The sequence below is a fragment of the Chitinivorax tropicus genome, from assembly GCF_014202905.1.
Taxonomy (GTDB): Bacteria; Pseudomonadota; Gammaproteobacteria; order Burkholderiales; family SCOH01; genus Chitinivorax; species Chitinivorax tropicus.
Window position 1 is genome coordinate 1 of record NZ_JACHHY010000016.1, and the last position, 57,671, is coordinate 57,671.

Here is a 57,671-nt window from a genome sequence, read left to right on the forward strand (position 1 = left end):
CCGAGATCAAGACCGACAGCCGCCGTGTCATCGACTACCTGCTGTCCCCGATCAAGGAGGTCTTCAGTGAGGCTATTCGCGAGCGATGAGGGGTAACAACAGGGCGCCGACGCACCACGTGCAGCACTTCGTAGAGTGCTCCGGTGCAGGTCAGCTGGATTCGCAATGAATATGGAGGACTCATCAATTGGAGGTAACCACCACAATTTGAGCAGCAAATCATGACAGGACGCTATGAATGCCATAGCGTGATTTTGAGAAATAGCCAAGTAGGGAATTTATATGCCAAGCACACCCAGTAAAACAGAAGTCAATGTCAATCGAAATGGATTTGATTTTTCCTGGACATTCGATCCATCAACCGGCCTATCGGAAGGCTTTGATTTTGCAAGAGCAGAAGCAGCCCTGAAAGAAAAGGGTTACGTCTTTGTCGGATACCATGGCACAAACATAGCAGCGGCCAAATCCATTGCCGAAGATGGCGTCAGAGACCCCGGAACCCGAAGCGAGACTGATCCGAATAATGTTTTCTATACCTCGCCCTCTGCAGAAGTGGCACATGGTTATAGTTTGCCGAGCGTGGACGATCCCGCAAGAGGGGGCGATCCCGCAGAGAGGGCAAGGGCACTCGGAGACTCACGTGGCGTTCTGTTGAGAGTCTATCTACCTGCTGATGTAGTTCAGAAATACGGGTATCAGTTTGATGCATCAACAGATGCTCACACATCGCTCGGTGACACCGATGTTCAAGCTCTGCTCAGTCATATGCAGTCAAAAGGCGAACCATTCCTGTTATCCGGGCCGCAAGGCTCTGCTGCAGACGACCTGAGCCATCGACTACCCGCGACCTTGATCAATTACCGGATGGCGGAACGGGCGATTGCCATCCCGTCGACAGTTGTCGGAACGAATGTACATTTAGCGCCATATACATCATCCAGCGCGGAGCCAACTGATCTTGCACATGTCAAGACCTTAAGCGTTTCGAAGAATGCGGCAGGCAAGCTGGTGTTCACACCACAGGAGTCACGGGCTCAATTGATTTCCGACACCTACAAGCCTGAGCTCGCCATGAAAGATGTTCAACCCGTCCCAAGTGTTGATGTGGACCCAGCCGCTTTCTTTACGCCCTCCGCCGAGCTAGCCAGGCCGGAGCCATTTCGCCCCAGACCGACCCCATTTTCTGACTTAAATTCGATCAAATCACACTTCCGCAACATTATCCTGGACCCATCCCCCATCGGCACAAGCGCTAATTTGATTGAGGCAATGAATGGTCGCTTGCCTAAAAAAGACTTCGTAGTCGCTGGACTAGTATTGAAGCAACACAGTATTGCCTATAAGCAAGCAATTGAGGCACTGGATCGCTATTCGGAGTTGAATCGAAAAATTGGCCTTGGTGATCATGCCCCTGATCGTCTGGCAGTAGTTGCTGAGCTGGATACGGCGGTGAAGGCGATTGTAGCTGCTGCCAATAGCTATATCGACCAGCATGCGGCTGATCCGGAAAAAAAATCTGCTGTGGCAGTCATGAGGCGTTTGGGAAATGATGCCACCAGGGAATCCAATGTAATAACCAATCTAAGCAATGATTTACGTAGTTCGGGTGATATTGCCACTTATGGTGCCAGCTTGCCTTTGGCAGACGCGCTAACGGTCAAGCGCAATAAGCTCAATCTCGAAACAATAGCAACTCGTGCTGCCTGGCGCGAATACTTCTTTTCCTCTGCGGAGTTGGAGCTGGGTGCCGATCTGGCAAGGTCGATGGCATACAAGTACTTTTCCATGGAGAGTACTCATGCGTCGGAAAGCACCCTTACGCCCGAGGCAGCTCAGACGGCTGCCATTGCCGAGGGGCGGCAATTACAGAGACTGCGCAGTAGTGCTATTGATACTGTGATCATTAATGGCAAGTCTGTAACACTTGCGAGAGAACTAGGCAACCGTAAGGCGTTCGCAGAACAATTCAAAGAGGTATCTGACTACAAGACTAAAGAGCAGATCTGGAAGGATCAGGCAGCGTTTAATAATGCTCGTCTTGAGGTGCTGGTGACCGATGGTAAAGCATTGATTGAATCCACACCGGCGGAGCAAATCTCATCGGTTCGACAGTATACCAAAGGGTTTAGCAATTACCTCAGCCCATATCTCCGGACCGGTGGAATCAGAGCAACTAAAACCAAAGAAGAATTGGATACTGGGCTCGCCTTGTATGAGGGTTCGCTAAAGAAGATGCCGGCGTACCGTGGGCCCCTCTTCCGCGCTATACGCGATGAAGGGATTCGAGAGGCATTGGCAAGTGGAAGAATCGGGGTGGGAGATGTAATCGGTGACGCCGCATTCATGTCCACCTCATTCCGCATGAACACCTTGAAAACGCTACAGTTTTTTGAAACACCACCAAGCCTTGTGGTGTTTGACATCGACTCTGATCAGGGCAGGCGGCTGCCAAAACTCGTCGCCGAGGTCACTAATCCACAGGATGAGGTTATCCTACCACGGGATGGTCGGTATCAGATTGTCGGCTATTCACTCTATCACGAACCTGGTAAAAAACCTGGGGAGCTAGGTCGCCCAGTGACCTATATCAAAGTCAAGCACATGGTCGGCCTGAACGCACACGATGTATATCAAATGAACAATGGCGCCATGGGTAGACCTCCAGTTTTACATACCATTTCTGATTTTGGGCCGGATGGTCGTACCGTGCGTGATCTACTACTATGGAATGACTTCCAAAATACCCATGCCAAAACATTTTCGGCATTGGCCAATAGTGAATCCGTCGTTTCCAAATTCGTGCCACAGTCATTGTTCCTGAAGCAAGCCGAGGGCGATGCGCGTCTCGGGCTATGCAAAGGACTGAGTCAAATATGGGCTCAGGTCATGATGAAGGGTGGCGATACTGCGGTAAAAGGCTTATTTGACAATCTGTTCATTTTGTCAGCAATGGAAGACCCCGCACGAACCTCCGTTGATGACTTGGCCTTTTCCAATATCTTCCGCAGTAATGTGGAGGATATCCACAATCAAATCAGTAACACGGATCTTTCCGCCAAAGGCTCACTCAGTTTGGCCGAGGTGATGTCTGGTCTGGCTGCAGCCAATCAAAGCAAGACATGGATGCTCAATACCGCAAACCACGCCATGGCGCTTTCTGTTACGGTAGAAGGCGATCAACGTCGCTATTCGTTTTATGATCCCAATCTGGGGCAATTGACCTTCAATACGCCAGACGTGGATGTGGTGCGTAATACCATCCAAACACATCTGAACAATCTGCGGGATCTCTATCAGGTTAGTGACCGTTTTGCTGCAGTCTATGAGGTCAATCCTCCACAGTCCAGCCTAGCAATCGATGTGATGACCAAGCCATATCAGACCACGCTCGAAAAGCTGGTGGCAATGGACAACACGCAAGGTAAGATTTTTGGGGCAGGGCAGACAATTGGTCGCGCAGACTTGTTCAAAGCCGGCGCAACGATCAACGGTAACAGAGTCAACGAACGGACTGATTTCGACGCAGTCAACACGATGTCAGATCTGAAATTTGACAGTGAGCTGTTGTTGAAACATGTACTTACCCTGCAGAACAATGGCGGGGCAGATGACGCCTCACTGTACCTCAGCTTGTTTGGCGACAAGGCCAACACCCCGCTGAATGATGCCCAGCTGCTCAATCTGCTGACCAACAATCCCGAGCCTGCATCACTGGCCACCATCGCTTCCTACCTAAATGGCCAGCGCACCACTGGTTCAGACGTGACAAGCGGTCGCGGAACGCTGGTCGAGCGCTTTACCAGCTACGCCAATACCCTGATCACAGATAAGGCCAACCCGCCCGCAAGCCTGGGTGCGGACATGAGGCTTTGGTTGAAGGTGCAGACCTTTGCCAGCGAAACCAAGCGTGATGGCGCATGGCTCAACGATCCAGAAGCAGTGCGCGATGTCGGCAACCTGCTGAAATTCGAGCAAGGCAAAGTCTCTTTGAAGGCACGCTTTGAAAACAGTTTGAGTGATCGAAAGAAAGCTTCGCTTCAGGCGATCGTCGACACTGCCAATATCCGACAGCTGCGGGCATTGGATGAGGCGAATCCGCTTGAATCTGGCATTAGCCGCGAGCAACTGTACAAATTGGGTGCAAATATAGATGGCCAACCTGTCGATGCCCTGAGTAATTTCAAATCCGACAAATTGCGCTTTGATGCTACACGCTTTGCCAATACTTTCACCACCGCGTCAGATTACGAGCAAGCTCAATATCTGGGCAAGCTGAAAGAGTTGGCCAAGCCCGGCACCACCCCCGAAGATCTGGTCACCGGTCAGGGAGAGGCCGTCGATGTAATGAAACAAGCCATTACCCAATTGGCGCAAATCGACACACCAAAGACTGCTTCTGACAGAATCAAAACCATCTCACAAAACATTCAGACAGCAGGTCGTGGTGCCCTCGCTGCTGGTGTAACACTCAAAGTGGTGGATAAGTATGGCAAGGTCAATGGCATCTGGTCAGCGCTGAAGGCTCTGAGCAAAGGCGATTCGGCGGGCTTCAAAGTCAGCACTGGTGGTGTAGCCAACATCTTTGGCGGCGAGCTGGCTGAAGCCATTGCGCGCAAAGGTGGTGCGGCATTGCTGAAAACCGCCGTAGCATCCCTCAAAACCGTTCCTGGCTCAGTCGTGCGTGGTTTAGGGAAAGTACTTGGCAGAGGAGCTGGTGTCATCGGTGCATTGGCGAGTGCACCATTCGATATCTATTACGGTATTGTCGAGCCACTCAAGGGTCTTGATAAGAAGACAGGGCTGGAGAGACAAGATGCCATCTACTCCATCACCAGTTCATCGATTTCACTGGGGGTTGGGGTCATCGTTGCGGCGTTAGCCATGGTAGCCAGCGGGCCGGCTGCCATTATCGGTGCAGTGTTCGCCGTGGGAATGATTCTGACTGATCGCATCTACAGCGCAGTACGCGCGGTACAAGCTATTGAAGAAAAAGTCCCATTGACCGGCATGCAAAAGCTGGAACAAGGTTGGCGTGCGTTTACTGGTCAAGGAATCAGCCATGAATTGGTTGACCAGATGAATGAGAAGACTGAGAGCGATAAACTCCAGGAGCAGTTGACCAAGTCTGCCAAAGACTATCTGAATGGCAACTCTGTATACTCCACCTTCGTCTACAGCATGCCCACTGTCAACGCAGAGAAATTTGCTACATTCAAGCGGGGTGAGAATGTATGGCAGCTCGAAAGTGAAAAAGATAAAACTGATCATGATCATGCTCACCTTCGTACTGGAACATATGAGCCGACTGGATTCATTGCAACCAAAAAAGAATTCTGGGAAGCCTATTACCAAGCCAGCAACGAAAATTTTGACTTCTCTGATACTGGCAACCAAAGCTCACGCAGCGAAGGGCTGCAGGTAGTTGAACAAACCAGCGGTTCTGATGTGGCCGCAAAAGGTGCCACCTTCCAGTTGGAGAATGGCGATGACAAAGGCAAAGGGTTCAGCAAACGCACCAACCTTTTCCTGATGGAAGCCGGCAACAAAGAGCTCACCGGCGGTGAGCTGGACGATACCTTCGTCCTAGATGCCAACTCCAGAATCGTTGGCGATGTCGACCGGCATGGCAATCCTGATCCCTATTTTGCCCAGGCACGGGCGGCCCGTGCAGCCAAGGTTGGTACGTATCGCTACAATCTAGACGCAGGTGCAGGTGACTCGGATACCCTACAACTCAACACCGATCTCAAAGATACCGGCTATGTTGGCTATCACATTGATATGTCAGCACAGACTATTGGTATCAAGAAAGAGGATGGTAGTCTGGTCAACCAGGGACGCTTTGCCAATTTCGAGCATATATTGCAAAGCAGAGATGCTGCAACGTATACCTCGCAGCACCATCTGATTGGCAACGAGGGCAGAAACATATTGATCGGCAAAGGTCGCGATACTTTAGAAGGCAAGGGAGGTAATGATCTCTATCAGATCGGTACCTTGCGTGCTGGCGACCAAGTCACCATCATTGAAACACCAGCCAAGACCAACGCTGATGCCAATGAAGTTATTCTGGGCACTCAGCTGACCAGCATTGATGATTGGCAGATCGCTCAGAATGACTTGGTCATCCATCTGAATTCGGGCAGTAGCGTCTTGATCAAGGACATGTATGTTCGCGATGAATCTGGTACCCGCGTTCGTCAAACCAAACCATTCAATTTCTACACCTCGGATGGTTTCATCTTGACACCGGTTCTGCCCAACACGATCGCCAGCACTGAGGCAGAGACTTTCTCGACATTCTCAATCAATACCATGCATATGCCCACAGAGGCCAACGCATGGTTTAGAGGGGGTAAGGCAGGCGTGGCCGTCGACTTGGCTAGTCGCACAATCACACCTACCCGCAGAACGGATATCACCTTGCTCCAGAACCAGGAGAGCATTTCCTATCAAGCTAATCAGGCACAACCGCAGACAAAATTCTGGTTGGATCATGCCGCATCTAGCCTAGCTTTGTCCGTCAGTATGGACTTGAACCCCTTGGTTACCGGATTCTCTTCATTCGATAAGGAATCAACAGTTCAATTCGAGCGACTCGTCTTGACTTTAACTGCCAACCAAGGCACCGCTCAGGAAAAGCATTACCAGATCGATGTTGGCTCATTCCTGGGTAATACTGCTCAAACCTGGTACTCTAAAAAGGAAAACAAGCTTATTTTCAAACCAATGGATGGTGCAAAGGCAATATTTGATGACCTGCGCATCTACACCACGGATGGTTATGAACTTGCCTTGAGTAAGGAATTGGGTGCATTGCTTCAAAACTTCAGATATCAAGATCGATTGTTTGGCCCAAGCATCCAAAGCGATCCGCAAACCATCGCGCTCAGCAGCAATCTGGCCATCGATCCGAGTGATATGCTAACCAGCAAGAAGAGCGATACTGTCCTGCCGAAAGCAATAACACTCAGCGAGCGTTATCAACTAATCAGCACAATGGGTACGACTTCTGAGGATATCCTTTCGGGAGATCAAACTGACAACGTGTTTGTCCTTGAAACCCCGCTTCAAAGCAATACTGAATCGTTGTTGGAAGCGTTTGACGAAGTTGCGGGTAAGGCAGGTAGTGATACTTATGTCTACAAGCAAGGTTGGGCCAACATTAACAATGCAGACGACTCAGCAGATCCAACTGATATCGCCGTTGACAATCTGATCATCAATCATGACCTGACAGCGGCGAGTATCATGAAATTTAGTGATGCTTTGTATGTTGATGTGCTTAACAGCGGGACCGTATACCTCAATAACTATTTTGTCAAAGATAGTCAAGGCATATATCGCAATGCTCATATTGACATGACGTTCAAAGGTGGCGATCAAGTACGAATCACTCCCACTGAGGATGGCCCGCATTTTGCAAGCACCATCACGCTGTCGGATGAAAAGCGTGATCGTATCATCGATCTCTCCAAATACAATGCCGTAGCGGTATTCGGAAATATTGGCAATGAGCAATTCACGGCGACCCGTCAGCTGAATGATCAGGTCTACTTGAGTGGGGGCAATGGCGCAGACGTGTATGACTTACAGAAAATCAGCAATGTTGTCATTGACAATCGCGCACAAGACAAACAGAGCGATACACTGAAGATTTACATGTCAACCCAGCCTTCAGCATCTGAGGAGCAAGACCTGAAGTTCAGCCGGTTTGACCATAATCTGGTACTACAGTGGGATGCCGGGAATACTTCCAGTGGCCATGTCGGTCAAGCCATCATTGAGGACTATTTCCTGGATGCAACGTATCAGCATCTGGACATTGAGCTCTATGACAGCACCGGTGCGCAGAGGAGCCGCATCCTCAGCGATCAGGTCAAGGCAAAGGCTGATCTCGCTGTTATATCAACAGATCTGACCTCTCGCTCGGCAGATCTGCTGATTGAAGCATTGGCTGGTTTCAATACCCAGGTGGATGTCAGTGCCACATTGGCGAAGCGTTTTGGTATACACCAGCAGAACACGCCGCAGTTGGCGGGTAGCTTGGTGTAATCCGTCTGGGTTGGTTTGCCTGGAACGGTAAGGCTTGTCCCCTGAGGTGGTCTATACCGCTGCAGGGGGTGGGCAGCCCACTGTACCGCCTCGGCGGGTCGAGTGGGGCTTTCAGGTAACAAGCCGCCCCGGTTGCATTCACCAATAGTAGGCCATGTCGGATGCACAGGCAGTTGCTGTGCATCCTGCCAGTGAGGGCATCTCGAAAAGTCCGTATTTCTTCTGCCATCTGCCGCAAGTGTATGCGGCACACGGCAAGTGAGATCAGGTTTTTCGAGGTGCCCTTTTTCCTACCGTTTCGACGGGCACTCTATCACCAGCCTGAGTGGCAATTCGGGCCCAATCAGTTTGGTCGCACGGGAATGCATAGGTCGCATTCGAATTCACCGGTCGCCTCGTCACGCTCCACCCGTCGGTCATAGCGCTCGAAGCAAGGGCCCAGGTCACATTGGACCTGCATGCCGCTTGAGGGTAGCCATTCGCTGAACAGCGCCCGCCATGCATCGGCTATATCTCGCCCTGTGCCTTTGAATCGCATCACGGCATAGCGCCCCGCCGGTAGTATCATGATGCTGGCTTGTCCATTCGCCACAAAGTCATCTGGCACTTCGACACATGCATCGTAACGACACTTCTCCGGTGGCGTGATGCTCGGGTCGTCATGGCCTAATCCATAACATGTCTGGGTGGTCAGCCCATTCAGCTGTAACCAGGGCTCAAAGGTGTTGCGCCAGAGTGCGCCGATGGCCGGGCCATAAGGGCCGATTTGGCGGATGTAGGCTACTCGGCGCTGAGGAATATGCTCGATGGTGACATGCATAGTGGTCTTTCTGGGTTGTGAATTGGAGCTCACATCTTCGCCAATGCCCTGCAACTTGGTCTGATCCAGATTGCGAATGACCTGATCGAAATTGCGTTGCCACCATGCACGTTGCCGAATCGCTACCACTTCCTCCGCCCAATGCTGATCAGCTCCTTGTCGCCATGCGGTCGGGGTGTGCCCAAACAGGCTCTTGAATGCCCTGGCCAATGCCTCTCCCGAACCAAACCCCACCATCAGTGCGATTTCCAGAATGGAGCGTTGTGGATGATGGGATAGCAGAAATGCCGCGACTGCCAACCGGCGGCGGCGGATATAGTCCCCGGGTGTCTCGCCCATGCAGGACGCAAACATCCGATGGAAGTGATAGGGTGAAAAGTAGGCAATGGCAGCCAACTGGCTCAGGTCCAGCGACTGATCCAGATGTTGATCGATGTGATCCAATACACGATTGAAGCGTTGGCTGTATCCCTGATGATATTGTTTTATCGGTGTATTCTGTGTTGCCATGATGTTTCTGCCATGATCAGGCTGTAAGTTGCCAGCAGGGCGGGGCTCATCCCTTCCAGGTAAATGGGAACTTGAGCTGTTTCCAGAAGCCATCGGGCACATAGTCGCCCAACACGCCATATTCGGTGGGCCACTCCCGATCTGATTTCACCGCCGTGCCAAACAGGTAGTCCAGAAAGGCAAAATGCGCTGCATAGTTGCGATCCAGTGCTTCCTGATCTTGTGAATGATGCCAATGGTGGAAATTGGGCGTCACGATCACATACCGTAGCGGACCGAGCCGCACACTGACGTTGGCATGGTTGAATACAGCCTGGAAACCAACGATGACAATGTAGGCATCGATCACTTCCTTGGAAAAGCCCAGTACAAATATTGGCGCCAGCACCAGCGTGCGGGTCAACAACAGCTCCAGAATATGCTGGCGGGAGCCGGCCAACCAGTCCATGCTCTTTACACTATGGTGTACCGCATGCAACCGCCACAACAATGGCACCTCATGGTAGGCACGGTGTGTCCAGTACTGGACAAGATCCGCCACCAGAATGATCAGGAACAGCTCGACGACGAAGGGCAAATCCTTCACCCAATCCTGCACCCCGTCTTTGACCGCCCAACCCAAGCCTTTGTGCACGACCAGATTGGTCGCCAGTAAAATGAACCCGACCACCATGTGGTTGACAAGGAAATGTTGAAAATCCGTCTGCCATTCCGCTCGAAATACAGGCTGGTCTTTGCGCAAGGCGAACAATTTCTCGATGAAAATGAAAATCAGGCTGGAGCCCAACAGATCAAGAATGAACCAATCGAGCCCGATGTAGGGCGTGTGGTCGGGAAAGTCATTCACAGGCACCTTATGCCCGCCAAGCAACGCTGTCAGGGCGATCAATGCAAAGGCCCAGGCAGATAGCCACCTGACCCGCCCCAATACGATATTGGTCAGCGAAATACCACCTGCCACCACCATGGCGACAAACATGATCTGGCGGATGGTGGCAACATCATAAGACTTGCGTAGCGCTGGTGTAGTGAGATAGGCCGGGAAGTGGAAGGCCAAGACGCCAAGAAGACATAGCACGCCCAGTATCAGCGCAATGACCCCAGATACCACGCCCTTACCACGCGGCATGTGTCCATGCGACTCCGACAGCTTCTTCATGTTATCCAACACGATCCATCCTCCGTATTTTCTGATGTCGACACTATGCCAAATGCGCATTCAATTGAACATCTAGATGCATGGCTGGCTAACAGGTTTTGCTGGCAAGCCACGCCGAGCCAGGGCAGAACCGCCGGCTTCCCCTTCGCTTCCATGTAACAGATTTTACGATGGCGCCTAAAGAAACCGTATTTCCAGCCGATATACAGATCAACCGAAGCCTCCGATCACCAATATAGTCAGACACTGCGATGCAGATTCAGACCAACCTCGGCTCCTTGTTTTCACAACGGGTGCTCACACAAACCACAAATGGCACAGGCACTGTGTTACAGCGCCTATCCAGTGGCTTGCGCATCAACACCGCCAAGGATGATGCCGCTGGCTTGCAGATTTCTGAGCGGATGACCGCGCAGGTTCGAGGCAATGTGCAAGCCATACGCAATGTGAATGATGGCGTGGGCATCCTGCAGGTGGCGGAAGGCGCCATGACCAGCACCATCGACATGTTGCAACGCATTCGTGAGCTGGCGGTTGAGGCCAATAATGCTTCGTTGTCCACCAGTGATCGTTATGCCTTGCAGCAGGAGTCGATACAGCTACTGAATGGCATCACCAAGATCGGTGTGCAGACTGAATTCAATGGCGATCAGGTCTTTTCTCAGAGCACCGACAGCATCGGTGGCAACGCCACCCGTCGTGCCGTCTCGGATGGGCTGAAGCTGGGATGGATCGAAGAATCAGAAGCATTAATCAAGAAGTATTTCGGTATCGTTGCCGATGGCGCGACCTTGACCATCAATTTTGACACCAGCGATGGTGCCGGTAATACCTTGGCCTCGGTGTCTGGCTCAGTCGGGGCAGGCGGTAAAGTATTCAATCAATCGCTGAATGTGGACATGGCGGACTTTGTGCCGCCCAATCTGCCAGATGGCGGCACAGCCCCTTTCTATAACGACCGCGTCATCGCCCACGAAATGGTGCATGCCGTGATGGGCCGGGCCGTCAATATGGCCGCCATGCCTACCTGGTTTCTGGAAGGTGCCGCCGAGCTGATTCACGGTGCAGATGAACGGCTGGCTGGCGATATCCAGGCCGCAGGCGGATCGGTTTCGACCATCGTCACCAACATCTCCAACGCCTGGACTGGCACCAGCCGTGACTACTCATCGGCTTATGCCGCTACGCGTTACCTGCATGACAAACTGAAGGGGCTGGGTGTCGAAGGCGGGATTAAAGGCCTCATGCAAAAATTGGCCAGCACTGGCTCCAATCTCGATACCGCGCTCAATGCCGTCACCGGTGGCACCTATGCGAGCACGGCAGCATTCCTCACTGACTTCGGGGCCAATGGTGTCAACTACATCAATACCCGGATGAATCTCACCAATACGGATACAGGTGGTATTGGCGGTTTCGATGCTGACAGCGGCGCTGTCCGTAGCGCCAAGGACGTGTTGTCCGATCAAGGTTCAACCTATGCAGACAAGATGACCGATGGTTTTCGTCTGGTGTATCCGACAGTGGCAGGTGGAACAGGTGCCAAGTACTATCAATTACAGCTTGGCTCCAATCCACAACAAACACTGACCGCATCATTCACGGCAGTAAATGCCCAAGCATTGGGCGTAGATGACATTGACCTGGTCAAGCTCCCCACACATGCACTTGCTCATATTGATGAAGCATTGGACTACCTGAACAAGCAACGTGCCCAGATCGGTGCTCAATTATCCAGGCTGGCTTTTTCATCGCAGAATCTGTCCTTCAACGTCGAAAACACCTCATCCTCTCGCTCCCGAATCCGCGATGCTGACTATGCATCCGAAACTGCAGCCCTGGCACGGCAACAGATTCTGCAACAATCGGGCACGGCCATGGTGACACAAGCCAATCAGCTACCCAAGCTCGCCCTGCAGTTATTGCGCTGAGGCAAACCAGCCTTCATCTCTTGCTTGATCCAGTCGATGTTTCAGGTAATGCCACAATGCGGGACAACCCGTCTCGATCTGCTCGGCCAAGCGACTAACCACCCGCTCATAGCTGATACCATTCTCACGCCAACTCTGGCCTTGATTGTTCAAGTTCAATAGCGCGGGCATGGCCCGATCGATTGCACCGGCAAAACGAGCCTCTGCTGTAGCACCCGCCTCGAATTCTTGCCAAAGTGACAGAAAATATGCGCCAGTCGGCGCCGGCAGTAGACCGAAAATACGCTTGACCGCCACCAGCTCGGCGGCCTTGCGCACATCCCAGCCCCCCTCAGCATAGACAATGGTATCGCCCGTATCGATCTCACCAATATCGTGTACCAGCAGCATGGCCACCACATGATCGATCTTCACGGGTACTGGCGCATATGCCTGCAACGCCATTGCCAGCATGGCTATCTGCCAGCTGTGTTCCGCTGAATTCTCATAGCGCGTCAGGCCAAGTGGCTTGTTCTTTCGGGTCACCCCTTTGAGCTGGTCCAGCTCCAGGATGAAATCAACGATTTCCTGCATTTTCTCTTTCAGACATCCAGGCAATGGTTTGACAGACCTCCCAGAGCCTACTGGATTCCAACATCTGGATCAAAGCAGCATTAGCCGGTGGAGCGGTATTTTTGACCGTTCAGCGAAAATTGCTTGTTCAAAAATTCTGATATAAAAAAAAGTTCTCCAGAAAAATCAATCATTATTCTTGAATTCGAATTTATCTTCACAGAGCCCTGAAAAACATCGCCAATTGACAAGAAAACCACCTTCTGGAACCATTCTTACTTGATTTAGTACATAGTCATTAATAATTTCATTTAAATTAATGTACTTAATCGAATACACAAAAATGTGTGCGCAGACATAAAATCGTGCTGATCATCGACCAGCAATCTAGTCAGAGCCAGTATTGGCGTGCCATGGAAACAACCATGCCGCTTCAAAAAATTAGATCAAATTTGAATATCCATTCAATTAACTTGAATGAAAGTGATGCAGAAAGAGATATATCGCATTGAATTGGCCTGGTGTTGCCGACCCGGTTTCCTCGCCCGAGCCGAAACCTCGTCAACAGCAACTGGGCCGCTGGTTATGGAAAACGCCATGGATATTCGAGATGGAATGACCACATGGCGTTACTTGATTGCAGATCAGCAACACCTAGCAGGATGTCGAAAAATGGATGGAAAACTGAATACCACCACGTTGAGTCTCGCGCACGATCAAACCCTACCTGATCTGCTCCGCGCACAAGCACTGGCTTACCCAGAGCGGGTAGCCGTCGTGCATGATGATCAGGAAATAGGTTATCGGGAGCTGGTCGAAACCAGTGAGCAGGTCTCATCCTATTTACGGCATCTGGGCATCAAGGCTGACGGGTGTGTCGGCATCTTTGTGGACCCATCGGTCGATTTGCTGGTAAGTATCTGGGGCGTGCTGTTTGCAGGGGGGGCCTATCTGCCCTTGTCGCCGGAGTACCCCGAAGAGCGGCTGCGATACATGATCGATGATGCCAAGATCCAGGTCATCTTCACCCAGCAACACCTGAAAGCAAAGCTGGCCGAGCTGGCGCCATCCCATATCCAGATTGCCACCATGGCCGATGTGCAGGCATTCACCAGCCATCGTCAGCAGCAAAGCCAGCCCCATCTGGCGGGCAAACATGATCTGGCCTATGTCATTTACACCTCAGGCAGCACAGGCAAACCTAAGGGCGTGATGATCGAGCACCATAGCATCGCCAGCCAGATGCGATGGCTGCAGGCGACGTACCAATTGGGGGGTAATCGTGCGGTGCTTCAAAAGACGCCGATGAGTTTCGATGCCGCACAATGGGAGATCCTGGCCCCTGCCGTAGGCTGCCGAGTGGTCATGGGCAACCCAGGTATCTACCGTGACCCGGAAGCCCTGGTCAGAACGATCCTGCGCCATCAGGTCACCACATTGCAGTGCGTGCCGACACTCTTGCAAGCCTTGCTGGAGACAGACGGCATCCACGATTGCACATCGCTGACCCAGATCTTCAGCGGGGGGGAGATCTTGTCCAGGCAATTGGCCAGACAGTGTCTGGACACCCTGCCCAATTGCGCTTTGGTCAACTTGTATGGCCCGACCGAGTGCACAATCAATGCCTCAGCATTCACAGTGCGGCGTGAGCAACTTGCCGATGGCCCGCATGCCATTTCAATCGGCACTCCCGTCAAGGACACTCAATATTACATCTTGGACGAAGCACAACAACCCGTCGCAGAGGGTGAGCCGGGAGAGCTGTACATTGGTGGCATCCAATTGGCGCGGGGCTATCTGCATCGCCCCGAGCTGACCACAGAGCGATTCGTGGACAACCCGTTCGACACCAAGACTGGCGCCAAGCTGTATCGCACCGGCGATCTGGTCACCAGAAACGAGGACGGGACGGTTCACTTTTTGGGCCGAGTGGATCGGCAAGTCAAATTACGTGGTTTCCGTGTCGAGCTGGACGAAATCCGCCTGGCCATCGAGGCCCATGACTGGGTGAAGAATGCAGCCGTGCTGATCAAGCAAGACCCACGCACCAGCTTTCAACATTTGATTGCCTGCATTGAATTGAATGCAAGGGAAGCCGCGTTGATGGATCAGGGCAACCATGGCGCCCATCATCAATCCAAAGAAAGCCGGCTGCAGGTACGGGCCCAATTGGCAAACCTGGGCTGCCGTGACGAGGCCGAGCTGGCTGGCAGACCAGTGGTCAGCCTGGCGGGCTATGAGCCCACCGAGACCCAGCGGCGGCGCGTCTTCGCGCGGAAGACGTATCGATTTTACGAGGGTGGGCCAGTGCAACGTGCTGATGTCCTACGGCTACTGGATACGCCGATGCCAAGCACGCAACCACGTAGCCTGGATACGCTCAGCTGGGCGGCATTTGGTGAGATCCTGCGGTATTTCGGCCAATATCTCAGCACCGAACGCCTGCTGCCAAAGTATGGTTATGCCTCACCTGGCGCACTCTACGCTACACAGATGTATCTGGAGTTGAGCCATATCGGAGGTCTGCAGTCCGGCTATTACTACTATCACCCGATCCATCACCAGCTGGTGCTGATCCAAGCATTGCCCGACGCCCCGGCTGCGACAGCCCGTGTTCATTTCATCGGCAAAAAGAGGGCGATCGAGCCGGTCTACAAGAACAACATCCAAGAGGTGCTGGAATTCGAAACCGGCCACATGCTGGGCTTGTTTGATCTGGTGTTGCCTGCTTACGGGTTAGCAATCGACAACGGCGTCTTCCAGCCCGAGATCAAAGCCTCACTGGCTTGCGCCGAAGAGGACTATTACCTGGGTTCATTCGCCATCCGGCCCGATTCAGCGCCAGTGGCCGATGAGTCGCTGGGGATCTATGTGCAGGTGCATCCCGGCAAGATCGCAGATCTGGCGGGGGGGATGTATCGCTATCAATCCGGGCAGCTGACGCGAATATCTGATGAGTTGATCCAGAAAAAGCATGTCATCGCGATCAACCAACAGGTGTACGAGAACGCCAGCTTCGGCATTGCCATGACCAGCCATGATCAACAGACATGGCGTCAGTACATTGCGCTGGGCCGCAAGCTGCAACATCTGCAAATGAACGACCAACAGCTTGGCTTCATGTCCTCCGGCTATAGCTCGAAAACTGGCAATGATCTGCCTGCTGCCAAACGGCTGGCGGCCATCCTGACCAATAGTGGCGAACCATATGGCTCATGCTACTTCTGCCTGGGCGGACGTGTCAGCGATGAGCAGATCGCCAGCGAGGGCATGAAGGAAGACACTATTCACATGAAAGGCCCTGCCGAGCTGATTCGGGAGGATCTATTGAATCTGTTGCCTGACTACATGATGCCCAATCGCATCGTGGTCATGGATCAATTACCACAGACCGCCAACGGTAAAATCGACCAGAAGGCACTGGAATCCGCCAGCCAGACACAACTTGATCTGACCGAGCGCCCCATGGTCGCGCCGCGCACAGGCACCGAGATCAAAATCGCGGACATCTGGAAACAGGCGATGAAATGGGACGCCGTGTCTGTTCAGGATGACTTTTTCGAGTCCGGTGGCAATTCGCTGATTGCGGTATCACTGATCAACAAGATCAATAAAACATTCCAGGCCACCCTACCACTGCAGATCCTGTTTGAAGCCTCCACCATTGAAAAGCTGGCGGAAAGGATCGACCGATTGGACAGCCAGCCTGTGTCACGCATGGTTCCCCTGGCCACAGCTGGTAACAAACCCGCCATCTTCTGCTGGCCGGGTCTGGGCGGCTATCCGATGAATCTGCGAACCCTGGCCAATCGCACTGCGGTGGATCGACCGTTCTATGGGGTTCAGGCACACGGTATCAACGCTGGTGAAACGCCCTATGCCACCATCCGCGAGATGGCGTTACAGGACATCAAAGCCATCAAACAGATCCAGCCAACTGGCCCATATACCTTGTGGGGCTATTCATTTGGTGCACGGGTTGCGTTTGAGGTGGCGTATCAGCTGGAGCAGGCTGGTGAGCGTGTCGAGCACTTGTTCCTGCTGGCGCCCGGCTCACCGGAATTGCGTGCGCAAGATGCCGCACAACACGGTCAGGAGCCAAGTTACACCAACAAGGCGTTCGTCACCATTCTGTTCTCCGTGTTTGCCCACAGCATCACCAGCCCCGCACTGGATGAATGCCTGCGGGTCACCCAGGACGAAGCCAGCTTCACATCCTTCATCTGCGCCCGCTATCGGCATTTGGAGCCCGACTTGGTGCAACGGATCAGTCAGATCGTGCGACAGACATTTGAATTCAAATACAGCTTCAACGAGCTGTTGGCGCGTCAGTTGAACACGCCCATCACGCTGTTCAAGGCGCAAGGCGACGACTATTCATTCATTGAAAACAACGGTGGCTATTCAACCCAAGCACCCACCGTCATCGAGCTGGAAGCAGATCATTACAGCATGCTCAAGACCCCGGATCTCGATGAGCTGGTCGATGCCATCCATCGCCGCCTGAACCCAACACCCCATAACACTGCCATTCAAATTGGCAACCAAGCAGGAGACCGTATCATGCCGCATATCAATATCAAGCATTTCCCTGTCGAGCTGGGCAACAGCCAACGCGCACAGCTGGTCGATGCCCTGACCAAAGCCGTGCAGACGGCGTTTGGCTGCGAAGCGGGCGTCATTTCCATCGCATTGGAACCGGTCACACCAGAAAACTGGAGTGAACAGGTGTATGACCCCGAAATCAAAGGCCGCCAGAGCCTGCTGTGCAAACACCCATCCTATTGATCAAGTAACAACAGGCCCAGCACTAGACAGGGCTCCGTTCTCCCTTGGACAAAAAGGGACATTTGGCCACCGGTAGCACTCACCGCGCCGGTGGTTATATCTCAGCAGCTTGGCACCAACATGGTGCAGCACGCTTCCACCAGCGTATCGAGCTGCAAATGCTTCCATTTCGACCGACCATACCGATCATTTCCTACCTCTGCTGGCATCGATTTCTATCAAGCCGTTGACATCTTTAGGAAATTTTTTCTTAACATTCCTTTTATGCCACATAGACTGATAAATACCGGGCTACAGCACCCCTGCCCCACCGACAACATCCCGTTGATCGCGGCAATGGACAAGTTTGGCGTGCTGGTGGGCGTAGCACAATCCACACAGGCCGGTGATTGTCTGATAGACCCTCGAAAGGAAGTTCCGATGAAGCAAGCAGCTTATGATCTCGATTTTGATAAGCACATGAACGCCACGCTGGTCGTGGCCTGCGGCGAATGCGGGCACGAGACGCGCAAAAGGCTGAAAGGGTTAGCGCCCGATCACCATTTCCGCTGCAGTGAATGCGGCCACCACATCGTGATACCGCATCAGCATCTGGAATGGGCCCAGCAAAGGACGGAGGCAATCAAAGCGGCTTATCACGTAGCTGCCAGCGCTTGATCGGCCCTCAGCGGCCATCCAATGAAAAGGGCTGCATCATGCAGCCCTTTTCCATATGTCAATTCAGGTCACTTTTTCGATTTGGCAGCAATCTCCACCACCGCCTTGCGGATCTCGTCCGCGTCCAGCCGCGTCAATTGCTGCACCGTCTGCCTGACATCGTGCGGCAGCACCAGATGTGCTTCATTGGCCGACGCCTGCAGTTGCCGGTCAAACACCAGTTGCCGCTGTTCGTTTTCACCCAGCACTCCGATGCGTTTCAAGGTCTGGATGAAGCTACGGAATACACCTTTGTCGAAGAACTCAGGTGCCGGATGCTCATGCAGAATCGCCAGCCGCTGCGCGAACATCGAGCATAGCTCCTCCAGATGCGCCGCCGTGATCTTGCCAGAGCCCTGGCGGGTAAGCAGCGCCACAGCGATATAGTAGCGCTCCATGGCTTGTCGGACGGATCGAGCCAGGATCTCCAGTTGCATGTACTCCGCACTGTTACGATTCGGCGCCTTGATCGTTGTCTGGTCGCTACGCATGGCCAGCAGGCCGCTCCCGATCATGGCATCGATCTGACGATTCACTACCTCGTCCAGCGCCTCGATCGACCAATGCAGGAACAACTCGGCCTGCAAGAAGGGGTAGAGATTCCGGATCAACTCAACAATGCGGCCCCGCTCCAAGGCGTTCTCATTGGTCAGGAAGCATGCGATCATGCCTTGCAAGGTGAACAAGTGTTGCACATTGTTGCGGAAATACGTCATCTGCAAAGCCTGCGCACCCTCTAGCTGAATCAGATTGCCCAATGGATGCGACAAGCGCTCCAGCACCTTCATCTTCATGCCATATTCAATCAGGGCTCGACCATCCAGCGCAGTCAGCTCGATCCGATCACTGTAGGGCGCATCCGCCAGCATCTTGCGCAGGGTGTCCAGATAGGCCACCAGCAGATCCTCATCTGCCACTTGTTTAGGCGTGGACAACAACGCAAAAGCCAGCAGGTTGATCGGGTTGACCACCGCTGCGCTGTTGATCTGGGTCACAATCCGGTTGGCCAACACATCCACTGACTTGCTGACCCAAGGTACCTTGGTATCCTCGATGGCCGGCTCATCGCGCCAGCCAGGGTGCTGCTCATCCAATAGATCAGCCAAGGGAATGGGCTGACCGAAGTTGACGTGCACCTCACCGAACACTTTTTCGATATCGCGAATGGTCTTGATCAACCCCCAAATCGATTCTTTCTCTTTGGGTTTGCCTGACAACTCGGCAACATACGTGCCACCCTCCATCACTTTTTCGTAACCGAAATAGATGGGCACGAACACGATCGGGCGGCTATGGTCTCGTAGGAAGCTCGCCAGCGTCATGGCCAGCATCCCCCCTTTCGGACTCAGCAAGCGCCCGGTACGGCTGCGCCCCCCTTCGATGAAATACTCGATCGGGTAGCCTTTCTGAATCATCATGTGCAGGTATTCGTTGAACACCGCCGCATAGAGATGATTGCCCTTGAAGGTGCGACGCAGGAAGAACGCCCCCCCCCGCCGCAAAATCCCCCCCACCACGGGTAGATTCAAGTTGGCACCCGCCGCAATGTGCGGCACCATCATTCCTTGTTTGAAGATGACATAAGACATCAACAAATAGTCGATATGGCTTCGGTGCGTGGGCACATAGATGATTTCCGGGCCTTCGGCAGCCAAGTCCACCAGCTCATTCATGCGGTAGACCTTGACCCCATCGTACAGGCGAGTCCACAACCAGGTCAGGAATTTCTCATACGCCCGCACTGTGGGGTAGGAATAGTCGGCTGCAATTTCCATTGCGTAGCGACGGGCGGTGTCCTCCAGCTTGTGTGGCAGGACATTCTTCTCTCGTGCTTCCAGTTCAATTGCCCGCTGGACTGCGTCCGTTTCCAACAATGCATTCACCTGGGTGCGGCGGTGCGACAGATCGGGGCCGATTGCCATCTCGCGCTGGCGGCGGAAATGCACCCGCAAAATGCGCGCGATCTTGCGCAGCGTCAGCTCTTCGTTCTGCCCTTCATCCACCACCTCCCGCAGGCTCATCGGCTCTTCGAACCGAACCAAGGTGCCCCGCCCATGGATCAGCACACGGAATAGTTGTTTGATGGCGCTCGGTGTCGCCCAGCTGTCGGTGAACAGGATCTTCAGCAGGGAATCTTCTTTCTGCGGCTGGCGGCCCCATAGAATCGTCACCGGCACCAGCTGTACATCAAATTTCGGGTCGGCCATCACCGCTTGTACCAACCGCTTCAGGCGCGGTGAGTAGGCAAAACGGTTTTGGCGGCGCAGGCCAGGCGTTTCACCTCGCGTCAAGAAGAAAAACGAGCGATCTTCACGGACATCCAGGCTCTGAAAGCGCCCCATGGCCCGAGGCAAGCCTGTCCGGATGGTTTCTGTTTCCAGCACCATCAGGTTGGACAATTGCCTGGTCTGCAGCACATAGCAGACCGGTTTGTTCGGATCGAGCTTGAGCGATGTCAAATCCTGTGGCAATACCTGTGTACGCACCCACAGGTACAGCAATTTACGTGATAACAGGCTGAACGCCGCCTCTAGGCCTAGAAATTTGAGCATCAGACTACCAAATACCTAATTGTCGTCAACAGGGCGCGCATTGTAGCGCGAAAACGTCTTGAATCCATGCTTTGGTATTGATTTATAAACTGAAGTCTGCTTCATGATGCGACCCGGTGTATGTTCGTTCTGGCAACATCCTGTATCGGCGCGGTTTTCGATCGGGCAGATCTGCCCGGCCCCACTCTAAACCATAATACCCCCGCACCTACCCATCCGCCCCTACCTTGTACATTGCCAGTACAACTGCCCACCCAAAAGCTCGATTCGTCGGTATGCTGCTTGCCAGGTTTTGACAATACGGTTTCATCACCCGTGCGAATCCACATTTGACCAAGGAGTATCCCGTGAGCACTACCACACTGTCGTTTGACGCAGTCACCCCTGCTGATTTCCATATCATCGCTGAATTGGGCCATCAGATCTGGCACGCGCATTACAGCAAGATCATCAGCCAGCAGCAGATCGACTACATGCTCACCGGTCGTTACACACCAGAAAATCTGCAAGCCTATGTGGATGCGCCAGATCGCTGGCTTAAGTTGCTGCGCGTGGGCGACAAAGCTGTTGGTTACTTCAGCTATGCGCTGACCCGCACACCAGCGGAAATGAAGCTGGAACAACTCTACCTGCTCCCGGCCCTGCATGGACAGGGCCTGGGCGGCCAGATGTTGGCAGAAGTCGAGCGCGCAGCGAGAACTCAGGGGTGCCGTGTTCTGATGCTGACCGTCAACAAATCCAATCACAGCTCGATTGCTGTCTATCGCCACCGAGGCTTTTCCGTTCGCGAGGAGGCGGTCTTCGACATCGGCAACGGCTTCGTGATGGATGACTATGTCATGGTCAAATCATTGGGTTGATGGTCAACTCATGCAATGCCACATCAACCGGCTGCTTGTGCCAATTTGCGTAGCACATAACTGGCTGCCGCCAGACCAAAGGCTCCCGTCACACAGGCTGACGAGCCGAAGCCCGCACAATTGAGCCCAGCCGGGCCGGGCAGCGGGTCATCGATATCGCAGCTTGCAGCTGTGGGGTATTGCAGCGGTTCGGTTGAAAACACCGCAGGCACGTCGAATTTTTTCTTCACGTCCTTGCTGAAGCCGTATTCACGCCGCAGCAGTGAACGTGTCTTTGCCAACAATGGATCTTGGGTGGTCTTGGCAAGATCGACGATGCCGATCTGCGTCGGGTCCAATTGCCCCCCTGCACCACCACAAGTGATCATTTTGATCTTGTGACGACGGCAATGGGCGATCATGGCCGCTTTGACTTTGACATTATCGATGGCATCGACCACAAAATCGAATCGTGATGTGAACAGCTGAGCCACGTTGTCCAACTCGACGAATTCGTCAATCTCATGCACCACTGCTGATGGATTGAAAGACTGGATACGTTCAGCCATGGCCGTCACCTTGGCTTGGCCCAAAGTGGCATCCAGCGCATGCAGCTGCCGGTTGATGTTGGATTCCGCCACGTGATCCAGGTCGATCAAGGTCAGCGTCCCAATGGCTGACCGCGCCAACGCCTCAGCCACCCAGGAACCGACCCCGCCAATCCCCACCACTGCAACATGCGCACCGAGAAAGCGCGTCAGCGCAGCTTCGCCATACAATCTTGCAATACCACCAAAGCGGCGTGATACATCCATGTCCGTCATATTGCTTCCACCAGATAAACCTTATGCCGCGCGGTGCTGCCTACCAAGCAAACACGACACGGATACCTTGCCACACAGTCTGGCCCATCCCTAGAGCTGGCAACCGTGATGCACCAGACGACAAAAACCGAGAGACCTGTCTTGAGCCACCGGGCCGATCACGCCATTATACGGGGCAAACCATCGTGCTGCGCGGCCCGCCACCCTGATCACGGGCTATGCCAGGTCGGGTTTGTCTTCCTTCGTCTTGATCACCGTTAGGAGCGTTTCAACATGCGTCACCCCTTGTCCATCGCTGTTCGCTTCACCGCTGCCACCACCCTGCTTGGCCTCAGCCTGCATACCCTTGCAGCGCCGACTATCGAGGAACAGCGCCTGCCCAAAGCGCGGGCTGCCATACCTGAGAGCGTCTCTCGGCACGACGGGTTGGTCAAACAATTCACCCAAGCCTTTAGCCAGGCCGCGTCACAAGCCGATGCGGAAACCGTCGCCACCGACTATGCCTTCGGGTTATGGCAGGCGGCACGCGACGACATCCGACTGCTCAACAAGCTGGATGATCGTCCACTCTATTGGGCCCGGCTGGGCATGACACAAGCTGCTCGCAGCACCACGCCCAGATACGCCATCACCCCGGCAGGCCGTCAGAAGATCCTTGAAATTGTCGAACGCACCAGTCGCGGCATCGAGGACATCTGGTTCTTTGATGAGGACATGAAGCACATCCTGATCACAGGTTTCGATCCGTTCCTGCTCGATCGCAACATCGATCAGAGCAATCCTTCCGGCGTGGCCGCATTGCGGCTGGATGGCAAAATCATCCGCGTTGGCAACAAGGTTGCCCGTATCGAAGCGGTGCTTGCGCCAGTGCGCTTTGCGGATTTCGATGCCGGATTCGTCGAAAACCTGCTACGTGATTACTATCGGCGCAAAGAAGTCGATATGGTGGTCACCATCAGCATGGGCCGTGCCCAGTTCGATCTAGAGCGCTTCCCTGGCCTGCGCCGCAGTGCAGACGTGCCAGACAACATGAATGTCAAGGCCGGCGGCACCACCACCAACCCGACCCCCCCGATGCTGGATGGTGGCACCCTGAGCGGTAAGGAATTTGTCGAATTCAGCCTGCCTGTTGCCGCCATGCAGAAGGTAAATCAACCTTTTGCCGTGAATGACAACCGCCAAGTCACCACATTGAAACAGACCTTTGCGCCACAACGGCTGGCGGAACTGAAAGGCGAGGTATCGGTTGAAGGCTCGGGAGGCGGCTATCTATCCAACGAAATCTCCTACCGAAGTGTCCGCCTGCGCGACGATGTTGGTGTACGCATCCCGGTTGGGCACATCCACACCCCTGCCATTCAACGCCATGATCCAGAAACAGAGGGCAAAATTGCCGACCAGATCGAGCGCATGCTGAAAGCCGCGCTTGAAACACTATGACATCCCTTTGAATGGCACCCGCCGAGCCAGCACTTCGCTCGGCGGTCTGGTTGCGCTCACGCCATCCACCCTGCCGCCATGCAGCGTCATTAGTCACGCCCGCAAAGTCAGCTATAATCTGCCGATTTGATTCAGACAGTTGGGCGCGATGAACGTATTTTACGAAGAAGATGGTAGCTTCAAGGTTGGTAATGTCATGCAGGCAGCCGAGGCGTCGTTTCAAGTAGAAGCCATCAGCGGCAAGCGCTCAAAAATCAAAGCTGCCAATGTCCTGCTGAAATTCAACGAGCCCAGCCTGGCTGAATTCATGCCGCGCGCCGAAGCGTCAGCCGAAGAAATCGACATCCCTTTCTTATGGGAATGCTGCGGCGAAGACGAATTTGGCTTCGAGCAACTGGCAGAAGACTATTTCGGCCACAAACCGAGTGCCGTCGAAGCCGCTGCCGTGGCCATCCGCCTGCACGCTGCGCCGATGTACTTCTACCGCAAGGGAAAAGGCCGCTACAAAGCCGCCCCGGCAGACACGCTCAAAGCCGCACTGGCAGGCCTTGAAAAGAAACGCCTGCAAGCCGAGCAGGCTGCCAAATACGTCGAACAGCTCGCTCAATTCGAATTGCCAGACGCATTCAAGCCGCTGGTCATGCCCTTGCTGTTCAAACCAGACAAAAATACTTTGGAATTCAAAGCACTGGATCAAGCCTGCAAAGACTTGCAGATTTCTCCATTGCGCCTGTTTGAGCGTTGCGGCGCACTGCCCGATGCCCACGACTACCATTTGCAGATGTTTCTGCTGGAATATTTCCCAAAGGGCACCGGCTTTCCACCCGCGCCGCCAACACCCATCGACATCGAACTGCCAATTGCCGAAGCCCCTGCATTCAGCCTGGATGACTCCAGCACCACCGAGATCGATGACGCGTTTACCGTTCAGCCACAGGCGGGTGGCGGGTGGCGGGTAGGCGTGCATATCGCCGCACCGACACTGGGCATCCTGCCCGACAGCCCGCTGGACCAGATCGTCATGCAGCGACTATCCACGGTCTATTTCCCCGGCAACAAATACACCATGCTGCCTGACGAAGTCGTGCAGCGCTTCACTCTGCAGGAGGGTCAAATCTGCCCGACCGTGTCGATGTACATCGACATCACTGCCGATTTCGATGTAATCGGGACAGAAAGCCGTGTCGAGCAGGTCAGGGTTGCAGCCAACTTGCGCAACGATGTGCTGGAGGCCCAATTCAACGACGAAACCCTCGCCAACGATACTGATGGTGAGTACCCCTTCAAGACCGAGCTTCGTCTGCTGTGGCAATTTGCCTGCGCCTTGGAAAAACGGCGCGGCAAGTACGACCCGAATCGCCCGCCTCAGGTGGATTACAACTTCCATGTGGAAAATGATCAGATCCGCATCACCACCCGCAAACGGGGGTCGCCAATCGACAAACTGGTGTCGGAGCTGATGATTTTCGTAAACTGCGAATGGGGTGGCTTGCTGGGCAAGAAAAATGTCCCTGGCATCTACCGTGCTCAGGCAAATGGCAAAGTCCGCATGACCACCAACCCAGCCCCACACCAGGGGCTGGGCGTACCACAATACGCTTGGTCAAGCTCCCCGCTACGGCGAGCAGTCGATTTGATCAACCAACGTCAGCTGCTCGCCGTGTTGCGCGATGAGCCCGCCCCCTACCCCAAGGGCAGCAGTGTGCTGTTTGAGGCCATGCGTGACTTTGATGCCACCTACAACGCCTATCTCGACTTCCAGGACGGTATGGAGCGCTACTGGTGCTTACGTTGGCTCAAACAGGAAAACATCACCGATGTGGGTGGTGTTGTACTGCGTGACGGCCAATCCGTCCGTCTGACGGGCATCCCACTGGTCACCAAAGTGGCAGCCATGCCAGAGCTGTCCCCAGGGACGCGTGTCGAACTGTCGGTTGGCGATGTGGATTATCTGAGCCGAGAGGTGGATTGCAAATTCAAAGGACTGGCCAGCGCCCCAGCAGAAATGCTGGCCGACGATGGTGATGATGAGCATACCCGTATTGACGCAGATGACTTGACCGAGCAAGCGGAAACCACGCCGACTGAGCAAGCAGAAACGACCGTTGAGTCGGGTTCCGATAATCCTGTGTGACAAGGGCGCCAAATTTGCCTAGAATCCACCGATTAGGACAATGTCGTTAGGCTTTAACCTGTGGCTACTCTCAGTCTGCCGGCCGGGCCCGATCGCTCGGACTTCTACTTCAAAATTGCGCTGGGCATCTCCATTGCTGCCCACGCCGTGCTGCTATCGGTCAAATTCGTCTACCCTGAGCTGAAAAAGCTCAGCAGCACGACGCCGCTGGATGTCATTCTGGTCAACAGCAAGACCCAATCCAGCCCATTGAATCCACAAGCCTTGGCGCAGGCCAATCTGGACGGAGGGGGGAATACCGACCAGAATCGCCGCATCAAGACACCGCTACCCCTACAAAAGGACGCCGACACCGCACAGGAACAGCAGGTCGAGCAGGCCATGCAGCGCCAACAGCAACTGGAAAGCGAAGCCCAGAAGCTGATGACCATGATCAACACCAAGCGCAGTGTCAGCGAGCCTGACAAGCGCACCCGTGCTGAGCAGCAGCAAGCCAGCGGCAAAGACGCCAAGGATGAAGAAGCCCGCAACTTGGCCATGGCGCGTCTGGAAGGCCAGATCAGCAAGGATTGGGACGCCTACCAGAATCGTCCACGCAAGAAATTCATCGGCGCCCGCACCACAGAATTCCGCTTTGCCCGCTATGTGGAAGATTGGCGACAGAAGGTAGAGCGCATCGGCACCAACCTCTACCCGGTCGAGGCCAAGCAAAAAGGCATTCATGGTCGTTTGCAGATGACGGTGGAAATCAAGGCTGACGGCACCGTCGCCTCAGTCGAGGTCAATCGCAGCTCAGGCCATAAGATTCTGGATGAAGCAGCCAAACGCATTGTGTTTCAATCCGCGCCTTTTGCCCCCTTCCCGCCAGATGTCCGCAAGGACTCCGACATCATCAGCATCACCCGTACCTGGACGTTCACCACCGCCAATAAGCTGGAAAGTGGTGACTGAACGATATAGCCCCGCATACCAAGCGGGGCTGTTTCTTTACGCCACGTGCTTCTTCACCTATCAGTGGTATCAGCGCTGATACAGCGCCTTATTCTTTACTGAACAATTGCAAGGCAAATACCCTCGCCTTGGCATGGTCAACAATCGGCTCAGGGTAGTCGCGCCCCAACATCAGGCCAATACGTTGGCTGACGTCCTTGGTCATGGTCCAGGGTGCATGAATGAATCGGTCAGGGCAACTCGCCAATTCAGGCACATAACGGCGGATGAACACGCCTTTGGGGTCGAATTTCTCAGACTGGGTTACCGGGTTGAAAATACGGAAGTAAGGCTGTGCATCGCAGCCCGTGGAGGCAGCCCACTGCCATCCTCCGTTATTGGCCGCCAAGTCGAAGTCGATCAGCTTTTCTGCGAAATAGCGCTCACCCCAACGCCAGTCAATATGCAAATCCTTCACCAGAAACGACGCCGTGATCATCCGCAGCCGGTTGTGCATATAGCCGGAATGATTCAATTGGCGCATCGCGGCATCCACGATCGGGTATCCTGTCTGGCCGTCACACCATGCCTTGAACAACCCAGCATCATTGGGAAACGGCAACCGGTCATATGCCGCCTTGAAAGCGTGGTTGACGACCTGGGGATGATGCCAAAGAATCTGCTGGTAGAAATCCCGCCAGATCAGTTCATTCAACCAAGCCACATGCCCAGGGCCAGCCACAGGCTGGGTGACATCCCAGGCCGCACGTGCCAGTTGCCGAATTGAGATGGTGCCAAATCGTAGGTGGACTGATAGATAGGACACCCCCTTTACGCCGGGAAAATCTCTTGCCACATGGTAGTGCTCAATCCGTGTCAGGAAATCAGCAAACAAGGCACTAGCCCCCTCGCTTCCCGCTTGAATTTGCAACGCATCGAGATCCGTCACCATAAACCCCAATTCCGCCATGGTGGGCATGGCAGATTGTCCCGTTGCCAACGCGCCTAAATAGGACTGAACCGGGTAGGGTTTCACGTGAAACGTTGTCAACTTTTTCAACCATGCATTTTTATAAGGCGTGAATACAGTGAAGGGCTGACCCGCTTGAGTCAGCACCTCATCTCGCTCAAAAATCACCTGATCTTTACATGACTGAAAGCGGCACCCCATTTTGGTGAGGGCCGCAGCCACCAATTGGTCACGTTGTGTCGCAGCTGGCTCATAGTCCCGATTGCAATAGACAGCCTGCGCACCACAGCGCTCGGCCAGCGTGGGGATCAACGTTGTCGGATCACCGTGTAATACCATCAGATCGCCGCCCGCGCACTGGAGTGCATACTGCAGTGCGCGGACACTACGCCAGATGAAATCCACCCGCCGATCCTGCTTCGGCAACGATGACAAAAGGGTGGTATCGAATACAAAAACACAATGGACGCGACCACCCGATTTCAGCGCATGGTATAGCGCCGCATGATCGTCCATTCGCAAGTCGCGGCGAAACCAGCAAAGTACTTGCAGATCAGTCTTGTCAGCCATGTTTCAACATGCAAAATTGGGGTTGGATCAGGTATTGTGCAATAATTCAGGTATGCAAAGCGTAAATCTGACCAACCATTTCCTGATCGCCATGCCCAACATGGCAGACCCCTATTTTCAGCGTACGCTGACCTATGTTTGCGAGCACAACGAAAATGGGGCGCTTGGTATTGTCGTCAACCGCCCAATCGATCTCACCTTGGAAAGCCTGTTCGATCAGATCGGCCTGTCGCTGAATCGCGAAGACCTGGCGGACGTGCCGGTCTATTTTGGCGGCCCTGTGCAGATGGATCGTGGCTTTGTGCTGCACAATCCGCTTGGCAACTGGCAATCCACCTTGGCCATGAACGACAGCTTCGGTCTGACCACCTCGAAGGACATCTTGCAAGCGGTGGGTGAAGGCCGTGGCCCAAATCGCCTGATGATCACACTTGGCTACGCAGGATGGGATGCCGGGCAGTTGGAGCAGGAGCTTGCACAGAATGCCTGGCTGACAGTCGAAGCATCGCAAGACATCATCTTCGAGATGGCCCCTGAAGACCGCTATGAAGCGGCCATCAGTCGGCTAGGTATCGCTTTCGGCAATCTGTCTGATCAGGCCGGGCACGCCTGATGAGTGGTGTGGTAACAGCACTACCCAACGCAGGCGGTGTATTGGCATTTGATTTTGGCGAAAAGCGGATCGGCGTGGCCACTGGAGATCTGGCGGTAAAGCTGGCGACCCCGCTGACCACCATCCAGGCTGAAAGCAATGACGACCGGTTTCAACAAATTGGTCGCCTGATCGACGAATGGCAGCCCATATTGCTGATCGTCGGGCTGCCATCGTATATGGATGGTACCGAACATGATATGACACGGTTGTGTCGCAAATTCTCAAACCGGCTGCATGGCCGGTTTGCTTTGCCGGTTCGCCTGGTTGACGAACGGCTCAGCTCGGCTGTTGCCGATACGATGTTGGCCGAGCTGGGGCTATCCAGCCGTAAGCGCAAGCCAGCGCTCGATCAGGTCGCAGCACTTCAGATTCTGCAAGCGTTTTTCGATCACCCAGAGGCAAGTATCGCACATGATGCGGTGCAAGCCTTGCCCAAGCAGACGGGATGACTCATGGCACTATACCACCCTCAACTCAACAGTCACGGCGAGCTCAAACATCTGCTCACCATAGAAGGCTTGCCCGCCGCCATCTTGACCCAGATCCTCGACAAAGCGGAAGACTATGTGTCGGTGTCGGATCAAGAGATAAAAAAATTACCCGTGTTGACAGGTAAATCCGTCTTCAACCTGTTCTTCGAAAACTCCACGCGGACCCGTACCACATTCGAGATCGCCGCCAAGCGCCTATCTGCCGATGTGATCAATTTGAATATCGGCGCCTCCAGCACCAGTAAAGGCGAAACCTTGCTGGATACCATCCACAATCTGGAGGCCATGCATGCCGATATGTTTGTGGTGCGCCACGCCGAGAGCGGCGCTCCGTTTTTGATAGCCAAGCACTGTAAACCCAGTGTCAGTGTGGTCAATGCCGGGGATGGTCGTCATGCCCACCCCACCCAGGCATTGCTGGATATGTATACGATCCGGCACTATAAAAAGGAATTCCAGAATCTGCGTGTCGCCGTCGTTGGCGATATCCTGCACAGCCGTGTCGCACGGTCGCAGATTCACGCCCTGACCACGCTGGGTGTGCCAGAGGTTCGCGTGATCGGCCCCAAGACCTTGCTGCCGAAGGACATCGAGAAGATGGGTGTGCAGGTCTATCACGATATGCGTGCTGGTTTGAAAGATGTCGATGTTGTCATCATGTTGCGTCTGCAGAATGAGCGCATGAATGGCGCCCTGCTGCCATCGGCCCAGGAATATTTCAAATACTATGGTCTGACATTGGACAAACTGGCGCGAGCCAAACCTGATGCCATCGTGATGCATCCAGGCCCGATGAACCGTGGTGTCGAGATTGATTCCGCTGTTGCGGATGGTGCGCAATCGGTGATCCTGCCACAGGTGACTTTCGGTATCGCCGTCCGTATGGCGGTAATGAGCATTCTTGCAGGCAACAAATAAGGGGGCCACATGAATATTGAAATCAAAAATGGCCGCCTGATTGACCCAGCCAGCGGTCTCGATGCAGTAACCCACCTCTATATAAGCCAAGGGCGTATTGCCGCCATTGGCAATGCACCTGGCGGTTTCACCGCCGATCGTAGCATCGATGCGCAGGGTTTGATCGTTGCCCCAGGTTTGGTTGACTTGGCAGCACGGTTGCGCGAGCCTGGCTTCGAATACAAAGCAACCCTGGTCTCGGAAATGAATGCCGCCGTTGCCGGCGGCATCACCAGCTTGGCTTGCCCGCCCGACACTGACCCACCGCTGGATGAGCCTGGGTTGGTCGAAATGCTGAAACATCGCGCCCGCCAGCTCAATCTGGCCAATGTCTACCCTGTCGGCGCACTGACCCAGCAGTTGAAAGGCCAGCGCCTGACTGAAATGGCTGAATTGACCGACGCGGGTTGTGTTGCCTTTTCACAGGTGGATCAGCCTTTTGAAAACAACCTGTCATTGATGCGTGCACTGCAGTACGCCAGCACGTTTGGCTTCAGTGTCTGGCTACGCCCACAGGATCACGGCCTGGCTGCCAAAGGGGTGGCACATGATGGTGAGGTGGCATCTCGTCTCGGTTTGCCACCCATCCCTATCGCAGCCGAAACCGTCGCTATTTCAACCGTCTTGTTATTGGTGAAAGAAACCGGTGCCCGGGTTCACTTCTGTCGGGTCTCTTCCGCCAGCGGCTTGCAGATGATCCGGGATGCCAAACAGCAAGGTCTGCCGGTTACCTGCGATGTTGGCATCCACCATGTACACCTGTCTGACAATGACATCGGCTATTTTGACCCGCACTACCACTTGGCGCCGCCACTACGCTCAACCTATGATCGTGATGCCATCCGTGCAGCATTGCTGGACGGCACCATCGATGCCATCTGCTCAGACCACACTCCGGTTGACGAAGACGCCAAATTGCTGCCCTTTGCCGAGAGCGAGCCAGGTGCAACCGGCTTGGAGGTGCTGCTGCCGTTGACATTGAAATGGGCCGAAGAGCAGTGCCTACCGATTGATCAAGCCCTGGCCAAGATCACTATCCGTTCAGCACAGATTCTGGGCATCAATGCCGGGCTGTTGGTAGAAAACGTCCCGGCGGACATCTGCATTTTCGACCCAGAGGCAGAATGGAAAGTCGATACAAAAAATCTGGTCAGCCAAGGTAAGAATTCGCCGTTTGCGGGGTATCCAATGCGTGGTAAAGTGCGCTTCACCTTGGTAAACGGCCAAATCGTCTACCAAGCCGAATAATCACAATATCCATATCCACGCTGCTGATTGCACGGGCAGCCTACCTCGGTGATCAACCCGGCAATCAGCTTACGCAAAAGGGAAACGTCATGTCCGACCTGAAAGCTCAATTCGAACAAGCCCAGAAAGATATCCTGACTTTGTCCGAAGCCCCAAGCAATGATGTCAAATTACAGCTCTATGCGCTGTTCAAACAAGCCACACAAGGCGATGTGACCGGCGAGCGCCCCGGCATGATGGATTTCATCAATCGCGCCAAATTTGACGCCTGGGCCAACCAGAAAGGTCAGACTGTTGAGCAAGCCATGCAAAGCTATATTGCATTGGTCAATAAGCAGCTGGGTCGTTAAGCAGGTTGTGCCGAGTTGATTGCAAAAATGGCAACCCAAGGGTTGCCATTTTTATTGGGCACCACCAACAGTGCCGATAGGGTTCATATCTCACGCCCCTCGTGACCCTTGTTGTGGAATGTCGAACTGTTTCATGCGCCACGACCTACATGGCCATCTCATGCGTGGATAGCCACACCCGGCAGCAGGAGTAATACACATACGGCACCAACTGCCCTGCTACTGGCCGGTCTGCCAAGCGGAGTCCACTTTGGATTGCGCCTCGTCGAGCTTGGCCTGTGCCGCAGCCAACGCCTGTTTGGCCGTATCTAGCTGTTGTGTGGTCATCTCGGCACGACGCTGGGCTTCCTGAAGCCTGCTTTGTGCCTGTTTATCAGCCTCAGCAGCTTCTTCAAGCTTGCGCTTGGCATTGGTCCACTCCATCCTGGCTTGTTCATAGGCCAGTTGATTACGCATCAGGCTCTCATTTGCCACCGCCGCTGTGCTTGTCAATACTGCCACTACTGCGACGAATAATGTGTGCTTCATTTTTACAGACATTCCATTTGTGAGCGATCAGATTCCGCTGGCACGATTCAAACAACCTGGGGCATTGGTCTGCCAAGCGACACCGACCAACCAATCACCTACCCCTCATGTCCTCTCAACAGGCTGGTCAAATCGACCAACAGAATCAAGTCATTTGGGTAGGCGTTTCAATACATCGAACACGATATCCTGCACTCGCCGCTCATCCAATTTGACACCATCCCAGATGGTATTCTTGTAAATGCCACGCCAAACCAGCTTATCACCGTCACGTTGCCGGAAATCGATGATCAGACTACCCTCACGGTAATCATAGGTACGTGTGGTTTCATAGGGGGGGCCCCAAATGCCCCAATCGTAGGCGCTCCAGCAGGTGCGCGAGCCACAACGAAGCATCATGCCACCAAAGCGTGGCTCGCTGACAACACGCTGCTTGGTTGCCACACCAATATGGTAGCTGACAAGATAGCGGGCATCTGCAGCAGTCCCCTTCTGAAAACCTTGGCGCTCCAGCTCAATGTCGATGGCACGTTGCAACCGATCACGAATGATATCGTTGTCGATATCGGCATTATCGGGCGTGATCGTTGGCTTGGGTGGCGGCGAACCCCATGCATACTTGCTCCCCGGCACCAAAGATTGTTCATTGTCAGTGACAACGTCAACAGTACCGGCGCAGCCGGTAACCGTGGCCAGTAGGCTGGCAATTGCAAGCATCTTTTTCATGATGGTCTTCCAATGTCATACGGGGCAAGGAACCTAAGTTGGACTTTTTATAGAGCACTTGGTTGCATCCAGTTTAACGCTTCCTGCAGACAGTCAGCCCATCGCCGATCGGTAAAAGGCTGTAGTCGATCCGCTCATCTTGCTGCAAAAAGGCATTGAGCCGACGAATGGCATCGATCCCCGGAGTTTCATCCAAAGCAGGGGCTTGCGCAACACGCCCATTCAAGAACATATTGTCGAGCAAAATCAGCCCTCCTTGGCGAATCAATTGCAGGCAACTTTCGTAATAAGCAGCATAGCCCGGTTTGTCCGCATCAATGAATGCCATATCGAACCGACCATGCTCACCAGCCGCCAGCAAGGCATCCAGCGTGATTTGTGCCGGTTGCAGATGTAGCCGGATTCGGCTGGCCACACCTGCCTCAGTCCAGTAACGATGAGCAATGTCGGTAAAGGTATCACTGACATCACATGCGACAATCTCGCCGTCTTCTGGCAGGGCTTGCGCCATCACCAGCGCGCTATAACCCGTGAACACGCCAATCTCGATAGTACGTTTCGCTCCAATCAGCTTCGCCAGCAATGACATGATTTGCCCTTGTTCTGGGGCAATCTGCATTTTGGCCAGTCGATGCTGCGCTGTTTCTTCACGCAGGCGACGTGCAATATCGCTTTCACGGACACCAACCTGCATCAGGTAGGCATGCAAGGTCTCTGTCATGGCAAGAGTTCGGTTCATACGCTTTCAGACTTCCTGTTTCAACCCCGCGACTTTAACCGAAAATGACCACCGGTTTCACGTGAAACAACGCATCAACAGTTGCCGAATTTTATGAAAAGGGTATAAACACATTTTTGCCTTTAAGCGGACAGAGGCTGGAAGCCAAGCCCAACGTGGCTTTGCGACATGCCAAAGTAATTTCTGTCATCCGTGCAAACTCATGCTTAAATGTAAATAAGGCTTGGTTCGTGCCTCAGGATTCCATTGGCAGGATTCCATAGTCAGCCCGTTGGGATGATCTTGTACCTGGTGCATGAAACAAATTGCACCTTGCCACGATCCATATCAACAGATTTACGACAAAGGTTCGGACACACCATCTCAGCAACTCGCTGATTGCAATCGTGTCAACCAAACGGATTTGTCCTGATAGATAACTTCAACTTACTGAAACGACCATGTTGACCCGCGCCCTATTACCCGCCGTATTTCTTGCCTGGTCTGCGTTGAGCTGGGCAGAGTGCCCACCCCTGCTCAATCACCAGTTTCGCACATTGCAAAAGAAGCCGATCGACCTATGCCAGTGGCAGGGCAAGCCGATTCTGGTGGTGAACACTGCCAGCAAGTGTGGCTTTACCCCGCAGTTCGAAAAGCTGGAATCTCTATATAAGCAATATCGGGACAAGGGTCTGCTGGTCATCGGCTTCCCTTCCAATGATTTCTGGCAAGAGCCCAAAGACAACGAAGAAATTGCAGACTTCTGCAAGCTGACCTATTTTGTGGAATTCCCCATGGTGGAAAAAAGCGCCGTGACGGGTGACGATGCCAACCCATTCTACAAACAGCTCAAAGCGATTTCCGGCAACAGCCCGCGTTGGAATTTCCACAAATACCTGATCGCACCTGATGGTAAAACCGTCTACAGCTGGGGCAGCTCCACCAAACCTGATGATCAGAAGGTAATGGAGAAGCTGTTACCAATGCTGGGGAGCTGAAATGACGGTAGTTCAATGCGATGTCGCGGTGATCGGTGCTGGTATGGCCGGTTTGACCTGCGCATCACTTCTTGCCGAAGGCGGCATGCATGTTGAAATTTTTGAAAAAAGCCGTGGAACGGGCGGTCGGATGGCGACCAAGCGTAGCGAAGATGCCAGCTTTGATTATGGTGCCCAGTATTTCACCGTGAGAAATCCGGTCTTTGCCAAACAAGTCGCCCAGTGGGAGCTTGGCGGGCATTGTGCCGCATGGGGTGGCAATGTCGTCGACCTGACACATGGCCGTCGCCAAGCCGCCAGCAGACAGTTGCGATTCGTAGGGCAACCCAGTATGAATACCATGTGCCGCCACATGACTGAGGGGTTGTCCGTCAATTTCAAAGCGCGTCTTCTGCAATTGTCCAGAGCAGATGAGCGCTGGTGGCTGACTTTCGAAGACCATACACAGCTGATGGCCAATATGGTGATCCTGGCGATACCCGCCCCCCAGGCGCTCAACCTGGTCGCGAAGTTCCCGTCGGTAGCGGCGCCGATATCGTCGGTCAGGATGACGCCTTGCTGGGCGGTATTATTGGCACCAGGTAAATCGCTCAATCTCGATTTTGACGGCGCACACGTCCACAATCTGCCTCTACAATGGATTGGCCGCAACAACAGCAAACCAGGCCGGCTCGCTGCCGAAACCTGGACACTGCATGCCACACCAGATTGGTCTCAACGGCATGTTCACGACTCAGAGGAGGACATCATCAATCAGATGGTGGTTGCCTTTGAGGAGGCGATTGGCCGCAGCCTACCCCATATGCCGGGGAAGGCCCACTACTGGCGTTACGCGGAGACTGCGCACCCATTGGAGCAGGATTTCGTCTACGATCCCGCACTCAGACTCGGTATCTGTGGTGACTGGTGTCGTGGCAAACGGGTAGAGGATGCCTTTCTGAGTGGAAAAGCACTGGCCCGCGCGATTCTGGAAAGGTAAGCTGCCAGCCCCGGATCAAACCACCGTCATCATGCATTTCACCCTGAAACAACTTCAGTCATTTGTGGCGATAGCCCGCGATAACAATGTGTCGCGGGCGGCAGAGACGTTGTCCTTGTCGCAGTCCGCTGTCTCCTCCAGCCTGAATGAGCTTGAAAGCCAGCTTGGTAGCCTATTGTTCGACCGCATCGGTAAACGCTTGCAGCTCAATGAAGTCGGGCAACGGATTCTGCCCCATGCTGTTGAGCTGCTGGCCAGAGCTGATGAATTGGAGCGCTTGGTCAGAAGCGGCGAAGCACTTGGCAACTTCAAAGTAGGCGCCACGCTGACCATTGGCAACTACTTGGCGACACTGCTCATCAGCGATTTCATGCGCACCTTTCCCGGCACCCGGGTTGGCCTGAAGGTCGCCAACACCTCTCAAATTGTCGAAGGCATGCGCCAGTTTGATCTGGACATCGGCTTGATTGAAGGTGATTGCTTTGACCCGGATCTGGATGTCATTCCATGGCGGGAAGATGAGCTGGTCGTTTTCTGCGCACCAGACCACCGCCTGGCGAAGAAAACCACGATTTCACTGGATGACCTGTCTGAAGAGAACTGGATTGTACGCGAGCCTGGCTCTGGCACCCGGGCAGTATTTGATCGAGCGGTGGCAGGCAAATTGCAACAGCTGGATATCCTGTTGGAATTGGAGCACACGGAGGCCATCATCCGTGCGGTGGAAAGTCAGCTGGGTATAGGCTGCGTTTCTCGACTGGCATTGGAAGACGCGCTGGGTCGAGGCAGTCTGATTGCCCTGCCCACACCATGGTTTGATCTACGCAGACATTTCTATTTCGTGTTGCATAAGCAACGCTATTTGACTGCAGGCGTGAAACAATTCCTGGCACTCTGTCAACAAAGCCGCCAACCCGGCGCAGCTATCTGATCAACACGGCGGATCGGGTTGCTGACGGCCCCATGTGCTACGCCCACCCACCGGTAAATGGGTCGTCATCAACACAGGGGGCCCACGATGACCCAATGGCTGCCACGCGGTGCCACTGGGCCAACAGCCTCCGTTCAGCCCTGGCGCCTACGCAAACTGTTGGCAACACCTAGGTGGGCGGGCTTATTTAAGCAAAGCCGGAACAGGCCGCCGTGCAGAATGGGGGGCAGCAGGTCGGGCCACATTGGGTTGCGTAGCCGCCTTCTGCTTGGGTGGTTTACCCGCCGCCTGAGGCTGTGATGGCTTGGTCTTCTTCGCGGCCACAGCAGTTGTCTTGGTTGTTGTCTTAGCAGTTGCCTTGGGGGCGGGTGATGCGGGGCTTGGTTTGGCTCTGCCCTGTTTGGGCATTTGGCGCCCCATGACGATCGGCTCAGGTTTCACCGTCAAATCAGCTTCAAAACCGGGTACGGTGAATTGGCGAATCGGCTGTTTGATCAGCTTTTCAATGTCCTTCAACAGCTTGAATTCATCCACGCACACCAGTGACACAGCCTCACCCTGGCACCCAGCCCGACCGGTTCGTCCAATACGATGCACATAATCCTCAGGCACATTGGGCAGCTCGAAATTCACCACATGGGGCAGCTGATCGATGTCCAGCCCTCGCGCAGCAATATCGGTCGCCACCAGAACCGCCACCGAGCCATCCTTGAAACCGGCCAATGCTTTGGTGCGCGCGCCCTGGCTTTTATTGCCATGAATGGCTGCGGCTTCGATACCATCTTGTGTCAGCTTTTCCGCCAGCCTGTTTGCACCATGTTTGGTGCGGGTGAATACCAACACCTGCTGCCACTGCCCTTCACGAATCAAGTGCGTCAGCAGCTCACGTTTTTTATCCCGGTCTACCAAATGAACGGCTTGTGAAACCAACTCATTGGTTGTATTGCGCCGAGCGACTTCAACCAGAACAGGATTGTTCAACAGGCTATCAGCCAGCGCTTTGATGTCATCGGAGAACGTAGCTGAAAACAGCAGATTCTGACGTTTGACTGGCAACAATGCCAAAATCTTACGGATATCACGGATGAAGCCCATATCCAGCATGCGATCCGCTTCATCGAGCACCAGAATATCGATCTCATCGAGTTTGACAGCCTGCATGCCGATCAGATCCAGCAAGCGCCCTGGTGTAGCAACCAGAATGTCCACCGAGCCACGCAGCGCTTTGACTTGTGGATTCACACCCACACCACCAAATACGGTCATGGACCGAAGCTTGACGAATTTGCCATAGGTGCGGACTGATTCTTCCACCTGCGCAGCCAATTCACGGGTCGGAGTCAACACCAAAGCACGCGGATGCTGTGGGCGGGCGGGCTTGCCCATTGACAGCAGGCGATGCAACATCGGCAGCGTGAAACCTGCTGTCTTGCCCGTGCCAGTCTGCGCTGCGGCCAACAAATCACCACCCTGCAATACCTGCGGAATGGCCTTGGCCTGAATCGGCGTCGGCACGGTATAGCCCGTCTCAGCGACTGCACGTAATAGGGGTTCCGCCAGCCCCAGGCTGGCAAAAGTCAGTTCAGATGTCATACACAACTCCATGCGACGGCCTATCGCAGGGTGTGCGACTCCAATCCAGGCTGGCGATTCAATTAGGGAAATTCAGTCGATAGCACCCGCGACAGGATTGGTACGATGCGGGCAACGCGTAGTATAACGTGTAAACCACATCAGGATAGTCTGCGTTTGCTTGTTTTCCGGCTGGTTGGTGCGGTCAATGCAATATAGCGGATGTTTTTACCTTGCCTGCTTGCCGCCAGCACATTCAATTCGACCAGTTTTTCCAGGTCTGTCCGCGCGGTGCCTTCCGATACACCAAATATGTTCTTGACCTCTTTTGCATGGAATACCCGACCCGGGTGCCGCAATACCTTACTCAGCAGCTGTCCTTGCCGAAAATTCAACTTATCGATCAGCCCCTGCTCATGCAACCAAGCCATGGTGTCATAGTACTCCCGCTCTTTCCGATCGCGATACTCCAGAAAGCCATCAACTGCCCGGCGAATGATCTTGAGCTGATAATCAATAAAATAAGTCAGGTCAAATTCATCGGTTTCGCAGTACAAATAGGCCTTGCCATAAGCAACTGGAGCCTCTTTGAGCAAGGCACTGATGGAGATGAACTCAAACGGCCAGTACCCAACTTTCAGGAGATACCAATAGAACAGTGCGCGAGCTGTTCGGCCATTGCCATCCACAAATGGATGCTCATAGCCGATCATAAAATGCAGAATGATGGCCTTGATGATGGGGTGGATGAATGGCCGCCCGTCACGTCCATCATGATCATGATTGGCGAATTCACATAGTTTCTGCAATCGTTCAATCAACGATGCCGCCACCGGGGGCTGATGCGCAACACCGCCTGCGCCATCACCTACATACACCTGATCGGTCTGGCGGATTTCACCCGGCACCACATCAGCATCCAAGGTATCCATTACAGTGACACGGTGGAACTCCCGTATCAGCTCAATGGACAACGGCTCCTCTCTATTTGCCTTGGCAGCTTTCATGAGCAGGAAGTTATTCACGATCATCTGCTCACTTTCATCCCGAGGGGCGCGGTCCTCTGCCAACATGGCCTTGGCTACCAGCCGGGTGGTAGATGCCCCTTCCAATTGCGCGCTGGCAATGGCCTCCTCCATCATCAAGGATTGCAGCAGAAATTGACTATTCTGCGCACGCGTGCCCCCCATCCCTTCTCCAGCCTGCAAAATGGGGCTCCGCAGACTATCCAGAAAATGCAAGGTCGGTTGCATTGCGTCAATGATCAGGTATGTGAAAGGCTGCCCATTGTCGGCAACCAGCGGCAACTTCTTCTGCTGTGCACTGCGGTGTAACTTGACCACAGTCCAGGCATCTTCAGGGATTACACCTTTCGGAACACGATAACGGAAGTCATGCCAATGAAAATAGCGCCCGCTCTCATCCACCGCGCTGAATTGGTCAAAGAGATCCCAAATGTGATCCTGTGTAATCCGTTCTCTCCAACTAGGTGGTTTTTGGATGCCAGACATGCTTCAACTCAATTTTCAAAATTTAGAGTTGATGCTAACTTAGTTAGTCGAGTTTATCAAATAATCTACATGTTAAAAACGTTTCATAAACGTTCATTTACAAAAGCTTATATCTTAAAAAGCCAAGCATTAAACAAATCTTGAAAAATCGTGTTTGTGCTCAGATGACACCTTTGGTTTTCAGCGCTTCAATCAACTCAGGGGCAATATCAAGGCTTGTCAGGATGCTCTCCGTATGCGCCCCCAACTCTGGCCCCAGCCATTCCGTGCTTCCTGGGGTATCTGATAGCTTGGGCACAATGCCGGGCATTTTGAACGATTTGCCATCTGGCAACGTGGCGTGTTGGATCATTTCCCGAGCCAGGTATTGTGGGTCGTGGAACATATCTTCCACCGAGTAGACGCGGCTGGCCGGGACCTCTGCACGATTGAGCAGTGCCATGGCCTGTGCTTCATTTTGGCCCGCGACCCAGCTGTCGATGACCTGATACAGCTCGTCACGGCGTTGATCGCGACCCGCGTTATCTGTCAGGGCTGGGTCATCTGCCAGATCGTGCCGTCCGATTGCTTGCATGAAGCGCTTGAAGATTGCATCGCCATTGGCGCCGATCTGTATATGCTTACCATCTTGCGTGGTGTGGATGGACGAGGGTGTGATGCCGGGCATGATGTTGCCGGTGCGCTCACGAATGAAGCCCATCATGTCGAATTCGGGAATCAGGCTTTCCATCATTGCGAACACCGCTTCGTACAGGGCGACATCCACCACCTGCCCTTTACCGCCATTCACTTCGCGATGACGCAGTGCCATCAGCGCACCGATGACTGCCCACAGCGCTGCGATGGAGTCCCCGATGGAGATGCCTGTCCGGACCGGAGGCCGATCAGGGAATCCGGTGACATAGCGCAATCCACCCATGGATTCGCCTACTGCACCGAACCCGGGCTGGTCTTTGTAGGGGCCGGTCTGGCCAAAACCCGACAGCCGTACCATGACCAAGCCTGGGTTGATTGCTGACAACACATCCCAACTCAGACCCAGTTTTTCCAGTACGCCTGGGCGGAAGTTTTCGATGACGATATCAGTCTGGGCCACCAGCTTTTTGACGATCTCAATAGCTTCAGGTTTTTTGAGATTCAACGTCAGTGATTGCTTGTTCCGCGCCTGCACAAACCACCAAAGCGAAGTGCCTTCATACAATTTTCGCCATTTACGTAGCGGGTCGCCACCGTCCGGGGATTCGACCTTGATGACATCGGCCCCGAATTCTGCGCAGATACGAGCGGCAAAAGGCCCAGCAATCAAGGTGCCCAGCTCAAGGACTTTTACACCGGCTAGCGGTTTGGTGGGTAGTGTCATGGAGGTGTCCATTGGATTGGTCAGGTATCGGTGCCCCCCAGCAGTGACGCAAGCTCGACGGCGGTTTTCACGCCCATTTTCTCTAAAATGCGGGCGCGGTGCACCTCCACAGTTTTCATACTGATGTCCAGCTCGTCGGCAATCACCTTGTTGAGTTTGCCTGCAATGATCAGTTTCATCACTTCTCGCTCGCGTGGGGTCAAGTATCCCAGGCGGGTATCGATACTCTGCTTTGCGGCCCAGCGGGTTCTTGCCTGCTCGTCCCCGCTCAGGCAACGCTCGATCATGTCCACCAGCTGATTGTCATTGAATGGTTTTTGAATGAAATCCGCCGCCCCCCCTTTGAGTGCCCCCACCGCCATTGGGACGTCGCCATGGCCAGTTAGGAAGATCACTGGTGGTTGGTATGAATGCTCTTTCAGCTGTTCGAACACCTCCAGCCCCGAAAGGCCGGGCATGCGGACATCCAGCACGATGCAGCCGAATCTGTCTGGATGGTAATCCGCAAGGAATGCTTCACCGGACTCAAAGGCAACCGCTTCAAGCTCACGGGTGGAAAACAGCCAGACCAGCGCATCACGGGTGGCTTCGTCGTCATCAACGACACAAATGGGACGATTATTCGGCATGGGTCAACTCCTTTTCCCTGATGACCGGTAATGTGAAACAAAAGCAGGCTCCCGTTGTGCAGGGTTCCGCCCAAAGGTGACCGCGATGGCTTTCGATGATGGAGCGGCAGATGTTGAGCCCCATTCCCATGCCCTCGGCCTTGGTGGTGTAGAAGGGCATGAACAATCTGGCCAGCTCAGTCTCTGGAATTCCACTGCCCGAGTCCTGAATCCTGACCGTCAATTTATCTTCGGACAGGCTGCACTCGATCGCAATGCGTCGCGCACGGGCTGGCGTATCCGCCATCGCCTCGATGGCATTTTTGACCAGATTGAACAGCACCTGTTCAATCATCACGCGATCTGCCAGTACGGTAATGGGTGCGGCAGGTTGCTCCAAGGTCAATTTGACCGATGCCTTGCGCAGCTCGGCGGACAGCAGATTCAGCACGGTTTCCAGCATCTCGCCAAAATCACACTGGCCACGGTGTGGCTCTCGACGCTGCACGAACTCACGGATACCACGGATGATCTGCCCCGCTCGTCGTGCCTGCTCACTGATTTTGGTCAATGCCTGGCGCAGCATGGGTAATGAAGGCTGTTCGTGGTCCAGAACATTCAAGCCGCCTGTGCCATAGCTGGCGATGGCTGACAGGGGTTGGTTCAATTCGTGTGCCAGACTTGAGGCGATTTCGCCCATGCTGATCAGGCGGGCAGTCTGCTGCAGTTTTTCGGCGTGCTGCCGTTCCAGGTCTGCCGCCGAGCGCGCTTCTGTGATGTCAGAGGCGATATCCATCCAGACATCGCTACCATCGACCCACACGCTACGGCGCCGATGGACATGGTACCAACGCTGATTACGCGTATCGAATACCTCTGTATCGGTGGTATCGCCAATGCCATATGGCGTGATCGGCACTACGCACAAAGGCGCGTCATCTTCATAGACATTGAAAATCGCGCGGAAATGGTGATTGCACATCAGCAGTTGCCTGCCATTGATCTGCGTGACCGATACCGCTGCATCCAGGCCATTCAACACAGCCACAAACCGCTGCTGAGAGGCTTGTAGCGCTTCCCGCTCGCGTTTCAGCTCAGTGATATCATAAAGTGAGCCAACCCAGCCAACATGCCGGCCATCCGTATCAATCAAGGGCGAGGCATACACCCGCACATCAAAGCGCCGACCATCACGATGACGCAGGCGAGTGGAATAGCCTTTGCCTGATGCGCCGCCCTCCAACACCCGGCGAAACGCTTCTTCATTGTCCTCCACGGACTCGTCTGGCCAATAGTGGCCCTGCGCTTCCGTGCCCAGCAGCTCACCCTCGCTGTAGCCAACCATTTCGCAGAAGGCACGATTGGCATAAGTGATGCGCCCACTACGATCAATCGCGATCATGCCAGATCGGAGGGAATCCTCCATCGAACGTCGCCATGCCATGGCCCGCTTCAGTCGGACTTCAGTTTCCAACCGTTCACGCATGTGGCGACGCAAGCTCCACAATGACCACACCATCAACACAGACAACCCGACCAGCGCCGCTGGCAAGCCCTCAGTCAAAATGCTGCTGCCACGTTTATAGCTTTCCGCTCGCAGCTCCAGCGGGTACCCGAATGCATCAAAAATCACGCTGTGGGTATAGGGTGTTTTATCCAGCCCCAAATCCACCTTAGTTGCCAACAGACGCCCACCCGGCTCGTGGATACTGATCTGATAACGTTTGGCAATCCACCAAGGCACCAGGTTCTGCAGTAAGTTTTTCAGTGAATATTTGACAGCCAGGAGCCCAACTACTCTGCCGGAATCCATGATCGGCACAAACCCGATCAAGTATGGCACCTCTCGGCTGGAAGCATTGGGGATCTGCACCGGGCTGAAATCAGGCAAGGCAAGGCGTAAGGTTCGTTGCCTGTTTTCAATCACACCTTCACTGCCCAAGACGGCAGCGTCGATGCTTTCCAAGGGTGATTGCCGCTCGATACGCCCTTGCACATCCAGCTGCGCCACGCCGGTTATTTCAGCGTTGACCGTCATGGTAAAACGCACCTGGGCTCGATACTTGGCGTCATCGATCTCATCGGCGGCGATTTGTCTGGCAAAGGTTTCCATGGTGTGCTGATTGGTCTGCAACTGCAGACGAATCGCCTGCTCAAGCCACAGCACATCTTCAATCAGAGAGTCCTGTCGCTCCTGCTGTTCATTGGCATGCAGAATCCATAAGAAACACAGCAAAGCCGCAATGAACAACAGCAGCATCAGATTGGGCATGGCCCACAGCCAACGCGCTTGCGAGGGTAGCGAAATCAGACGCCACTTCATATTTGACTCAGCCTGCCAGGCGGCGTGAGTACGCCATGTTGCCAACGTTCATTCAATGGAATTACCTGCCATGTCATTTGAATTGAAAATAGAGCTCTGCATTGCATATGGATTTCCAGGTTGGCGCCAGCGCGACTTTCCCTAGTTTTGCTGACATGACTCACCCACTTGGCCATGGTCATGGGCCAGGGCCAAGCACTAGGGTGCATGCCATGTAAACCATTTGGAACATCAGGACAGACCCGGCGGTCGACCAAAAAGCAAACGGGGCAGCCTGCCCCGTTTACCAACAATCAACTTGTGTATTGTTTCACGTGAAACCCAAGCCATGTTGAGCTGCATTCAGCTGTACCTGTTTGGCACCTCTTATGCCTGGGTAGTTCTCACAGATATCTATCCCAGCAAGCGTGATTTCAGCAGATCCAACCCCATGTCCAACAGGCCACCAGACTCTTCAATTTGACCATTGGGCGTCAGCTTATCGATGACCTGAGGCAACAATCCAGCCAATTGACCTGTCAGCTGCTCAGGCGCAACACCCAGCTGGGAAGCCATTTGCCCGATCTGTGAATTGCCCAACACCTGTTGCAATTGATCTGCGGAAACAGGCAGATTGTCACCCGTGCCGATCCAGGACTGGATCAGATTTCCCAGCCCTTGTTGCTCGAACAAACCAACCAGGTTCTGCAAGCCGCCCTGCCCCAATAGATTGCTCACCAACCCTGACAGACCCGATCCGTCGGGCTGTCCCGCAACCGCTCCCGCCAATTCATCGAACAAACCCATTTTCGTTCCTCTTCACCACAATTGAAGTCAGATACGCACGGCCCGACTGCCCGAGTTGACCCAGGCAAGTAGCTGCCCCGCGACTTGCTTGAGCGGCAACACCAGTTCGGTTGCGCCTATCAACGCAGCCTCTCTTGGCATGCCATAGACGACGCAGCTTGCCTCGTCCTGACCGATAGTATGCGCGCCCGCTTGACGCAATGCCAACAATCCTTGTGCACCGTCTTTGCCCATTCCCGTCAGTAAGGCGGCCACGGCATTCGCCCCAGCCACAAGTGCAATCGACTGGAACAAGACATCCACTGATGGTCGATGATGGTTGACGCGGTCACTGCCGTCCAGCTCACACACGTAGTTGGCACCGCTGCGTTTCAGCTTCAAGTGGGAATGGCCAGGGGCGATGTAGGCATGCCCAGGCAAGACGCGCTCGCCATGCTCTGCTTCTTTCACCACAATCCGGCACACATCGTTCAAACGGCGGGCAAAGCCGCTGGTGAACTGTTCTGGCATATGCTGCGCAATCATGATCCCCGGCGAATCCGGCGGCATGCTGGCCAACACCTCGCGAATCGCCTCAGTGCCCCCTGTCGATGCACCAATGGCAATCAATTTCTCAGTGGACATGAATTTGGGCGGAGATTTGACGATGGGCGTCGGGTCACTGGTCGATGGTGGTGATTCCAGCCGTCTGACGCGGGCCTTGGATGCCGAGCGGATCTTTTCGATCAACACCTCTGCGTAGTCTTGCATGCTGCGCTCGATGTCGACTTTAGGCTTGGCGACAAAATCAACCGCACCCAATTCCAACGCTCGTAAGGTGATGTCAGAGCCAGCCTCTGTCAGACTCGATACCATGACGACCGGTGTGGGTTTCAAACGCATCAATTTTTCGAGGAAATCGAGACCGTTCATCCGTGGCATTTCCACATCCAGTGTCACCACATCCGGCTCCAGCTCACGAATGACCTGTCGGGCGTTGAACGGATCACTGGCCACGCCGACCACATCGATGTCGGGTGCGCTGTTCAAAATATCACGCAGCACCGCCCGCATGAGCGCGGAGTCATCGACTACCACAACGCGGATTGGCTTTGACACACGGCCTCCCGATTAGCCAAACAGTTCCACATCACCTTCAACCGAGGAATACTGCAAGCGCTGACCATATTCACGCTCACGCGCGACGATGGTGTCATTGTGGACACTCTTGAGCTTTTTGACCAACACCTTGCCGGACGTAGGAAAGAAATAGATCTTGCGCGGATAGACATCCAGCAGGTCCTGGGCGACGATGGGTATCTGCTCAAAGCCCAGGTAGTTTTCGACAAAGCGAGCATTACGCTCACCCACATTGGCCACAGTAAAGCCACGCAGCACATTGCCACCACCGAATACTTTGGCTTCCATGTGGCTGCGCTTTGCGCCAAGCTTCAACAATTGATTGATCAATACTTCCATCGCATAACTGCCATAGCGAGCAGATGCAGCCAGCGGATTGCCCATGTCGCCAGCTCCCCCTTCCGGCAGCATGAAATGGTTCATGCCGCCGACGCCACTTTGCTTGTCACGGATACACGCCGAGACACAAGAGCCCAACACCGTCACCAATACCATGTTGCGCCCGGTGACGTAATACTCACCAGGCATGATCTTGGCGGCCTCACAATCGAAGTTCTTGTCGAAGTACAACGTTGGCGCAAGCGCCTCTTCATACCCACGTTGCCCAGTCATCGATGACCTCGCTTTAGTGTGGTCTGTGCATTATTGGCATGCACATACGCGGTATTGCCGATGAGCTTCAGGTAATCCACCACATGATGGAGGCTTTCGGAATGCCCAGCAAAGTAGACCCCATCTGGCTGCAATCTGGCGGCCAATTTCTCGACAATGCTTTTCTGCGTTGGTTTATCGAAATAGATCATGACATTGCGACAGAAAATCACATCGAATCGGCCTTCCACGTCATACGCAGCATCCAGCAGATTCAATTGGCGAAACTCGATCAGCCTTCTCAGATCCTGCCTGACTCTGACTTGTCCTTCATTCTGCCCATTGCCCTTCAGGAAAAAGTGCTTGAGGCGGGTATTGGAGAGGCGCTCCACCCGCTGCACCGGATACACACCTCGCCGGGCGGTTTCCAGGCAGTGCGTATCCAGGTCGGTGGCAATGACCTCGACCGGAGGTGACCATGTCCCAAAATGCTCGACGGCCACCATGGCAATCGAGTAGGGCTCCTCTCCAGTCGAGCAGGCAGCGCTCCACACCCGAAACTTGCCCGCGTGTTGTTGGTGAGCCTCGAAATACTCTGCCAGCATCGAGAAATGATGCGCTTCACGGAAAAATGAGGTCAGATTGGTGGTGAGTGCATTGATGAAGGCTTGCCACTCATCGGTTTCCTGCCCTTCCAGGCTATCCAGATAATCCTGAAAGCGTTTCATGTGCAACACCCGCAGCCGCCTGGAGAGTCGGCTGTAGACCATGTCGTACTTCGATGGCTCCAGCTTGATCCCTGCTCTGGCATAGATCATGGAGCGGGCGCGCTCGAAATCACGCTGGGTGTAGACGAATTCCTTTACATCGGACATGCCGGCCTGGCCTTTCCAATCCGAAGATCAAAACTCTTCCCAATCACCATCATCCGAATCACCACCAGCAGGCAAAGCCCTGGGCTTAGGGGGTTTGGAAGCAGGCTTGGGCAAGGCCTTGGTACCCTTGGTGACAGGTTTGCTGGCGCCGCCTCTGCCTGCGCTGGATGTACGGGTGACGCTCATCCCCCCATGGCGGGCGCTTTCTTCCATCTTGAACATCATCACCGCATCCACCAGCTGCCGCGCCTGTTCTTCCAGGCTTTCCGCATTCGCTGCCGCCTCTTCCACCAGGGCCGCGTTCTGTTGTGTACCCTCGTCCATCTGGGTCACGGCTTTGTTCACCTGTTCGATGCCGTCGCTTTGCTCCCGGCTGGCTGACGAGATCTCGCTGATGATGTCGTTCACTCTTTGCACCGAGGTGACGATTTCATTCATGGTGCTGCCTGCGTCTTCCACCAGCTTGGTGCCGTCGCTGACCCGGCTTACCGAGTCTTGGATCAGGTCTTTGATTTCCTTGGCTGCCGCTGCGCTGCGCTGCGCCAGGTTCCGCACTTCGCCTGCCACCACCGCGAAGCCTCGCCCTTGCTCGCCAGCTCGTGCCGCTTCCACGGCGGCGTTCAGCGCCAGGATGTTGGTCTGGAAGGCGATGCCATCGATTACGCTGATGATGTCTGCGATCTTTTTCGAGCTGTCTGCGATGCTGCCCATGGTGGTCACCACCCCTGCCACCACGCGGCCTCCTTTCTCGGCAATCTCGGCGGCGCTCTTCGCCAGCTGGCTCGCCTGGCGGGCGTTTTCGGCATTCTGCTTCACAGTGCCGGTCAGCTCTTCCATGCTGGCGGCGGTTTCTTCCAGGCTGGCGGCCTGCTCTTCGGTTCGTTGTGATAGGTCGGTGTTGCCCGCCGCGATCTCGCTGGCAGCCGTGTTGATGGCATCCGCACTGCCCTTGATCTGTGACACGATCGAGCGGAGTTGATCCACACAGGCATTGGCATCATCCCTGATCCTGGCCAGCTCGCCTTCGTATTCCGTCTCGATCTTGGTGCGCAGATCACCATCCGCCAGACAACCCAACAATTCACCCAGGTCGGCAAAAGCCTGTGCCATCCGATCCAGCAGCTGATTGATGTTTTCGCTGACAACACGGATGAACCCATCCTTGCCTTCCATCGACACCCGATCACTGAGATTGCCCTGGGCCGCAGACATCACGATCCGTTGGACTTCCTGCTCGACAGCCAGCTCCTTGGTGCGATCCAGCCACTCGACAGCGGTGCCCAGTCGTTCACCACGGTCGTTGATGACCGGCGTCACCGTCAGGCTGAAGGTGCGGCTACCCAGCTTGATGGTCGATCGATGGGTGGCGGACAAGCTGGCAAGCATGTTGCGCTGATGAGCCGGGTTTTTATGGAACACATCGATATTGGTTCCAATCAGCTGCGCCACATTGAAGTTAGGCAATGCCTGGCGGATATCCGCCTCAGCCTGGGTCAACATCTGCACAATGGATTTGTTCAGATAGATGATGTTGTAAGACGCATCGGCAATCATCACATTGGTCAACACGTTGTCCAGCCCGACTTTGACGCGGGTGCTCTCCTCAGACACCCGACGCGTCTCGGCCACGTCAAAGCCCAGGCGAACCTGTAGGCTTTGCAGACCTTGCATGACCTTGCCGATCTCATCATGACGGGAGATATCGATCTGGTTTCTGAAATTGCCTGATGCAACCAGCCGGAACACTTCCATGATCCGGCTCATCGGGCCCAGGGTCGAGCGGATGATCCAGGTCAGCATGATGGCGGACAATATCAAGCCCGCCACGGTGAATGCGATGAAGAGGTTTCTGGCGTTCTTGTAGGCTGCTTCTGCTGCATCAACCTGCTTTTTCCCCGCTTTGTTCTGATACGCGAAAATCTGCGCTGTTGCCTCGCCCAGGCCCTTATTCAAAGCAGGAAGCTGTGTCGTGATACGCAAGGCTTCTTTGACATCCCCAGCCTCGATCGCTTTCGACAGCGGCTCGACCCCCTGCTTCATCAACGCCGACATGGCCTGATCGACGGAATCAGCCAGCGCTTTGTGCTCACTGGAATGTACCAATGCCACATACCCTGCCCATGCTCGCTTGGCATCTTCAATCCGGCGCATCGGCCCCTGTGTGGAAACTTTTTCCGCCGTTTTGGTCGGCCCCGCTGCTTGCAGCCGATTCAACAAGACCAATAGGCCCCCTCGCCCCTCGCCCATCGCCTGGGCTGATTCGCCCAGATTCTGCAGGGCGACGACACGGTCGTCATACAGTTTCTGCAATGACGCACGGCTTTCACCCAGCTGCCGCAGCCCTTCCGATGCCAGCAAAACCAATAGCACCAGCAGAAAACCAAATGCCCCCAGCAGACGCGTTTTCAGGCTGATATCGTTCAGCTTGTACCAAGGGGTGGCCTTGACCGCCCGCCCTTGGCGAATGGTCATGCCTGCGGCCCGTTTCTCACGGAACTGCCGATAGATATCTTCTGCCGCGCGGACTTCCTCCAGGCTGGGTTTGACCCGCACCGACATGTAGGCGACCACCTGTCCGCTTTCGTAGACTGGTGTGGCATTGGCCTTGACCCAGTAAAAATCACCATTTTTGCAGCGATTCTTGACCAGCCCCACCCAAGGGCGCCCGGCTTTGAGCGTGGCCCAAAGGTCAGCGTAGGCCTCTGGTGGCATGTCGGGATGCCGGACAATGTTGTGCGGCTCGCCAATCAGCTCTTGCTCGTTGAACCCACTGATGTCGAGGAAGTCCTGGTTGACATAGGTGATACGACCTTTCAGATCGGTCTTTGAAACGATCATGGTATTGTCACGCAGTGGCACTTCGACCTGCGTTACCGGCATATTGACCCGCATGGTTTCTCTCCAGATGACCAGCCTGGTGACACAATGTCACGGCTTGTCAACAAAACCTACACACCGATCAGTAAGCACACTCCATCAGATGGCTCACCAGCTCCGTGATTTCAAAATGCTTCCCAGGTATCGTCCTGATCCTGCTTGCGTGGCAGCAAGCGCGTGGCAGGCGGCCTGCCCCGCACCGGAGAGCCACCCTGGCTGGACTTGAACCCGGATACGACTTCCACCAGCTGGTGCGCCTGCTCCTCCAGCCCTTTTGCATTGGCAGAGGCCTGCTCGACCAAGGCGGCATTCTGCTGCACCCCTGCATCCATCTGCCGGATCGCAGTCCCGACCTGCTCAATACCATCGCTTTGCTCTTTGCTGGCGGTTGAAATCCGGGTAACGATGTCATTCACCTGCTGCACGGACTCGACGATTTCATTCATGGTTGCGCCCGCATCCGCCACCAGCTTGGCACCTTCATTAACCCTTGTCACAGAGCTTTGAATCAGGTCTTTGATCTCCTTGGCCGCCGCTGCACTACGTTGTGCCAGGTTCCTCACCTCTCCTGCCACCACAGCGAAACCACGCCCCTGCTCACCGGCCCGCGCCGCCTCCACAGCGGCGTTGAGCGCCAGGATATTGGTTTGAAACGCAATGCCATCAATCACGCCGATGATGTCCGCAATCTTTCTGGAGCTATCCGCAATGGCATTCATGGTGTGCACCACGCCACCCACTACCTTTCCACCTTTGGCTGCGATCTCTGCCGAGCCTTTGACCAGCGTGCTGGCATGCTGGGCGCTGCTGGCATTCTGTTTGACCGTTTCGGTCAATTGGGCCATGCTGCCGGTGGTCTGCTCCAGGCCACTGGCCTGCAATTCGGTTCTCCTTGCCAAGTCGGCATTGCCGGTAGCGATCTCACTTGCGGCCATATTGATGGCGTCTGCTGTCTCTCTGATCTGTGAAATGACTTTCTGCATCTGCTCCAGACTTTGGTGAATGCTGTTCTGCATCACCGCCAGATCGCCGTTATATTGGCGCGTCACCGTTCTGGTCAGATCCCCTTCCGCCATCGCTTCCAGCACCGCACCCACATCCTTGATCGCAGTCGATGTGGTTTCCATGATCCGATTGATGCCCTCTGCCGCTGCGCGTAGGAATCCACTCTTGCCACTAGGGGATGCACGCCGGCTGTAGTCACCCTCTGCCGCAGCTTCGATGATGCTTTCCAGCTCCGCTTCTGCCTTGATCTGCTCTGTCAGATCCGCCCACTCGACCACGGTCCCCAGGCGATTGCGCTGCGCATCCAGCACCGGGTTGACAACCAGCTGCAGGGTCAATTTACCGACCTGAATGCGGGCCCGATGTGTGGTGGCCAAGTTACCCAACACCTGTATCTGATGGTTCGGGTTCTGGTGAAAGCGATCAATGCTGCCACCCATGACCGATGAAACATGAAACCCTGGTATGACTTGTTGCAGCTCTTGCTCTGCATGCTTGAGTAACGCCATCACCGCCGGGTTGGCATAGACGATCTGACGCTGGGCATCAGCAATCATGACGCCGGACGACACGGAATCCAGTGCCACTTTGACACGCAGATTGTCCGCGAGCTGTGTGGCGATCTCGTCCTGCTGGTTTTGCATATCATCGAGAATGGCGTTGAATGAGTTGGCCAGCTGGTTGAACTCACCAGTCAGCCCTCTTAGCCGGGTGCGGTAGTCACGGGTATCACGTACTTGTTGAATGGCGCCCACCACCTTGTTCACCGCCTGGCTGATGCTGCGCGCCAGCAGCCCCCCCAGCACAAATGCCAACACCACCGCCACCGATGCAAACAAGATGCTCTGCTGTTTCGCCTGCCCCTCTACCGCCGTGGCCTGCTGATCAATCTGATCGGCCCAGGCTGTCAACTGGTCAGTGAAGGCACCTTGCTGCTGCTCCATCTTTTCAAACTGTTGATTGAAATCATCCAACAACGCCTGGCTGCCTTTGGCGTCATTGAAGATGCGTTCAACAATGGTTTCTGCGCTCCGCTCATATTCGACAAAGCTGGTTTTGGTCGCTTCCAGCGTCTTACGGATATCGTCAGGCAGCTCCAGCCGTTCAATCGCCGCAATGTTTTCCTTCAACACTTGACGGTGTTCGGCCAAGTCCACTTTCACTTCTTTGAATTTCTCTTTATCCCCTTCTCGGGCATAAACCACCGCCTGCAGGACATCTGCCCGCAACCCGTCATGAATCATGTCCATCAACACCTGCGAGCGCACTGCGATGAAGCTACGTTTGAGGCCAGACTGGGCTTCACTGAGCGCACTGACGTGACGGTGCTGTGACCAGCCCATCAGCGCCACCAAGCCCGCCATCAGCATGGCAAACAAGTAGAGTTTGTTTTTCGTACTGCCTTGCTTCATATCACGACATCCTTGGCTTGCAGCGGATTGGTGGATAGGTCACACGGCCATCTCCCCACGCGCCTGCAAGCGACATACAGCGTGGAGCATGAAACCGTATCAATGAAGCCTAGAATTCCTCCCAGTCGCCGTCCTCCACGTTCCCTGCTGCCGGTAACGCCTTGGGCTTGGGGGCCGGTTTGGGCACTGCTTTGGTCATGGCCTTGGCACCCTTGCCAGCGGTAGGGCGGGCAACACTGCCCCGACTGGCGCTCGGCCTGCGGGTGACGCTCATCCCCCCATGGCGGGCGCTTTCTTCCATCTTGAACATCATCACCGCATCCACCAGCTGCCGCGCCTGCTCTTCCAGGCTTTCCGCATTCGCTGCCGCCTCTTCCACCAGGGCCGCGTTCTGTTGTGTACCCTCGTCCATCTGGGTCACGGCTTTGTTCACCTGTTCGATGCCGTCGCTTTGCTCCCGGCTGGCTGACGAGATCTCGCTGATGATGTCGTTCACTCTTTGCACCGAGGTGACGATTTCATTCATGGTGCTGCCTGCGTCTTCCACCAGCTTGGTGCCGTCGCTGACCCGGCTTACCGAGTCTTGGATCAGGTCTTTGATTTCCTTGGCTGCCGCTGCGCTGCGCTGCGCCAGGTTCCGCACTTCGCCTGCCACCACCGCGAAGCCTCGCCCTTGCTCGCCAGCTCGCGCCGCTTCCACGGCGGCGTTCAGCGCCAGGATGTTGGTCTGGAAGGCGATGCCATCGATTACGCTGATGATGTCTGCGATCTTTTTCGAGCTGTCTGCGATGCTGCCCATGGTGGTCACCACCCCTGCCACCACGCGGCCTCCTTTCTCGGCAATCTCGGCGGCGCTCTTCGCCAGCTGGCTCGCCTGGCGGGCGTTTTCGGCATTCTGCTTCACGGTGCCGGTCAGCTCTTCCATGCTGGCGGCGGTTTCTTCCAGGCTGGCGGCCTGCTCTTCGGTTCGTTGTGATAGGTCGGTGTTGCCCGCCGCGATCTCGCTGGAGGCCACGTTGATGGCATCTGCCGCTTGCTTGATGCGGGAAACAGTCTCCTTCAGCTGCTCGACCAAGCCGTTGATCCCCTCACAGAGCTGCGCCATAGCACCGGTCCGCGTACTGGTGTCGATCATCTGGGTCAAGTCACCCGCAGCAACCTGCGATACCACCACCAACGCCTCATCAACAGCCTCCTGCAGCATCTTGGCAGCATGAACCTGATCGGTGACATCAGAAGCATATTTGACGACTTTGAAGGGCCGCCCGCTGGCATCGAAGATCGGGTTGTATGAGGCTTGTATCCAGATCTCGCGGCCACCCTTCGCAATCCGCTTGTACTGGCCAGCATCGAACTCACCTCGCCCCAGCTTTTCCCAGAATGCGCGATACTCAGGGCTTGCGCGGTAGGCAGGGTCAACAAACAGGCTGTGGTGCTGGCCCTTGATCTCGCTGAGCGAATAACCCAGCGCGTTCAGGAAATTGTCGTTCGCATTGAGAATGCGACCATCCAAGGTGAATTCAATGACAGCCTGTGACTTGCCAATGGCTGCCAACTGCCCGGTGTAATCAGCCAGTTGTTCTTTTTCCTTGGTGATGTCGGTGGCAAATTTGATGACCTTGATGGGGCGGCCATTGATATCAAGGATCGGGTTGTAGGAAGCCTGAATCCAGATCTCTTTACCTGACTTGGTGATGCGCTTGTATTGGCCTGCATCGTAATCCCCCCTGCCAAGCTTCTCCCAAAATGCACGATAGGCCGGGCTGTTGCGCTCAGAGGGGTCTACAAACATGCTATGGTGCTGGCCTTGTATCTCACTCAGCGAGTAACCCAAGGCGTGCAGAAAATTGTCGTTGGCGTGCAGGACACGGCCATCCATCGAGAACTCGATGACGGCCTGCGATTTGCTGATTGCAGCCACTTGACCACGTAGCTCCTGCAATTCAGTGTCATCTTTCATGGGGATGGCGGATTTGCTGAAGAATTGGCTGAAGAAAACCATGGCAGCACCTCGACTAACGAGCACAATCTCTGAACAGAGGCCAGCCATCACCAGCCTCAACCTTGTACCAGCCTGGACAACTCAAGCAATGACTGCTTCGACAAGACCCATATCTTCGCTGGACATCAGCTGCTCGATGTCCGTGACAATGATCATGCGATCATCGATGGTGCATAGGCCGACGATATAGCGCGTATCAAGGATGGTTCCAAAATCCGGCGCGGCGCGAATCTGATCGGTCTGCAGCGACACGACATCGGACACCGAGTCCACCACCACGCCCACCACGCGCTGGGCGATATTGAGGATGATGACGACCGTGAACTGGTCGTAGACCGGATCACCCAAACCAAATTTGATCCGGAGATCGACGATGGGGACAATCGAGCCGCGAAGATTGATGACGCCTTTGATGAACCCAGGGCTGTTCGCAATCTGGGTGACTTTGTCATACCCACGGATTTCTTGAACCTTGAGGATATCAACTGCGTACTCCTCTTTGCCCAGGCTGAACGTCAGATACTCATTGGCGATGCTGGCAACACGCGATTCCTCATCCATCTTGAGCCTCCGTTTTGGCATTAGCTTTGCGACAAGCGCACGATTGCTGCGACATCCAGAATCAGCGCCACCCGACCATCTCCCATGATGGTTGCCCCAGATACGCCAGGTACTCGTCGATAATTGGTTTCCAGGCTCTTGATCACCACCTGATGCTGCCCCAACAAGGCATCCACCTGTAGCGTGATCTTCACACCGTCAGCTTCCACCACGATCAGCAGTGCGTCCTGTGGCCGCTGATATTTTGGTTCCACGTGAAACACTTCATGCAGGCAGACCAACGGCAGGTATTCATTCCTGACATTGAGCACCCGCCCTTTGCCCGCCATGGTGCGGATATCTTCGGGCTTGGGCTGGAGTGATTCGACGATAAACCCAATCGGCAAGATGTAGACTTCGTCACCGACCGCCACCGACATGCCATCCAAGATGGCCAAAGTCAGTGGCAGCCGGATGGTGATGCTGGAGCCCCTACCCGCTGTGGAACTGATGTCGATGCGACCGCCCATGCTTTCCACATTGCGTTTGACGACATCCATGCCTACTCCACGGCCAGAAATATCTGTCACCTGATCGGCTGTGGAAAAGCCAGGTGCAAAGATCAGTAGCCAGACATCGTTGTCACTCATGCCATCGTGGACAGGCAGGTTCTTTTCCTTTGCCTTGGCCAGAATCTTGTCACGCCTCAAACCTTGTCCATCATCTGTTACCGAGATGACCACATTGCCGCCCTGATGGGCTGCAGACAGTGTGATGGTCCCTTTCTCGGCCTTGCCATTGGCCCGCCGGACATCTGGCAATTCGATCCCATGATCCACACTATTGCGCACCAAATGTGTCAATGGGTCAGCCACACGCTCGATCAGCCCCTTGTCCAGTTCGGTGCCCTCTCCGATCAGTTTCAATTCAACCTGCTTGCCCAGCTTGCCTGCCGTGTCCCGCACCATGCGTGGAAAACGGCTGAATACAAAACTCATCGGCAGCATTCGGATCGACATGACTGCTTCCTGCAGGTCACGCAGATTGCGCTCCAGCAGCGCCAGCGCCCCTTGCATTTCCTCGGAAACAGTCAAGCCACAGGTATCTGCCGTCTGTGCCAACATGGCTTGGGTGATGACCAATTCACCCGTCAGGTCGATCAGCTGATCCACCTTCTCTACGCTGACGCGGATGGAGGACTCAGCACTGGCTTGTTTGCTGGCAGCCGCTGCAGGTGCAGCGGCCTTGGGCTGGGCCGCTGGCACGGCAGCAGCAGGTGCAGGGCTTGGCTCGATCGGCGCGAATAGGCCAAAGCCTTCTTCCTCATGCAATACAGGCGTCTTGGCTGGGGTGCCATCGGCGGGCAGAAACAGCCCAAAGCCTTCCTCTTCATAGGCAACATGGGTTTCTTGTGTATCTGACTGCGACTTGACCGGGCTGCCAGGGCCATCCACATACAGACCATAGCCCTCGCCTTCTTCGACCGGAACAGGCTCATCAGGTGAATCTGCCGGAACCCCTGGGCTATTCATAAACAGGCCGTAGCCTTCTGCCTCGACAGCGATGGGTGCGCCATCCAGGTCTGCTGATATATCTTCCAGTGAAATCCGCTCTGGTGGGCTCAGAAACTCCAGAAACTCATAGAGCTCTTCCCGGGCCAAGCTGCTGTTGAGCTCAACGACCGATGCCTCAGGGGAAAAATGCGCCGATAACAAGGTGCCATAATTGGGCGCTTGCTC

General features: G+C 54.6%; 39 protein-coding genes (1 of these 39 running past the window's edge). 16 read left to right on the forward strand and 23 right to left on the reverse strand.

Going from position 1 to position 57,671, the window contains the following annotated elements; genetic code table 11:
- Positions 1–282: 282 nt before the first annotated feature.
- On the forward strand, positions 283–8,055 hold the full coding sequence (locus tag HNQ59_RS12780; RefSeq protein ID WP_184040011.1) for a hypothetical protein: 7,773 nt from the start codon (positions 283–285) through the stop codon (positions 8,053–8,055).
- Between the two features lie 343 nt (positions 8,056–8,398).
- On the opposite strand, the gene HNQ59_RS12785 is transcribed toward HNQ59_RS12780, so the two are convergent.
- Positions 8,399–9,385, reverse strand: coding sequence for an AraC family transcriptional regulator (locus HNQ59_RS12785; RefSeq protein ID WP_184040014.1), 987 nt, complete (start codon positions 9,383–9,385; stop codon positions 8,399–8,401).
- Between the two features lie 46 nt (positions 9,386–9,431).
- Positions 9,432–10,544, reverse strand: a complete 1,113-nt coding sequence (locus HNQ59_RS12790) for a sterol desaturase family protein (protein WP_343074274.1) — start codon at positions 10,542–10,544, stop codon at positions 9,432–9,434.
- A 251-nt stretch (positions 10,545–10,795) separates the two neighbouring features.
- Here HNQ59_RS12790 and HNQ59_RS12795 point away from each other — a divergent pair, with 251 nt between their 5' ends.
- Complete coding sequence (locus HNQ59_RS12795; protein ID WP_184040019.1) at positions 10,796–12,475, forward strand: flagellinolysin; 1,680 nt, start codon at positions 10,796–10,798, stop codon at positions 12,473–12,475.
- On the opposite strand, the gene HNQ59_RS12800 is transcribed toward HNQ59_RS12795, so the two are convergent.
- Positions 12,464–13,048 carry an HD domain-containing protein gene (locus HNQ59_RS12800; RefSeq protein WP_184040022.1) on the reverse strand — a complete coding sequence of 195 codons (585 nt, stop codon included), beginning with the start codon at positions 13,046–13,048 and terminating at the stop codon, positions 12,464–12,466. The two genes, HNQ59_RS12795 and HNQ59_RS12800, sit on opposite strands and share 12 nt — an antisense overlap.
- 651 nt (positions 13,049–13,699) lie before the next feature.
- On the opposite strand from HNQ59_RS12800, the gene HNQ59_RS12805 reads away from it, so the two are divergent.
- Positions 13,700–17,815, forward strand: coding sequence for an amino acid adenylation domain-containing protein (locus HNQ59_RS12805; RefSeq protein WP_184040240.1), 4,116 nt, complete (start codon positions 13,700–13,702; stop codon positions 17,813–17,815).
- 120 nt (positions 17,816–17,935) lie between these two features.
- Positions 17,936–18,472 (forward strand): hypothetical protein, encoded by a 537-nt coding sequence (locus HNQ59_RS19685; RefSeq protein WP_246490989.1) that lies wholly within the window; start codon positions 17,936–17,938, stop codon positions 18,470–18,472.
- Positions 18,473–18,540: 68 nt separating this feature from the next.
- Here HNQ59_RS19685 and plsB read toward each other — a convergent pair whose 3' ends face one another.
- Positions 18,541–21,063: a glycerol-3-phosphate 1-O-acyltransferase PlsB gene (plsB, locus tag HNQ59_RS12815; protein ID WP_184040025.1), complete on the reverse strand. Its 2,523-nt coding sequence runs from the start codon at positions 21,061–21,063 to the stop codon at positions 18,541–18,543.
- A 347-nt stretch (positions 21,064–21,410) separates the two neighbouring features.
- On the opposite strand from plsB, the gene HNQ59_RS12820 reads away from it, so the two are divergent.
- Positions 21,411–21,923, forward strand: coding sequence for a GNAT family N-acetyltransferase (locus tag HNQ59_RS12820; RefSeq protein WP_184040028.1), 513 nt, complete (start codon positions 21,411–21,413; stop codon positions 21,921–21,923).
- 23 nt (positions 21,924–21,946) lie between these two features.
- Here the strand turns inward: HNQ59_RS12820 and tcdA are convergent, their stop codons facing one another.
- Complete coding sequence (tcdA, locus tag HNQ59_RS12825; protein ID WP_184040031.1) at positions 21,947–22,726, reverse strand: tRNA cyclic N6-threonylcarbamoyladenosine(37) synthase TcdA; 780 nt, start codon at positions 22,724–22,726, stop codon at positions 21,947–21,949.
- Positions 22,727–22,999: 273 nt separating this feature from the next.
- On the opposite strand from tcdA, the gene HNQ59_RS12830 reads away from it, so the two are divergent.
- The 3 genes from HNQ59_RS12830 (at position 23,000) to HNQ59_RS12840 (ending at position 27,251) form a co-directional block, all read left to right on the forward strand.
- A complete protein-coding gene (locus HNQ59_RS12830; protein ID WP_184040033.1) occupies positions 23,000–24,166 on the forward strand; it encodes a pyroglutamyl-peptidase I family protein in 1,167 nt (388 codons plus the stop codon).
- Positions 24,167–24,314: 148 nt separating this feature from the next.
- Entirely contained in the window at positions 24,315–26,300 is a 1,986-nt protein-coding gene (locus HNQ59_RS12835; protein ID WP_184040036.1) for a ribonuclease catalytic domain-containing protein, read from the forward strand.
- A 60-nt stretch (positions 26,301–26,360) separates the two neighbouring features.
- The gene (locus tag HNQ59_RS12840) at positions 26,361–27,251 is read left to right on the forward strand and encodes an energy transducer TonB (protein ID WP_343074275.1); all 891 of its coding nucleotides are present in this window, start codon (positions 26,361–26,363) and stop codon (positions 27,249–27,251) included.
- Between the two features lie 88 nt (positions 27,252–27,339).
- Here the strand turns inward: HNQ59_RS12840 and HNQ59_RS12845 are convergent, their stop codons facing one another.
- The gene (locus HNQ59_RS12845; RefSeq protein WP_184040039.1) at positions 27,340–28,770 is read right to left on the reverse strand and encodes a cryptochrome/photolyase family protein; all 1,431 of its coding nucleotides are present in this window, start codon (positions 28,768–28,770) and stop codon (positions 27,340–27,342) included.
- 52 nt (positions 28,771–28,822) lie between these two features.
- Here HNQ59_RS12845 and HNQ59_RS12850 point away from each other — a divergent pair, with 52 nt between their 5' ends.
- From HNQ59_RS12850 to HNQ59_RS12870, 5 genes are all read left to right on the forward strand, one after another.
- On the forward strand, positions 28,823–29,383 hold the full coding sequence (locus HNQ59_RS12850) for a YqgE/AlgH family protein (protein ID WP_184040042.1): 561 nt from the start codon (positions 28,823–28,825) through the stop codon (positions 29,381–29,383).
- Entirely contained in the window at positions 29,383–29,874 is a 492-nt protein-coding gene (gene ruvX / locus HNQ59_RS12855; RefSeq protein WP_184040045.1) for a Holliday junction resolvase RuvX, read from the forward strand. Before HNQ59_RS12850 ends, ruvX begins: the two co-directional genes overlap by 1 nt.
- A gap of 3 nt (positions 29,875–29,877) precedes the next feature.
- A complete protein-coding gene (locus HNQ59_RS12860; protein WP_184040048.1) occupies positions 29,878–30,834 on the forward strand; it encodes an aspartate carbamoyltransferase catalytic subunit in 957 nt (318 codons plus the stop codon).
- Positions 30,835–30,843: 9 nt separating this feature from the next.
- The gene (locus HNQ59_RS12865; protein WP_184040051.1) at positions 30,844–32,121 is read left to right on the forward strand and encodes a dihydroorotase; all 1,278 of its coding nucleotides are present in this window, start codon (positions 30,844–30,846) and stop codon (positions 32,119–32,121) included.
- Positions 32,122–32,210: 89 nt separating this feature from the next.
- The gene (locus HNQ59_RS12870; RefSeq protein ID WP_184040054.1) at positions 32,211–32,471 is read left to right on the forward strand and encodes an acyl-CoA-binding protein; all 261 of its coding nucleotides are present in this window, start codon (positions 32,211–32,213) and stop codon (positions 32,469–32,471) included.
- 219 nt (positions 32,472–32,690) lie between these two features.
- Here the strand turns inward: HNQ59_RS12870 and HNQ59_RS12875 are convergent, their stop codons facing one another.
- The 3 genes from HNQ59_RS12875 to HNQ59_RS12885 all read right to left on the reverse strand — a co-directional run bounded on the left by HNQ59_RS12875 (position 32,691) and on the right by HNQ59_RS12885 (position 34,464).
- Entirely contained in the window at positions 32,691–32,999 is a 309-nt protein-coding gene (locus HNQ59_RS12875) for a hypothetical protein (protein WP_184040057.1), read from the reverse strand.
- Between the two features lie 150 nt (positions 33,000–33,149).
- The gene (locus HNQ59_RS12880; protein WP_184040060.1) at positions 33,150–33,725 is read right to left on the reverse strand and encodes a DUF4136 domain-containing protein; all 576 of its coding nucleotides are present in this window, start codon (positions 33,723–33,725) and stop codon (positions 33,150–33,152) included.
- Positions 33,726–33,798: 73 nt separating this feature from the next.
- Positions 33,799–34,464 (reverse strand): class I SAM-dependent methyltransferase, encoded by a 666-nt coding sequence (locus HNQ59_RS12885; protein WP_184040062.1) that lies wholly within the window; start codon positions 34,462–34,464, stop codon positions 33,799–33,801.
- 440 nt (positions 34,465–34,904) lie between these two features.
- Here HNQ59_RS12885 and HNQ59_RS12890 point away from each other — a divergent pair, with 440 nt between their 5' ends.
- From HNQ59_RS12890 to HNQ59_RS12900, 3 genes are read left to right on the forward strand one after another with little or no spacing between them, the layout of a single operon-like run.
- Positions 34,905–35,441, forward strand: coding sequence for a glutathione peroxidase (locus HNQ59_RS12890; RefSeq protein ID WP_184040064.1), 537 nt, complete (start codon positions 34,905–34,907; stop codon positions 35,439–35,441).
- Position 35,442: 1 nt separating this feature from the next.
- Entirely contained in the window at positions 35,443–36,420 is a 978-nt protein-coding gene (locus HNQ59_RS12895) for an NAD(P)/FAD-dependent oxidoreductase (protein ID WP_184040066.1), read from the forward strand.
- A 31-nt stretch (positions 36,421–36,451) separates the two neighbouring features.
- On the forward strand, positions 36,452–37,351 hold the full coding sequence (locus tag HNQ59_RS12900; RefSeq protein ID WP_184040249.1) for a LysR family transcriptional regulator: 900 nt from the start codon (positions 36,452–36,454) through the stop codon (positions 37,349–37,351).
- Between the two features lie 183 nt (positions 37,352–37,534).
- On the opposite strand, the gene HNQ59_RS12905 is transcribed toward HNQ59_RS12900, so the two are convergent.
- The 14 genes from HNQ59_RS12905 to HNQ59_RS12970 form a co-directional block, all read right to left on the reverse strand.
- The gene (locus HNQ59_RS12905; RefSeq protein WP_425491390.1) at positions 37,535–38,944 is read right to left on the reverse strand and encodes a DEAD/DEAH box helicase; all 1,410 of its coding nucleotides are present in this window, start codon (positions 38,942–38,944) and stop codon (positions 37,535–37,537) included.
- 140 nt (positions 38,945–39,084) lie between these two features.
- Positions 39,085–40,434, reverse strand: coding sequence for a Fic family protein (locus tag HNQ59_RS12910; RefSeq protein ID WP_184040068.1), 1,350 nt, complete (start codon positions 40,432–40,434; stop codon positions 39,085–39,087).
- Between the two features lie 160 nt (positions 40,435–40,594).
- Entirely contained in the window at positions 40,595–41,794 is a 1,200-nt protein-coding gene (locus HNQ59_RS12915; protein ID WP_184040070.1) for a CaiB/BaiF CoA transferase family protein, read from the reverse strand.
- A gap of 20 nt (positions 41,795–41,814) precedes the next feature.
- Positions 41,815–42,423, reverse strand: coding sequence for a response regulator transcription factor (locus HNQ59_RS12920; protein WP_184040072.1), 609 nt, complete (start codon positions 42,421–42,423; stop codon positions 41,815–41,817).
- Entirely contained in the window at positions 42,413–44,725 is a 2,313-nt protein-coding gene (locus tag HNQ59_RS12925; RefSeq protein ID WP_184040074.1) for a PAS domain-containing sensor histidine kinase, read from the reverse strand. The genes HNQ59_RS12920 and HNQ59_RS12925 overlap by 11 nt, the downstream gene beginning before the upstream one ends.
- A 393-nt stretch (positions 44,726–45,118) precedes the next feature.
- A complete protein-coding gene (locus HNQ59_RS12930; RefSeq protein WP_184040077.1) occupies positions 45,119–45,511 on the reverse strand; it encodes a YidB family protein in 393 nt (130 codons plus the stop codon).
- Between the two features lie 27 nt (positions 45,512–45,538).
- A complete protein-coding gene (locus tag HNQ59_RS12935; RefSeq protein WP_221320241.1) occupies positions 45,539–46,564 on the reverse strand; it encodes a protein-glutamate methylesterase/protein-glutamine glutaminase in 1,026 nt (341 codons plus the stop codon).
- Between the two features lie 57 nt (positions 46,565–46,621).
- The gene (gene cheD / locus HNQ59_RS12940) at positions 46,622–47,242 is read right to left on the reverse strand and encodes a chemoreceptor glutamine deamidase CheD (RefSeq protein ID WP_184040083.1); all 621 of its coding nucleotides are present in this window, start codon (positions 47,240–47,242) and stop codon (positions 46,622–46,624) included.
- Complete coding sequence (locus HNQ59_RS12945; protein WP_184040086.1) at positions 47,239–48,096, reverse strand: CheR family methyltransferase; 858 nt, start codon at positions 48,094–48,096, stop codon at positions 47,239–47,241. The genes cheD and HNQ59_RS12945 overlap by 4 nt, the downstream gene beginning before the upstream one ends.
- A gap of 27 nt (positions 48,097–48,123) precedes the next feature.
- A complete protein-coding gene (locus tag HNQ59_RS19855; protein WP_184040089.1) occupies positions 48,124–50,988 on the reverse strand; it encodes a methyl-accepting chemotaxis protein in 2,865 nt (954 codons plus the stop codon).
- A 110-nt stretch (positions 50,989–51,098) separates the two neighbouring features.
- Positions 51,099–53,390, reverse strand: a complete 2,292-nt coding sequence (locus HNQ59_RS12955; protein WP_184040092.1) for a methyl-accepting chemotaxis protein — start codon at positions 53,388–53,390, stop codon at positions 51,099–51,101.
- Between the two features lie 109 nt (positions 53,391–53,499).
- Positions 53,500–55,392, reverse strand: a complete 1,893-nt coding sequence (locus tag HNQ59_RS12960; RefSeq protein ID WP_343074276.1) for a methyl-accepting chemotaxis protein — start codon at positions 55,390–55,392, stop codon at positions 53,500–53,502.
- An 81-nt stretch (positions 55,393–55,473) separates the two neighbouring features.
- On the reverse strand, positions 55,474–55,953 hold the full coding sequence (locus HNQ59_RS12965; protein ID WP_184040095.1) for a chemotaxis protein CheW: 480 nt from the start codon (positions 55,951–55,953) through the stop codon (positions 55,474–55,476).
- A gap of 20 nt (positions 55,954–55,973) precedes the next feature.
- Positions 55,974–57,671, reverse strand: partial view of a chemotaxis protein CheW gene (locus tag HNQ59_RS12970; RefSeq protein WP_184040098.1) — the 3' portion only. The gene runs 516 nt beyond the window's last position; only the last 1,698 of its 2,214 coding nucleotides appear in the window; its start codon lies beyond the right edge, outside the window — the gene reads right to left on this strand; it ends in the stop codon at positions 55,974–55,976.

Coding starts and splice junctions, on each gene's coding strand:
- HNQ59_RS12780 (WP_184040011.1), top strand. CDS start 283: ATGCCAAGCACACCCAGTAAAACAGAAGTCAATGTCAATCGAAATGGA.
- HNQ59_RS12785 (WP_184040014.1), bottom strand. CDS start 9,385: ATGGCAACACAGAATACACCGATAAAACAATATCATCAGGGATACAGC.
- HNQ59_RS12790 (WP_343074274.1), bottom strand. CDS start 10,544: ATGAAGAAGCTGTCGGAGTCGCATGGACACATGCCGCGTGGTAAGGGC.
- HNQ59_RS12795 (WP_184040019.1), top strand. CDS start 10,796: ATGCAGATTCAGACCAACCTCGGCTCCTTGTTTTCACAACGGGTGCTC.
- HNQ59_RS12800 (WP_184040022.1), bottom strand. CDS start 13,048: ATGCAGGAAATCGTTGATTTCATCCTGGAGCTGGACCAGCTCAAAGGG.
- HNQ59_RS12805 (WP_184040240.1), top strand. CDS start 13,700: ATGGATGGAAAACTGAATACCACCACGTTGAGTCTCGCGCACGATCAA.
- HNQ59_RS19685 (WP_246490989.1), top strand. CDS start 17,936: ATGGTGCAGCACGCTTCCACCAGCGTATCGAGCTGCAAATGCTTCCAT.
- plsB (WP_184040025.1), bottom strand. CDS start 21,063: ATGCTCAAATTTCTAGGCCTAGAGGCGGCGTTCAGCCTGTTATCACGT.
- tcdA (WP_184040031.1), bottom strand. CDS start 22,726: ATGACGGACATGGATGTATCACGCCGCTTTGGTGGTATTGCAAGATTG.
- HNQ59_RS12830 (WP_184040033.1), top strand. CDS start 23,000: ATGCGTCACCCCTTGTCCATCGCTGTTCGCTTCACCGCTGCCACCACC.
- HNQ59_RS12835 (WP_184040036.1), top strand. CDS start 24,315: ATGAACGTATTTTACGAAGAAGATGGTAGCTTCAAGGTTGGTAATGTC.
- HNQ59_RS12845 (WP_184040039.1), bottom strand. CDS start 28,770: ATGGCTGACAAGACTGATCTGCAAGTACTTTGCTGGTTTCGCCGCGAC.
- HNQ59_RS12850 (WP_184040042.1), top strand. CDS start 28,823: ATGCAAAGCGTAAATCTGACCAACCATTTCCTGATCGCCATGCCCAAC.
- ruvX (WP_184040045.1), top strand. CDS start 29,383: ATGAGTGGTGTGGTAACAGCACTACCCAACGCAGGCGGTGTATTGGCA.
- HNQ59_RS12860 (WP_184040048.1), top strand. CDS start 29,878: ATGGCACTATACCACCCTCAACTCAACAGTCACGGCGAGCTCAAACAT.
- HNQ59_RS12865 (WP_184040051.1), top strand. CDS start 30,844: ATGAATATTGAAATCAAAAATGGCCGCCTGATTGACCCAGCCAGCGGT.
- HNQ59_RS12870 (WP_184040054.1), top strand. CDS start 32,211: ATGTCCGACCTGAAAGCTCAATTCGAACAAGCCCAGAAAGATATCCTG.
- HNQ59_RS12875 (WP_184040057.1), bottom strand. CDS start 32,999: ATGAAGCACACATTATTCGTCGCAGTAGTGGCAGTATTGACAAGCACA.
- HNQ59_RS12880 (WP_184040060.1), bottom strand. CDS start 33,725: ATGAAAAAGATGCTTGCAATTGCCAGCCTACTGGCCACGGTTACCGGC.
- HNQ59_RS12885 (WP_184040062.1), bottom strand. CDS start 34,464: ATGAACCGAACTCTTGCCATGACAGAGACCTTGCATGCCTACCTGATG.
- HNQ59_RS12890 (WP_184040064.1), top strand. CDS start 34,905: ATGTTGACCCGCGCCCTATTACCCGCCGTATTTCTTGCCTGGTCTGCG.
- HNQ59_RS12895 (WP_184040066.1), top strand. CDS start 35,443: ATGACGGTAGTTCAATGCGATGTCGCGGTGATCGGTGCTGGTATGGCC.
- HNQ59_RS12900 (WP_184040249.1), top strand. CDS start 36,452: ATGCATTTCACCCTGAAACAACTTCAGTCATTTGTGGCGATAGCCCGC.
- HNQ59_RS12905 (WP_425491390.1), bottom strand. CDS start 38,944: ATGACATCTGAACTGACTTTTGCCAGCCTGGGGCTGGCGGAACCCCTA.
- HNQ59_RS12910 (WP_184040068.1), bottom strand. CDS start 40,434: ATGTCTGGCATCCAAAAACCACCTAGTTGGAGAGAACGGATTACACAG.
- HNQ59_RS12915 (WP_184040070.1), bottom strand. CDS start 41,794: ATGACACTACCCACCAAACCGCTAGCCGGTGTAAAAGTCCTTGAGCTG.
- HNQ59_RS12920 (WP_184040072.1), bottom strand. CDS start 42,423: ATGCCGAATAATCGTCCCATTTGTGTCGTTGATGACGACGAAGCCACC.
- HNQ59_RS12925 (WP_184040074.1), bottom strand. CDS start 44,725: ATGAAGTGGCGTCTGATTTCGCTACCCTCGCAAGCGCGTTGGCTGTGG.
- HNQ59_RS12930 (WP_184040077.1), bottom strand. CDS start 45,511: ATGGGTTTGTTCGATGAATTGGCGGGAGCGGTTGCGGGACAGCCCGAC.
- HNQ59_RS12935 (WP_221320241.1), bottom strand. CDS start 46,564: ATGCGGGCGGTGCTGCGTGATATTTTGAACAGCGCACCCGACATCGAT.
- cheD (WP_184040083.1), bottom strand. CDS start 47,242: ATGACTGGGCAACGTGGGTATGAAGAGGCGCTTGCGCCAACGTTGTAC.
- HNQ59_RS12945 (WP_184040086.1), bottom strand. CDS start 48,096: ATGTCCGATGTAAAGGAATTCGTCTACACCCAGCGTGATTTCGAGCGC.
- HNQ59_RS19855 (WP_184040089.1), bottom strand. CDS start 50,988: ATGCGGGTCAATATGCCGGTAACGCAGGTCGAAGTGCCACTGCGTGAC.
- HNQ59_RS12955 (WP_184040092.1), bottom strand. CDS start 53,390: ATGAAGCAAGGCAGTACGAAAAACAAACTCTACTTGTTTGCCATGCTG.
- HNQ59_RS12960 (WP_343074276.1), bottom strand. CDS start 55,392: ATGGTTTTCTTCAGCCAATTCTTCAGCAAATCCGCCATCCCCATGAAA.
- HNQ59_RS12965 (WP_184040095.1), bottom strand. CDS start 55,953: ATGGATGAGGAATCGCGTGTTGCCAGCATCGCCAATGAGTATCTGACG.